General features: G+C 38.0%; 46 protein-coding genes and 2 pseudogenes (2 of these 48 cut by a window edge). 19 read left to right on the top strand and 29 right to left on the bottom strand.

Annotation, left to right across the window (positions count from 1 at the left end; all coding sequences use genetic code 11):
- The 3 genes from BUC12_RS08455 to BUC12_RS08465 form a co-directional block, all read left to right on the top strand.
- Window positions 1–439, top strand: the 3' portion of a protein-coding gene (locus BUC12_RS08455; protein ID WP_062182571.1) for a YARHG domain-containing protein. The gene continues 686 nt to the left of window position 1, outside the view; 439 of the gene's 1,125 nt are visible here — the last part of the coding sequence; the start codon falls outside the window, past its left edge; the stop codon is at window positions 437–439.
- Between the two features lie 97 nt (window positions 440–536).
- Window positions 537–2,582: a TonB-dependent receptor plug domain-containing protein gene (locus BUC12_RS08460; protein WP_062182567.1), complete on the top strand. Its 2,046-nt coding sequence runs from the start codon at window positions 537–539 to the stop codon at window positions 2,580–2,582.
- A 138-nt stretch (window positions 2,583–2,720) separates the two neighbouring features.
- On the top strand, window positions 2,721–3,122 hold the full coding sequence (locus BUC12_RS08465; protein WP_062182564.1) for an acyl-CoA thioesterase: 402 nt from the start codon (window positions 2,721–2,723) through the stop codon (window positions 3,120–3,122).
- Window positions 3,123–3,197: 75 nt separating this feature from the next.
- Here the strand turns inward: BUC12_RS08465 and BUC12_RS08470 are convergent, their stop codons facing one another.
- The 4 genes from BUC12_RS08470 to BUC12_RS08485 form a co-directional block, all read right to left on the bottom strand.
- Window positions 3,198–4,025: an energy transducer TonB gene (locus BUC12_RS08470; RefSeq protein WP_062182561.1), complete on the bottom strand. Its 828-nt coding sequence runs from the start codon at window positions 4,023–4,025 to the stop codon at window positions 3,198–3,200.
- 458 nt (window positions 4,026–4,483) lie between these two features.
- Window positions 4,484–4,999, bottom strand: coding sequence for a ribosome maturation factor RimM (rimM, locus tag BUC12_RS08475; protein WP_062182558.1), 516 nt, complete (start codon window positions 4,997–4,999; stop codon window positions 4,484–4,486).
- Window positions 5,000–5,013: 14 nt separating this feature from the next.
- The gene (locus BUC12_RS08480; protein WP_062182555.1) at window positions 5,014–5,604 is read right to left on the bottom strand and encodes a DUF4290 domain-containing protein; all 591 of its coding nucleotides are present in this window, start codon (window positions 5,602–5,604) and stop codon (window positions 5,014–5,016) included.
- A gap of 243 nt (window positions 5,605–5,847) precedes the next feature.
- On the bottom strand, window positions 5,848–7,617 hold the full coding sequence (locus BUC12_RS08485; RefSeq protein WP_062182552.1) for a S41 family peptidase: 1,770 nt from the start codon (window positions 7,615–7,617) through the stop codon (window positions 5,848–5,850).
- A gap of 264 nt (window positions 7,618–7,881) precedes the next feature.
- Between BUC12_RS08485 and BUC12_RS08490 the strand changes: the two genes are divergently transcribed.
- From BUC12_RS08490 to BUC12_RS08500, 3 genes are all read left to right on the top strand, one after another.
- Complete coding sequence (locus BUC12_RS08490; protein ID WP_062182549.1) at window positions 7,882–9,729, top strand: 2-oxoacid:acceptor oxidoreductase subunit alpha; 1,848 nt, start codon at window positions 7,882–7,884, stop codon at window positions 9,727–9,729.
- 3 nt (window positions 9,730–9,732) lie between these two features.
- Entirely contained in the window at window positions 9,733–10,761 is a 1,029-nt protein-coding gene (locus BUC12_RS08495) for a 2-oxoacid:ferredoxin oxidoreductase subunit beta (protein WP_062182546.1), read from the top strand.
- 98 nt (window positions 10,762–10,859) lie between these two features.
- The gene (locus BUC12_RS08500; protein WP_062182543.1) at window positions 10,860–12,212 is read left to right on the top strand and encodes a DUF4026 domain-containing protein; all 1,353 of its coding nucleotides are present in this window, start codon (window positions 10,860–10,862) and stop codon (window positions 12,210–12,212) included.
- 75 nt (window positions 12,213–12,287) lie between these two features.
- Here the strand turns inward: BUC12_RS08500 and purL are convergent, their stop codons facing one another.
- The gene (gene purL / locus BUC12_RS08505) at window positions 12,288–15,971 is read right to left on the bottom strand and encodes a phosphoribosylformylglycinamidine synthase (RefSeq protein WP_062182540.1); all 3,684 of its coding nucleotides are present in this window, start codon (window positions 15,969–15,971) and stop codon (window positions 12,288–12,290) included.
- A 154-nt stretch (window positions 15,972–16,125) separates the two neighbouring features.
- Entirely contained in the window at window positions 16,126–16,446 is a 321-nt protein-coding gene (locus tag BUC12_RS08510; protein WP_062182537.1) for a hypothetical protein, read from the bottom strand.
- 147 nt (window positions 16,447–16,593) lie between these two features.
- On the opposite strand from BUC12_RS08510, the gene BUC12_RS08515 reads away from it, so the two are divergent.
- A complete protein-coding gene (locus BUC12_RS08515; protein ID WP_062182534.1) occupies window positions 16,594–16,950 on the top strand; it encodes a cupin domain-containing protein in 357 nt (118 codons plus the stop codon).
- Window positions 16,951–16,953: 3 nt separating this feature from the next.
- On the opposite strand, the gene BUC12_RS08520 is transcribed toward BUC12_RS08515, so the two are convergent.
- From BUC12_RS08520 to gldB, 10 genes are all read right to left on the bottom strand, one after another.
- A complete protein-coding gene (locus BUC12_RS08520; RefSeq protein ID WP_062182532.1) occupies window positions 16,954–18,243 on the bottom strand; it encodes a solute carrier family 23 protein in 1,290 nt (429 codons plus the stop codon).
- A 102-nt stretch (window positions 18,244–18,345) separates the two neighbouring features.
- Window positions 18,346–19,467 (bottom strand): aspartate aminotransferase family protein, encoded by a 1,122-nt coding sequence (locus tag BUC12_RS08525; protein WP_062182529.1) that lies wholly within the window; start codon window positions 19,465–19,467, stop codon window positions 18,346–18,348.
- A 156-nt stretch (window positions 19,468–19,623) separates the two neighbouring features.
- Window positions 19,624–20,979 carry a MutS-related protein gene (locus BUC12_RS08530; protein ID WP_062182526.1) on the bottom strand — a complete coding sequence of 452 codons (1,356 nt, stop codon included), beginning with the start codon at window positions 20,977–20,979 and terminating at the stop codon, window positions 19,624–19,626.
- A gap of 35 nt (window positions 20,980–21,014) precedes the next feature.
- Window positions 21,015–21,980 carry an N-acetyl-gamma-glutamyl-phosphate reductase gene (gene argC / locus BUC12_RS08535; protein ID WP_062182523.1) on the bottom strand — a complete coding sequence of 322 codons (966 nt, stop codon included), beginning with the start codon at window positions 21,978–21,980 and terminating at the stop codon, window positions 21,015–21,017.
- A gap of 52 nt (window positions 21,981–22,032) precedes the next feature.
- Complete coding sequence (locus BUC12_RS08540) at window positions 22,033–22,407, bottom strand: GxxExxY protein (RefSeq protein WP_087880268.1); 375 nt, start codon at window positions 22,405–22,407, stop codon at window positions 22,033–22,035.
- 57 nt (window positions 22,408–22,464) lie between these two features.
- Complete coding sequence (locus BUC12_RS08545) at window positions 22,465–23,673, bottom strand: argininosuccinate synthase (RefSeq protein WP_062182521.1); 1,209 nt, start codon at window positions 23,671–23,673, stop codon at window positions 22,465–22,467.
- Window positions 23,670–24,305 (bottom strand): GNAT family N-acetyltransferase, encoded by a 636-nt coding sequence (locus BUC12_RS08550; protein ID WP_062182518.1) that lies wholly within the window; start codon window positions 24,303–24,305, stop codon window positions 23,670–23,672. Before BUC12_RS08550 ends, BUC12_RS08545 begins: the two co-directional genes overlap by 4 nt.
- A 27-nt stretch (window positions 24,306–24,332) precedes the next feature.
- Entirely contained in the window at window positions 24,333–24,800 is a 468-nt protein-coding gene (locus BUC12_RS08555) for an arginine repressor (RefSeq protein ID WP_062182515.1), read from the bottom strand.
- Window positions 24,801–24,929: 129 nt separating this feature from the next.
- Window positions 24,930–26,453 carry a replicative DNA helicase gene (gene dnaB, locus BUC12_RS08560; RefSeq protein ID WP_062182511.1) on the bottom strand — a complete coding sequence of 508 codons (1,524 nt, stop codon included), beginning with the start codon at window positions 26,451–26,453 and terminating at the stop codon, window positions 24,930–24,932.
- 82 nt (window positions 26,454–26,535) lie between these two features.
- Window positions 26,536–27,558: a gliding motility lipoprotein GldB gene (gene gldB / locus BUC12_RS08565; protein ID WP_139262037.1), complete on the bottom strand. Its 1,023-nt coding sequence runs from the start codon at window positions 27,556–27,558 to the stop codon at window positions 26,536–26,538.
- 239 nt (window positions 27,559–27,797) lie between these two features.
- Here gldB and tsaD point away from each other — a divergent pair, with 239 nt between their 5' ends.
- From tsaD to BUC12_RS08590, 5 genes are all read left to right on the top strand, one after another.
- Entirely contained in the window at window positions 27,798–28,814 is a 1,017-nt protein-coding gene (gene tsaD / locus BUC12_RS08570; RefSeq protein ID WP_062182505.1) for a tRNA (adenosine(37)-N6)-threonylcarbamoyltransferase complex transferase subunit TsaD, read from the top strand.
- A 79-nt stretch (window positions 28,815–28,893) separates the two neighbouring features.
- Window positions 28,894–29,571 (top strand): hypothetical protein, encoded by a 678-nt coding sequence (locus BUC12_RS08575; protein ID WP_062182502.1) that lies wholly within the window; start codon window positions 28,894–28,896, stop codon window positions 29,569–29,571.
- Window positions 29,568–30,797 carry a M48 family metallopeptidase gene (locus tag BUC12_RS08580; RefSeq protein ID WP_062182498.1) on the top strand — a complete coding sequence of 410 codons (1,230 nt, stop codon included), beginning with the start codon at window positions 29,568–29,570 and terminating at the stop codon, window positions 30,795–30,797. The genes BUC12_RS08575 and BUC12_RS08580 overlap by 4 nt, the downstream gene beginning before the upstream one ends.
- A 115-nt stretch (window positions 30,798–30,912) precedes the next feature.
- Window positions 30,913–31,632, top strand: a complete 720-nt coding sequence (locus tag BUC12_RS08585; RefSeq protein ID WP_062182495.1) for a hypothetical protein — start codon at window positions 30,913–30,915, stop codon at window positions 31,630–31,632.
- A gap of 99 nt (window positions 31,633–31,731) precedes the next feature.
- Entirely contained in the window at window positions 31,732–32,442 is a 711-nt protein-coding gene (locus BUC12_RS08590) for a hypothetical protein (protein WP_062182493.1), read from the top strand.
- A gap of 55 nt (window positions 32,443–32,497) precedes the next feature.
- Here BUC12_RS08590 and BUC12_RS08595 read toward each other — a convergent pair whose 3' ends face one another.
- The 6 genes from BUC12_RS08595 to asnB all read right to left on the bottom strand — a co-directional run bounded on the left by BUC12_RS08595 (window position 32,498) and on the right by asnB (window position 41,169).
- Complete coding sequence (locus BUC12_RS08595; protein WP_062182490.1) at window positions 32,498–33,334, bottom strand: DUF1444 family protein; 837 nt, start codon at window positions 33,332–33,334, stop codon at window positions 32,498–32,500.
- 103 nt (window positions 33,335–33,437) lie between these two features.
- On the bottom strand, window positions 33,438–35,621 hold the full coding sequence (locus BUC12_RS08600; protein ID WP_062182487.1) for a glutamine synthetase III family protein: 2,184 nt from the start codon (window positions 35,619–35,621) through the stop codon (window positions 33,438–33,440).
- 25 nt (window positions 35,622–35,646) lie between these two features.
- Window positions 35,647–36,879, bottom strand: coding sequence for an LL-diaminopimelate aminotransferase (locus tag BUC12_RS08605; protein WP_062182485.1), 1,233 nt, complete (start codon window positions 36,877–36,879; stop codon window positions 35,647–35,649).
- Window positions 36,880–36,932: 53 nt separating this feature from the next.
- Window positions 36,933–37,775 (bottom strand): diaminopimelate epimerase, encoded by an 843-nt coding sequence (dapF, locus tag BUC12_RS08610; RefSeq protein WP_062182482.1) that lies wholly within the window; start codon window positions 37,773–37,775, stop codon window positions 36,933–36,935.
- Between the two features lie 393 nt (window positions 37,776–38,168).
- Window positions 38,169–39,359: a DUF418 domain-containing protein gene (locus BUC12_RS08615; RefSeq protein ID WP_062182479.1), complete on the bottom strand. Its 1,191-nt coding sequence runs from the start codon at window positions 39,357–39,359 to the stop codon at window positions 38,169–38,171.
- 142 nt (window positions 39,360–39,501) lie between these two features.
- Window positions 39,502–41,169 (bottom strand): asparagine synthase B, encoded by a 1,668-nt coding sequence (gene asnB / locus BUC12_RS08620; protein ID WP_062182476.1) that lies wholly within the window; start codon window positions 41,167–41,169, stop codon window positions 39,502–39,504.
- Window positions 41,170–41,451: 282 nt separating this feature from the next.
- Between asnB and gltB the strand changes: the two genes are divergently transcribed.
- The 7 genes and pseudogenes from gltB to BUC12_RS08655 all read left to right on the top strand — a co-directional run bounded on the left by gltB (window position 41,452) and on the right by BUC12_RS08655 (window position 50,684).
- A complete protein-coding gene (gltB, locus tag BUC12_RS08630) occupies window positions 41,452–45,957 on the top strand; it encodes a glutamate synthase large subunit (RefSeq protein ID WP_062182459.1) in 4,506 nt (1,501 codons plus the stop codon).
- Between the two features lie 66 nt (window positions 45,958–46,023).
- Window positions 46,024–47,448 carry a glutamate synthase subunit beta gene (locus BUC12_RS08635; RefSeq protein WP_062182456.1) on the top strand — a complete coding sequence of 475 codons (1,425 nt, stop codon included), beginning with the start codon at window positions 46,024–46,026 and terminating at the stop codon, window positions 47,446–47,448.
- Between the two features lie 273 nt (window positions 47,449–47,721).
- A pseudogene (locus BUC12_RS08640) lies at window positions 47,722–48,379 on the top strand (tyrosine-type recombinase/integrase).
- A gap of 94 nt (window positions 48,380–48,473) precedes the next feature.
- A pseudogene (locus tag BUC12_RS20335) lies at window positions 48,474–48,808 on the top strand (GNAT family N-acetyltransferase); the annotation flags it as partial.
- Window positions 48,797–48,949 (top strand): GNAT family N-acetyltransferase, encoded by a 153-nt coding sequence (locus BUC12_RS20445; protein ID WP_369402090.1) that lies wholly within the window; start codon window positions 48,797–48,799, stop codon window positions 48,947–48,949. The pseudogene BUC12_RS20335 and the gene BUC12_RS20445, both read left to right, overlap by 12 nt.
- On the top strand, window positions 48,946–49,875 hold the full coding sequence (locus BUC12_RS08650) for a hypothetical protein (protein ID WP_062182447.1): 930 nt from the start codon (window positions 48,946–48,948) through the stop codon (window positions 49,873–49,875). Before BUC12_RS20445 ends, BUC12_RS08650 begins: the two co-directional genes overlap by 4 nt.
- Window positions 49,876–49,886: 11 nt before the next feature.
- Window positions 49,887–50,684: an AraC family transcriptional regulator gene (locus tag BUC12_RS08655; protein WP_062182444.1), complete on the top strand. Its 798-nt coding sequence runs from the start codon at window positions 49,887–49,889 to the stop codon at window positions 50,682–50,684.
- Between the two features lie 86 nt (window positions 50,685–50,770).
- On the opposite strand, the gene BUC12_RS08660 is transcribed toward BUC12_RS08655, so the two are convergent.
- From BUC12_RS08660 to purH, 7 genes are all read right to left on the bottom strand, one after another.
- A complete protein-coding gene (locus BUC12_RS08660; protein WP_062182441.1) occupies window positions 50,771–51,553 on the bottom strand; it encodes a hypothetical protein in 783 nt (260 codons plus the stop codon).
- 144 nt (window positions 51,554–51,697) lie between these two features.
- The gene (rodA, locus tag BUC12_RS08665; RefSeq protein ID WP_062182437.1) at window positions 51,698–53,149 is read right to left on the bottom strand and encodes a rod shape-determining protein RodA; all 1,452 of its coding nucleotides are present in this window, start codon (window positions 53,147–53,149) and stop codon (window positions 51,698–51,700) included.
- Between the two features lie 29 nt (window positions 53,150–53,178).
- Entirely contained in the window at window positions 53,179–55,101 is a 1,923-nt protein-coding gene (gene mrdA, locus BUC12_RS08670) for a penicillin-binding protein 2 (protein WP_062182434.1), read from the bottom strand.
- Window positions 55,094–55,606 (bottom strand): rod shape-determining protein MreD, encoded by a 513-nt coding sequence (mreD, locus tag BUC12_RS08675; protein WP_062182431.1) that lies wholly within the window; start codon window positions 55,604–55,606, stop codon window positions 55,094–55,096. The genes mrdA and mreD overlap by 8 nt, the downstream gene beginning before the upstream one ends.
- Entirely contained in the window at window positions 55,596–56,453 is an 858-nt protein-coding gene (gene mreC / locus BUC12_RS08680; RefSeq protein ID WP_062182427.1) for a rod shape-determining protein MreC, read from the bottom strand. Before mreC ends, mreD begins: the two co-directional genes overlap by 11 nt.
- A gap of 109 nt (window positions 56,454–56,562) precedes the next feature.
- Window positions 56,563–57,588, bottom strand: a complete 1,026-nt coding sequence (locus tag BUC12_RS08685; RefSeq protein WP_062182424.1) for a rod shape-determining protein — start codon at window positions 57,586–57,588, stop codon at window positions 56,563–56,565.
- Between the two features lie 31 nt (window positions 57,589–57,619).
- Window positions 57,620–57,671: the final stretch of a bifunctional phosphoribosylaminoimidazolecarboxamide formyltransferase/IMP cyclohydrolase gene (purH, locus tag BUC12_RS08690; protein WP_062182422.1), read on the bottom strand. The gene runs 1,472 nt beyond the window's last position; the window shows 52 of its 1,524 coding nt (coding positions 1,473–1,524); the start codon falls outside the window, past its right edge; it ends in the stop codon at window positions 57,620–57,622.

Below are 57,671 nucleotides of genomic sequence, written 5' to 3' on the forward strand. Positions count from 1 at the left end.
GGAATGGATTATTTTAGGAATAGGCAAATCGCATATAACTAGACATACATTGAGCCTTGAGCCTACAGCCCAGTTTTTTATACAAAAAGGATACTTAACTTTTCAAGCTAAAAACTTTAAGCCTAAGGGTGAGTTGAACTTCTATTCTCCCAGAGACTTCTTTGATAGTAATTCTTTTGATTATAAAAAGAATAAATACCTCCCTTATAACATAAACCTGTATTTGTCTGAAGATGGCAGTATGACTGCAGCAGATGATATGTCTAAGAAAATATTAAGAAATCTACCGTTTGCATGGCGTGGATACGTTTTCTATACACCCGAACTGAGGGATTATTATGAAAAACAAATATGGTATTATCCGGATGCATCTTATCGATCTGAAATCGACTCATTATCAGATAGTGAAAAGGAATGGGTACAATATTGGAGCCAGTAAAGATTATCCTCTGTTAATAAATAAAAGATTATTCAGACTTATGAACTGAGTCAATATTACTACTTTTGGGGCGTATTAATTTTATTAAACATTTATTATGAACAAAAGAAAGACAAATGAGTCTTTGAAAGCTTATCGTTTCAAGCGGTTTGCTAAAAGGGCTTACAGTGCATTTAACAGTATGCACAAAGTAGTAAACATTGGAGTAATATCAGGGTGTATGCTGACGTTTGCACATTCGACGCAAACTTCGGCTCAAACAACTAGTGACTCTGGTGATCAAATGAAAATTGCGGAAAAAGAACTGGAAGAAGTTACGGTGACAGCTTCACGGGTTGAGCTGTCTCTGAATCAGGTTCCAAAACAGGTGACAGTTATTTCCAGAGCAGAGATTGAGCGGGCTCCCGTCCAAAGTATTCAGGATCTATTAAACTATGCAGCAGGCATAGACGTTCAACAGCGTGGCGGCCACGGAGTACAAGCCGACATCTCGATCCGCGGAGGATCATTTGATCAAACAGCAATTCTACTCAACGGAGTCAACCTCTCCAATCCACAAACAGGTCATTACAGTTTCGATATTCCTATCAACCTCTCTGATATCGAGCGAATAGAAATCATTCACGGTCCTTCATCCATTATTTATGGCGCCAGTGCTTTTTCGGGAGGTATTAATATTATAACAAAGAAAGATGCTGATCATAAGGCTTATGCAAAAGTAGAAGCCGGAGGGCACAATTTGCTAGGAATAGAAGCAAACGGAGCTTATCAAAACCAAGTAGTATCAACACGGTTATCGGCAGGCTATAAGACATCTGACGGATATATCAATAACAGTGATTATGATATATTCAACCTTCTCTGGCAGACCCGGTTCGATGTAGAGAAATCTAAGATTGATATACAATTGGGTTATAATGATAAGCAATTCGGGGCAAACACATTCTATACACCTGAATACCCTAATCAGTATGATAAGACGCAATCTTATTTTGCCTCAATTAAAGGAGAGACCGGCACTAAGCTGAAGTTTATTCCCATAGTCTATTGGAACAGGCATAACGATTGCTTCCAACTTTACAGAGATGGAACTCCCGATATACCGTCATGGTATACCGGACATAATTACCATCAAACGGATGTTTACGGATCAAACTTAAATCTGCAATACAGGTCAAAATTAGGAATAACCAGTTTTGGCGCTGAGTTTCGTAACGAAGGTATCCTGAGTAATGTGTTAGGGCTTGAGATGCAAAACCCGAGTGGTAAATATACAAAATCGGATAACCGGACTAATATCAGTTATGCACTGGAGCATAATCTATTAATAGACCGATTCTCTTTGACTGCAGGTATTTTAACGAATTACAATACTGCAATAAGGGGGAAATACAAGTTCTATCCTTCGGTTAATATTAGTTATCAATTGACAAACAGCCTGAAAGTATACAGTTCGTGGAATAAGGCAACTCGTATGCCTACTTTTACCGATTTGTATTATACAACTGCAACACATACAGGTAATACTAATATCAAGCCTGAAGATTCGGAGGCATTCGAGCTTGGGTTCAAATACAATACCTCTTTTGTCAGAGCCTATATAACAGGATATATAATGGAAGGCAAGAACCTTATTGATTGGATAAAGGATAATCCGGATGATAAATGGGAGTCCAGAAACATTACTAAAATAGACAAACAAGGAATAGAAGTCGGTGCTAAATTTTCGTTGCATGAAATATTTCCTGGTTTAGATCCTTCAACAATACTGCAGTTAGGATATACAAGGCTGCATCAGAAGAAAGATGCAGGAGAAGTGATATCCAATTACACTTTAAATTACTTAAGAGATAAATTTACAGCCGGGTTGAATCACCCTATATATAAGGGAATAAGTGCAAACTGGAATTTCAGGTGGCAAAAACGTATGGGGTCATATCTGAAATACGAGATACTGAAACCTACGCAACAAACACCCTACCCTGCATTTGCGACCTTAGATGTGCAGATAAATTGGAAGCTGAAAGATTTTACTCTCAATATGTCGGCAAATAATATATTCGATAAGAAGTACTTCGATTTAGGTAATATTCCTCAAGCAGGATTTTGGTTAATTGGGGGGATTAGCTATACTCTCAAATAAAATTTGTAGGATAAAGATATTACTGATATTTTTGTAAATAAGTAACAACAAGTGTTTTTCGGAGTATAACTGATTATTGTTGTTTTACTTACAAAATCAATAAAAAGGTATGAGACCTTAATTCTCTAAAATCGGAATATGGAACCAATTTTTACATATAAGATGAAAGTTCGTGATTACGAACTGGATGCACAAGGTATTGTGAATAATGCCAACTATCAGCATTATTACGAAGTTACACGTCATGAGTTTCTCGAGACATGTGGAGTAAGTTTTACAGAAATGCATAATAGAGGTATTGATGCAATAGTATCGAGTATAACAATTAAATACAAAAGATCGTTAGTCGGGTCAGATGAATTTCTCTGTACAGTAAACCTGCATAAGAAAGGAATCAGGTACTATTTTAATCAGCAGATTATCAGAGTATCGGATAATGCACTATGCTCGGAAGCTGAAGTTGAAGTTGTTTGTCTGATTAATGGTAAACCATCACGTCCCGATGAGTTTGATGTTGTATTAAGCAAATATATATCTTAAAAGAATATCTTACTTCAATAATAAAAGGGAGTTTCTTTCTTATGAGACTCCCTTTTTTGTTTACAGAATTTGCCTTTATTTCTGTAATTTGAATAATACAGGTAATGTATAATATACAGGAACATTACGTCCATTCTGCATTCCGGCTATCCATTTGGGCATCGATTTTATAACTCGTACAGCTTCTCTATCGCATGAAGGATCAAGAGGTCTTAATACTGTAATATCTGACACTGAGCCGTCTTTGCCGACTACGAAGCGAATCACTACACGACCTTGGATATCGTTTTCAGCTGCAACAGCCGGATACTTAAGATTATTAGCTAAAAACTTCATTAATTCAGTATCCCCTCCCGGAAATCTGGGCATTTGTTCTACACTGACAAATGGAGTTTGCGGTCCTTCATCGACAACAGCTCTATGCTCTCTTAGTTCTTCAGGAGCAACTGCATCTCTACTTGTCGATCCATCAAGATTATCAACGATAGATATTTGAAGATTAGGATTTGAATTCAACTCTTCCTGAGTGCGCATCTCTCTGCTCTCATCAACAGTTTCAACTATTACCGGAGGTGTAAACTGGATAGCTGCTCTGGTTTCAACCGGCGGTGGAGCTAATTCTTGCCGAATAACGTCGGGTTCTTCCACTTTCTTTTCTATTTCAAGTTCAGAAAGCGTAACAGGGGTATCTATACCACCCAAATCTTGATTAGCTGCCTTTACCATATTTAAGAAGGAAGGCAATACAGCTACGGACCCGACAAAGAGTACAATAATAACAAATGCACTAATATGTCTTTTGGTTGAAGACTGCCGAAGAGCATATGCTCCATATGATTTGTTTTTCCCTTCGAATACAAGATCACACCAGTCAGATGAGTTTAGTTTTATTTCTCGTGCCATGATTGTAAATGTTAATGGTTTATTTATTCTTTACTTAATAGATAGATATTGAATAAGAATTCCATAAATATTTCCGGGAAAATAAATTTATTTTATAAATATCTGAAATATTGATATTTACCGATTATATATTAGATAATATAAATTAGCTCAATTTGAGTATTGAAAAAAGCAATTAAAAAAACATGTTATAAAGCATAAAATATTTGGTAGGGAAAGAAATATGTACTACTTTTGTATCAGAGAAAGATTAAAGGTTAGTGTAACTATTAGGTAAAAAGGTTGCAAATTGGTTATTAGTTTTAGGTTATTAGTAATATTCAAAATCTCTTGGAACATTCTATTGAGATAGAAAAAAGAGAGATTTTTGTTTTGATTAGTTTTGTGGTATTCAATAAAAGAAAAGAGAATATAGTTTTTAATACTATCATTCTCTTTTTTATTTTTATGTATCGTTATTATAATAACCCTTCAGGAAGATCTACGAATAATATTTTCTTCACAGGATCAATATTGGTTATAAAATCGTCAGATGCCGGAATAATAACCTCTACCCCATTTTCGTCATTTAATAAAAACAATGTGTTAATAGTTGAATCATCAATATCTACAATTTCACCTATTGCACCCTTGGCTTCATCTATTACATTAAAACCGATAAAATAATCTAGAGTGTATTCTGCTTCGACTGATTCGTCAAAATATTTCCGGGGCAAATATACATCTAAACCATTGAAACGTTTTGCTTCTATATCTGTAGTTATGTCTTCAAACGTAATAAGAGCTGTATCAGACCCTTTAAACCGGTATTCCTTAACAAAAAAAGGAACAAATATCCCATCAATCAAACATATCAGATAAGGACAATCTACTTTATCAAATATATCATTATCAAAAGCAAATGAGATTTCGCCTTTAATACCATGAGGTTTTACAAATTTTCCAATTTTGAATACTTCGTCTTCACGAATCATACACCAGTCGGAATTTACTTTTTCTTATTATTACGCTGTTGTTGTGGTTTACGTTGATTCAGATCTTTCATATCTGCTAGTTTCATATCCGAATCACGCTTGTCTATTTTCCGATTTGATAGTTCATACAGGTCAACAAATAATTTAGCATCATCAACATCTTTGTTCCACTGTATATATGTCTTTTTCATATGATTCAGAACAAGCCAGATCAACTGATCTCTTTCCTTACCTTCGGGATAATCAGACGCAATACCTATCAGTTTTTCAAGAGTCTTTCCATAATGCTTAAAATGCATGGTCGGACGGCTATATGGAACTTTACCCGGTTTTGAGTACAGATTCTCTTTTTTGATAATATCATACGGATAGTCTATATCCAACTTGAAATCGGCCATTATAGCCAAATGATCCCATAGTATATGTTTGAAGTCATTTACATCACGTAAGTGTGGAAACAGATTACCCATTATATTAATGATACTGTTTGCACATCTTTTACGTTCATCTTTGCCAGGTATGGTTAAGCAAAAATCGACCATATTTTGTATATTTCTTCCATATTCCGGAAGAGCTAACTTCTTTAATTGCGTATTATAATTCATGCAAAATTTATATAATAAAAAGAAAAGTCTAAAATGAAAGCTTAATTATTCTTTCGACAAATACCAGATGCTTCATAAGAGTTCGCATCATTATCATTTTTCAGTAAACTATGACATTGATAAGTGTTTATGGGCCGGAGATACCTTATATTAGTAGTTCTTTAGCGAGACAAAGATAATAAAAAAAGTATCTCATACAGTGATGAGATACTTTTTTCTATCTGATTTCTTGAAAATTGACCTTTATTCAATACCAAATTCTTCTTCTGAACCGGTTTTTGATGCTAAATCAACTATTTTTCGGCCGGGAGTAAATATCTCCTTATACTTTGGTTGATCATTTAAAAGAGTAATTACCTCTTTCAGGTCTTTATCATATTTCAACTGTTCTATATGTTCTCCTTTCTGGAAATAATAGCGTTTGGCTATCTCCATATTGATCAGTTTCTCTATTGTTTCTTTGAAGTTATTCAAATCCCGATCTAGGTCAGGAACTAATTTAGCCTCCAGCGCTTTGTATTCATCGTCAGCAGTTTGTGAATATCCTTCAAAATCCATTACCTCTTTCAGGGCTTTTAAGCGCTTTTCACTCAAACCATCATATTTGAAATCTTTTTTCGATTTTACAAATTCTTTGAAACTGTTATAGTCTTCATCTGTTATTCCAAAAGATTCGATTGGAGCTATTTTATTATTTTTCAAAGCCCACTCGGTTACCCAATCGTTGATAATGTATTGGTTTAAGAGATAATAAGTGATACTTGGTGTTTTTTCTACTTCAAGTTTTATATCAGGAGTAACACCTCCACCATCTCTGACTTCGCGACCTATTGCTGTCTTAAATACTGTAGTCAAACTATCAGGAATACGCCCTACACTACCATCTTCGTTACGATGGGTATAATCGATGGCCTGAATACAGCGCCCACTGGGAATATAATATTTTGAAGTTGTTACTTTCAGGCTTCCACCATAAGGTAATTCGCGCGGAGCTTGCACCAAACCTTTTCCAAAAGTACGTTGTCCGATAATAACGGCACGATCCAAATCCTGCAATGCTCCTGATACGATTTCAGCAGCCGAAGCCGAGCCTCTGTCTACCATAACAGCTAATGGCATAGTTGTATCTATAGGGTCTAGTGTTGTACGATAGGTACGGTCCCATTGTTTCATCTTCCCTTTAGTACTTAATACCATCTCACCTTTTGGAACGAATAGATTAACTATCTGTATCGCTTCTTCCATAATACCGCCTCCATTACCACGTAAATCGAGAATCATGGATGTTGCACCTTTTCCCTTCAACTCAAGGAATGCTTTTTTTACATCCTGAGCGCATTTATCGGTAAATCCGGTGAGAATAATATATCCCACATTATTCTCCAGCATTCCGTAGTAAGGTACGGATGATATTTGTATGTTTTCACGGATAAGTTTCACGTCAAAAGGTTTCTTAACTCCGGGTCTTTCTATTTTCACTGTGATTTCGGTACCTGCCTGCCCTTTCAGATGGCTGGTGACTTTATTGGATAGTGTTTTACCATATAACTCTCCGGCAACCTTATCTGCACTGGTCATATCTACACCATCTACAGCTAAGATAATATCTCCCACCTTTAGTCCGCTTTTAGCAGCAGGCATACCTTCATATGGTTCTACAATAACAACCATATCCCTACCATCAATGTTCCGGTATGAGATGATCGCTCCTACTCCTGCATACTCACCTGTAGTAAGTACATTGAAGTCCGAAACTTGTTCTTCGGTCATATAGTCGGTATAAGGGTCCAGTCCGGCCAACATATTTACGATTCCCGATTGTACAGTTTTTTGTACATCCAAAGTATCTACATAAAACATATCGAGCTGTTTAACCACCGAATTGAAAATCTCAATGTTTTTATTTATCTCGAAGTAGCGTTTGTTTTCATCTTCTTTTTCTTTGTCCTGAGCTTGCACCGCCCCTGCGAATAAGAAACTTGCACAAACAAGAATACTAAGTCCTTTTTTCATTTAATTTATATGTTAATCTGTTATTCTTCTTCTATCTATTATTATTGAGTGTTAGTGATATCCTGTAAATTTAACAAAGACGGGGCAAAGTAACAATTTTTTTTACAATTGAAAGACGCTTTTTAGTTATTATGTATTTAAAAACAAAGACTGTTATCTAAAAGTTTTTAATTAGTAATAATTGTATAATGTTGCGAAAATACTTGTCCATTTAAACGGTGTTTGTTTTCTTTGTATACAATTACTTTCTTAAATAAAAAACTCATGTCAGATCAGGTACAAATCAAAGATGTACAGGATATTGTAATACGTTTCTCAGGCGACTCGGGCGATGGTATGCAACTTTCCGGTACATTATTCTCCAGTCTATCTGCTATACTCGGAAACCAGATAGCAACATTCCCGGACTTTCCAGCCGAAATCAGGGCACCTCAAGGAACATTAAGCGGTGTTTCGGGCTATCAAATGCAGGTCGGAAAGAGTGTTTATAATTCAGGAGGTAAATCCGATGTTCTAATAGCCATGAATCCGGCTGCATTGAAAGTAAATGCCAAACATTTGAAACCTAACTCTGTAATTATAATTGACACAGACTCTTTTGCTAAAAGGGATCTGGAGAAAGCTGATTTTAAAACAGAGGCTCCTTTTGTTGAGTTATCACTCACTACACAACAAATAGTTGCCGTACCTATTTCTACCTTAACGAAAGAGAGCTTATCTGATTTTGACCTGGATATGAAAAGCAAAATCAGATGTAAAAATATGTTTGCATTAGGGTTGGTTTGCTGGCTTTTCAACAGGCCTATCGATGTGGTAAATGAGATGCTTTCGAATAAGTTTTCAAAGAAACCAATATTGGCTCAAGCAAACCTGACTGTATTAGCTAATGGATATAATTATGGGCAAAACCGAGATATGACAGTAACATCATATCGTATAGAATCTCTGAATATGGAGAAAGGATTCTATATGGATGTGAACGGTAATACTGCTACAGCATATGGATTGATTGCAGCAGCCGAAAAATCGGGACTCCAATTATTCTTAGGATCTTACCCTATAACACCTGCCACAGATATTCTGCATGAATTGGTAAAACGTAAAGATCTGGGAGTTAAAGTAATTCAGGCCGAAGACGAAATTGCCGGAGTTTGTACTGCTATCGGTGCCAGTTTTGCCGGAGATTTAGCTGTTACAACCACATCCGGTCCGGGATTAGCATTAAAGGGAGAAGCTATAGGATTGGCTGTCATGGCCGAACTACCATTAGTTGTTGTGGATGTACAACGGGGAGGACCTTCTACCGGACTGCCAACAAAAACAGAACAAACCGATCTAAGACAAGCATTATATGGACGTAATGGAGAAAGCCCTATCGTTGTAATAGCAGCATCAAGCCCAACCAATTGTTTTGATTCGGCTTATTGGGCATCTAAGTTAGCCCTGGAGCATATTACTCCTGTAATATTATTAACTGATAGTTATATAGCGAACGGGGCTTCGGCTTGGAAAATTCCAAATTTGAAAAACTATCCACAGATAATACCTCATACAATAGATCAATATAGCGGTTCTGATTGGAACGTTGCAACCCGTGATGAAAGTACATTTGCCCGCTATTGGGCTGCTGCCGGAACCGAAGGATACACTCACCGGATTGGGGGACTGGAACGTGATTACAAAACCGGAGCTATTTCTACGGATCCGGATAATCACCAGAAAATGGTCGATACCCGCAAAGAAAAAATAGCGCGTATTGCTAACTTTATTCCTGAACAAACAGTTTTGGGTGAAGAATCGGCTGATACATTAATTATTGGCTGGGGAGGTACATACGGGCACTTACGTGAAGCAGTGGAATTAATGAACAGAGGATCGAAGAAAGTGGCATTTACTCATTTTACATTTATAAGCCCGCTTCCTAAAAATACCGGGGATATTTTAAGAAAATATAAGAAGATTATTGTGGCTGAACAAAATAACGGACAATTCGCAGGATATTTGTCAGAGCAATTTTCTAATTTGCCGATAGTTAAATACAATGTCGTAAATGGACAGCCATTTACAGTGAGTGAACTCACAGATTTTTTCACTAAAGAAATTGAGGGCTAAAAAATGGAAACAGTATTGAAAAAAGTTTCTCACGAAATAAAAGACTATAAAAGCGATCAGTATGTGCGTTGGTGCCCGGGATGTGGCGACCATGCAGTATTAAGCTGTTTACATAAAGCGATGGTAGCATTGCAACTCGAACCACATCAGGTAGCAGTAATATCCGGGATAGGTTGTTCGTCACGTTTACCCTATTATATGAATACCTATGGATTTCATACAATACATGGTCGTGGAGCAGCTGTTGCGACAGGTGTAAAAGTGGCAAAACCCGAATTGTCTGTCTGGTTGGCAACAGGCGATGGAGATAGTTTAGCTATTGGAGGAAATCACTTTATTCATGCGGTACGGCGTAATGTAGATATAAATATTCTACTACTGAACAATAAGATATATGGATTGACAAAAGGGCAGTACTCTCCTACCTGCGACCGGGGATTCGTTTCTAAATCTTCGCCTTATGGTACAGTTGAAGACCCTTTTCGCCCTATTGAATTAGCTTTAGGTGCACGGGGAACTTTCTTTGCACGTTGTATTGATGTCGATATTAAAAATACATCAGTAATATTCGCAGATGCTGAAAAGCATAAAGGAACTTCTGTTGTAGAAATTTTACAGAATTGTGTCATATTCAACGACGATATTCATAAAGAGATTGTAGATAAAGCATATCGCGATGATCGCACTATCCTATTGAAACAAGGCGAAAAAATGGTTTTCGGAACCAATATGGATAAGGGAATCGTTCGGGATGGATTTAGTCTCAAGATGGTTACAATCGGGCAAGATGGTTATACTTTAGAAGACGTATTAGTACATGACGCTACTACTGTTGACAATACATTACACCTGAAACTTGGATTAATGGATCCCAAAGACGGTTTTCCTTTGGCTATCGGCGTCATACGTAATGTTGATAGCTTATGCTATGATCAGGAAGTTGAACAACAGATAGAAGATGTGCAATCTAAAACTCCGATCCGGTCACTGAATGACCTGTTGATGCAAGGAGAGATATGGGAAGTTAAGTAATAGTTCAGATTTTACATAAAAAAGGTATTTACACAGGAATATATTTGTCATATTCCTGTGTTTTTTATCTTTGTATCTAGAATAACAACTCTATTTTTATGACAAACAAAGAAAAATACGAATCTCTGACTGAAGAAAAGCAGGCATTACCTTCAGGAATGGCTATCATTCCTTCTGAGAAAGGTTTTACATTTGATGCTGAACTCATAGAAAAGGCATTATCCAATTGTAAAGATTTTAAATTACTGGAATTCTCTCCATTGGAAAATTTTCTGGGAGAGGCTGCTTTTAATGCCCGGATAGAATATGGTGATGAAACCTTTGATGTAGCTCTTTACTGGGACTTGATCTCTAATTTACATCTTGAAGAATACCGCTTCGGAAATAATATAGATGATAAGTCTATGGAAACAGCGACTCAGCAAACATATTTCCTAGGAACATCTATGTATTTCGGGGATAATGCTTTGGAGTCATTCCATCTGCAACTGAAAGTGATGAATGCTGTGGTACCTGATGCCTGTTTATGTATAGACTTTATGTCATTCAAGTTATTGTCGGCACAATGGCTGTCTATGACTGCAAAATCAGATATTCCGCCTTCGCCCGATTATCTGTATACTATCCATGCTGTATATAACGATGATGCCAGTAATATCCGCCATTACTGGCTGCACACACACGGTTTGCATCGTTGTGGAACAGTAGAATTGGAAATAGTTGACATAACGCAGAGTGCAGAAGAGATGAACACTATGTTGAACATGGTTGCCAAGAGATTCTTAACATCCCCGATAAAAGAAAAAGAACGTTTTATGATCGGATACGATGGTATGGGTATCGATCTTTGTTGGTTGCGTTGGGAAGAAGCTCTGAATGATTTTGCACCTGATGCCTTAGGTGGCTTTAATGACCGGAAAGATGAAGGTGATATTCATGCAGAACCGGTAGGCGTATTATATGCCGTACAAGAGGGAAATATGATGTCGCCCGAAATATATGGTCCAACCCTCGCCGAAAATCCTATTTACTACATTTCGAATGAGGAAACATTCAGAATGAGCTGTTTAGCTAAAGAAAGATTTAGTTTCTTTGCCGAATTATTCAGCAAACATGCACCTAAAGAAGAGAAAAAATCATTCTTCAGCAAGTTATTTGGTTCTAAGAAAACAGACGAAAATAATTCACCGTGGCGTTTTCTTGTAAAACTGGGTTTAGATGTGGATAATGAAGATGCCTCTGCCAGCGAAAAAGAACATCTTTGGTATGATGTGCTATCTATTGATGGTAATAAGATTACAGGAAGATTACTCAATCAGCCTTACTGGATTTCAAACCTGAATGAAGGTGATGTGAAAACTTACTCAACTGATCTGCTTACTGATTGGATTATTTACGGACCCGAAAACACCTATACTACAGATACTATTTACGAGTTAGGTTTTAAATAATATTGACATCAATCGATAAGATAAAAAAGACACTGAAAATCAGTGTCTTTTTTATTTCTATTTAGTTTAATTCGTTTAAGCATTTTGCTCAATCCACTTATGGGCATTTATAAATGCTTCCATCCAAGGGGTTACGTCATCTCTGCGATTTTCAAATGGATAATGTGCACACTGCCATGGGAATATAGCTCTCTCGGGATGTGGCATTATTGCCAAATGGCGCCCATCTTCGGAACAAACAGCTGCAGTATTATAATCAGAGCCATTAGGATTTCCCGGATAAGTGTCATATATGTATTTTCCGACAATATTGTAAGCCGATTCTTCTTCCGGCAATACAAAGCGTCCTTCACCATGGGCAACCCAAACTCCTAGTTTACTACCTGATAGTGAACTGAACATAACCGAATTGTTCTGAGGTATTTCAACACTAAGGAATGTTGATTCAAATTTATGCGATATATTATGGTGCATATTAGGTTTCTGTATACGATTAGGAAATACGAGTCCTAATTCCATCATAAGCTGGCATCCGTTACATACACCTAAACTTAGCGTATCAGTACGGTCATAAAAGTTTTTCAAGGCTGTTTTTGCTTTTTCATTGAACATAAAGCTACCAGCCCAACCTTTTGCAGAGCCTAATACATCCGAATTGGAGAAACCTCCACAAAAGACAATCAGGTTGATGTCTTCCAAAGTCTCTCTCCCAGATGCCAGGTCTGTCATATGCACATCTTTCACATCAAATCCGGCGAGATACAATGTATAAGCCATTTCACGTTCACCATTCGTACCTTTCTCTCTGATAATGGCCGCTCTGACTCCCGATCGTCCTTCCCGGTTAGGTGTTATCCCCAAATTAGAGAAACGTCCATTGAATGACGGATTGATATGAAATTGCAAAGGCTGATTCTTATAATTTTCGAAACGTGCTCTGGCACATTCTTCTCCGCTTTGTTTTCTATCCAACAGATAGGACGATTCGTACCAGACATCACGTAATTCGTCGATATCGAATTCTTCATAGAAATCTCCTTTCTGAATAGTTATCTTACGGGTCTCTGTAGGACGTGCTATTATTGCATACCCGATACCATAATCATCGAGGATTTTTTCTACCAGGTGATGATGTTTTACCTGAATCAGTACCCCCGGATTTTCAGAGAACAACACTTTTACAACATCTGCATTGTGAAGTTTGTCTAAACGAGCTTCTAAACCTCCCTGAGGATTGGCAAAGCACATCTCGAGCATAGTTGTAACCATACCTCCGGCAGAAATATCGTGTCCGGCAAGAACAAGTCCTCTATCTATAAGTTCCTGAACACAAGCAAATGCATTCTTAAAATATTCGGGATCCCTTACCGTCGGAACTTCTTCTCCTAACTTGCTCATGGTTTGTGCCAAAGCAGAGCCTCCCAGTTTGAATGTATCAAAAGAAAAGTCTATGTAGTACAGGTAAGTACCTTTTATGTAAGCTAGTACAGGAGATACAATTTTGCGGATATTCTTTACTTCTGCGGCAGCCGATATAATAACGGTACCCGGAGCATATACCTTCTCATCCCCATATTTTTGAGTCATCGACAAAGAGTCTTTACCCGTAGGAATATTGATTCCTAAATCACAGGCAAACGCTGAACAGGCTTCAACAGCACTATATAAGCGGGCATCTTCTCCCGGATTTCTACAAGGCCACATCCAGTTTGCACTTAGCGAAACACTTTTAAGCCCTTCGGCAAGAGGTGCGAAAACGAGATTAGTTAAAGATTCGGCTATTGCCATTACCGATCCGGCTTCCGGATCTATCATTGCTACCTGAGGTGCATGCCCAATTGACGTAGCGATACCTGCTCTTCCTCTGTAATCTAAAGCTACTGCCCCTAAATCACTCAATGGTAACTGTATTTCACCCTGACATTGCTGACGGGCTACTTTACCTGTTACAGAACGGTCTACCTTGTTTGTTAACCAATCTTTGCAGGCAACAGACTCCAGTTGGAGAACATTGGTTATATGTTTCTTTACACTGATCAGTTTATAGTCCGGATTCGAATAATACTCTTCAACAGTGTTATCTGTCATTATAGTTTTCGGAGCCTTCCCAAAGAAATCCTCCAAACTAAGATCAATAGGGCGTTTTCCATCAGCTTGTTCAAAAACAAACTTCATATCATTGGTAGTTTCGCCTACAACATACATAGGAGAACGTTCACGCTCGGCAATATTCTTTATTTTCTCAATCGTTTCAGATGGAACGAGCATTCCCATACGTTCCTGACTTTCGTTTCCTACGATCTCTTTGGATGAAAGTGTCGGATCGCCTACGGGTAATTGAGAAACGTCAATTTTACCTCCTGTATATTCAACCAGCTCTGAAAGACAGTTTAAGTGCCCGCCGGCACCATGATCGTGAATTGAAACAATAGGGTTACTATCGCCTTCTGATAAAGTACGGATAACATTCGAAACACGTTTCTGCATTTCAGGATTGGCTCGCTGTACTGCATTCAACTCAATACCGCTTGAATATTGTCCGGTATCGACAGATGATACAGCACCGCCACCCATTCCTATGCGATAATTGTCACCACCTAATAGTACGACTTTTTCTCCGGGTTCGGGTTCATTCTTTATAGCATCTCTCTTGTTGGCAAATCCTACGCCTCCGGCTAGCATTATCACTTTATCATAAGCGAATTTTTTACCATTTTCAAAATGCTCTAAAGTAAGTACTGATCCACATATCAGAGGTTGCCCGAATTTGTTACCAAAATCAGAAGCACCATTAGAAGCCTTGATCAGAATCTCTTCCGGAGTTTGATATAACCAATCCCTTTCGGGCATAGTTTCTTCCCACTCGCGCCCGGCTTTGGTTCTCGGATAAGAAGTCATATAAACAGCTGTTCCGGCAATGGGGAGAGAACCCTTTCCCCCACCCAACCGGTCACGGATTTCGCCACCTGTTCCGGTAGCAGCACCATTAAACGGTTCAACTGTAGTTGGGAAATTATGAGTTTCGGCTTTTAATGAAATAACCGACTTTATTTGTTTGGTTCGGAAATAGTCTGGTTTATCGCCACTTGCCGGAGCAAATTGTTCTATTTCGGGACCATCGTTAAAGGCAACATTATCTTTGTAAGCCGATACCAGTTTATTCAGATTGGTATTAGCTGTTTTCTTAATCAACTGAAAAAGTGTACTTTCTTTCTCTTCCCCATCAATAATGAATGTTCCATTGAATATTTTATGACGGCAGTGCTCCGAATTGACCTGTGAAAAGCCGAAAACCTCACTGTCGGTTAATTTCCTGTTGAGTTTTAGGCTCAGATTATTCAGATAATCAATTTCTTCATTACTTAGGGCAAGACCTTCCTGTACATTATATGCAGCTATATCATCTATTTCGAGAATAGGGTCAGGTGTCTTGTTTATAGTAAATAAATCCTGCTCCAAGCCATCATACCTTTGCTGTAGCATGGGGTCGAAAGACGAATCTTTATCTGCGGCAAAGAACTCTTCTATACGAATAATGCCGGTGATACCCATATTTTGAGTGATTTCAACGGCATTTGTACTCCAGGGAGTAATCATTTCTTTACGAGGCCCGACAAAGTGCCCTTCTTTTCTCGAGGACTCAACCGGGTCGGCTTCTCCAAACAACCACCTTAATTTAGATATATCGGCAGGATCAATCGCCGACAAAGTCTGAACTGCTATTATGTTTTTTGCTGAATTAAGAAAGAAAGAGACCATACGTTAGATTAAGATATTTATCATGTTATGTAAATCTGTGATCAAAGTTAGTGAAAAGAATATTACGAATAAAACCTAAATCCGATATTTTGGTATTAAAAAGAAAAAGGTCCGTAACATTCCATTACCGACCTTTCATTTTTGTTATATTTCACTATTCTTTTTTCTTTTTATCATCATCCAGAATCTCACTTGCTTTCTGTGATAAATCGCGGGCTGTACGCTTTGCTTGAATAGTCAGGTCTTCAACTTTATCTTCAATAATATCTGAATATTCGCGAGCCTTATGCGATAAGGTATCGAAAAGAGATTTAGCTTGTCCTTTCAGGTCAGTATATTTTCCTTTGAAGAATTTCTCCCAGTCTATTTCAATACCTTCCTTGTCCATAAAATCTTTTACAACTTTCAAAGACTTTACTGCTTGTTCTTCCGATAATCCAGCTTCTTCTTGTAGTTTCTTAAGTAAGTTTTCCATAACGTTCTTTCCTTTATATAAGTTCTGTTTTAAATAACGCAGATTATATCTATATAGTTTAACTATTTACAAATATTTAGATTTTTACCGAAGATAATATCTAAAAAAGAACGACCTTTGTTTTTATAATCAAACTTTCTAATCATTATGAATAAGATACTAAGTAGACCTTTCTTTATTAGTAGCTGCGAACCTGTATATGTTGTTGATAAAGGTGTTACCCGCCAATTTATCGGCTATACTAATGATATAATGACAGTAAAAGTCTTTTTCGAAAAAGGAGCTATCGGTTATACACATTCTCATCCTCATGTGCAAACAGCTTATATTGACTCCGGCAAATTTGAGGTTACAATCGGTAACGAAACCCAAATACTTGAGGCCGGAGACGGATTTGTTGCCGAACCCAATATCGAGCATGGAGTAGTTTGTCTTGAAGCAGGAATTATCATCGACACGTTTAATCCTATAAGAGAAGACTTTTATGCGACAATAAATAAATGAGTTTTACTTCTCGGCAAACATATCCTTAAAGTCCACAACTTCTTTACCTGGTAATATTTGATTCAAGACAATACCGATAATAGAAGCCAGAGCCATACCTTCGAGCGAAAAATGGCTTCCTATATGTATAGCAGCACCACCGATTCCAATAACCAGAATCACGGATGCTATAATCAGGTTGCGTTTAAGCGCAAAATCGATCTTATTTTCGACAAGCATACGCAATCCACTGGATGCTATAATACCAAATAGAAGTATCGAAACTCCTCCCATTACCGGAGTTGGTATGGATGATAACAAGGCTGCTATTTTTCCGCAAAAACCAAACAGGATAGCAAAGATAGCTGCTCCTATAAATAAATATATACTAAATGCTTTGGTAATAGCCAGTACACCTATATTTTCACCATAAGTAGTATTAGGTGGCCCTCCGATGCAAGCTGCAATAACGGAAGCTACACCATCGCCAAACATCGAACTATGTAATCCGGGATCGGCAAGCAGGTCTTTTTCTACTACTTTACTCAATACCAACTGATGCCCGATATGCTCGGCAATAGGAACTATGGCTACCGGAACCATCAGCAGAAAGACTTTCCATGTGAAATGCGGGGCAAAGTCGACAAATGGTATCTGGAATGGCGGAACCTGAAACCATGGAGCATCTATAACCGCTTGAAGATCTACAATACCCATGATCACAGCAAATATATATCCTCCGATTATACCCATAAGTACAGGAACAACACTTAAAAATCCCCGTGTAAATATTGCAAATATTATAGTTATCAGTAATGTGACCAGACCAACCAACACATAAGTAATGTCGTATCCCCCATCGTGATTTGTAACCATCCCAACAGCTACAGCCGATAAACCTAATCCTATTACCATAATTACAGGTCCTACAACAATCGGAGGGAGCAACTTCATCAGCCAGCGTGTTCCCGTTTTAGAAATTACAAGAGCAACAATGGCATACACCAAACCAACCATAAAGCTACCCATCATGATACCAGCAAAACCATCGAATGCTTTTGTGGCTATAATCGGGTTTATAAAGGCAAATGACGAACCTAAGTAAGATGGAACTTTGCCCCGTGTAACCAGAATGAATGCCAATGTACCCAATCCACTGGATACAAGAGCCACGGCCGGACTCATACCTGTTAATGCAGGAACCAGTACTGTAGAACCGAACATTGCAAAGAGATGTTGTATACTAAGCAACAGCCATTGAAGAGGTTTTGGTTTTTCATTTATGCCCAATACTATTTTGTTTGGTGAACTCATGAAGATGTTTTTAAATGGTTATTATTAGGAGGTTATTTTTTCGGTGACAAAAGTAACATATTTACACATAAAAAAAGCACCCCGACGAGGCGCTTTTTCACATTATAATATCTGTTTAAATTTAATAAGGAATTCATCAGCCTGCTCTTTTGTCAGGCATAATGGAGGCAACAAACGGAAAACATTTGTACCGGTAGCTCCTGTGAATATTTTATCTTCAAACAAAAGCTTAGATCTTTTTTCTTTGATCGGTTCATCAAATTCGATACCGATAATAAGCCCACGCCCTCTAACCTCTTTTACTTTAGGAAGCTTCTTCAGCTCTGTTATCAAATAATCACCTATTGTTTTTGCATTCTCTATCAGATTCTCTTTTTTGAAGATATCGAGAACCGCAATAGCAGCAGCACAACCTAAATGGTTACCACCAAAAGTAGTTCCCAGCTGTCCGTAAACAGCCTTAAACATAGGATTAATCAAAACGCCGGCCATTGGAAAACCATTGGCAATACCTTTTGCCACAGTTATCAAATCGGCTTGAATACCTGCGTATTGGTGTGCAAAGAATTTACCTGTACGCCCATATCCTGATTGTATTTCGTCAAGGATCAATATAGTACCTGTCTCTGTACAAATATCACGAAGTTGTTTCAAAAAGTTATCATCTGGAACATGTATTCCTGCAACACCCTGGATACCTTCGATTATTACAGAAGAATATTCTTTAGTTTCAAGTTCTTTTTTTACTGCTTCAATATCATTGAATGGAACAAAGGTCGTATAGTCTGTCCGGTTTACAGGAGCGCTATATGCAGGTATATCAGTAACAGCAACGGTTACAGATGTACGACCGTGAAAGGCTTTTTTGAATGCGAGAACTTTGCGGCGCCCGTTATGGAAAGATGCCAGTTTGATCGCATTTTCATTGGCTTCGGCTCCCGAGTTGATAAGAAACAGATGATAATCGGGATATCCGCATTGCTCTCCCAATTTACCGGCCAGTTCTACTTGCAGTTTATTGATAACCGAATTGGAATAAAATCCGAGCTTATTCAACTGATCAGTCACTTTTTCTACATAATACGGATGGGTATGTCCTACCGAGATAACTGCATGACCGCCGTATAAATCCAAATACTTGTTGCCTTTATCGTCATATACATAGCAACCTTCGCCTTTTACTATATTCAAATCGAATAGCGGAAATACATCAAAAAGTTTCATGTCTGTTTATTTTTTGTATACTTTCTGTCACTTTTTTGTCACCTTATAAATATCTGCTATTAAATATTTTATCTTCTTAAAAGTGACAAAGGTGACAAAAGTAACACGTTTTTATATTATTTTTTTTCTTGTTTTAAGCTTTCTGTATAGATAAAATTATTCTGTATTATTATTCAATAACACTTCATTAATCATCTCTACAACACCCTCTTTTCGAATGATATACATACCTAATCTATCCGTAGATATACCATCTTTCAATTTGTATGTATATACCGGGTGACCGTTTTCTTCACGAATATCAAAACATCTGAAGTTGATGTTACTGTTTACTTTCAACTCTTCGGCTGCTTCTACAATATGGGTTGATATGACAAAGAAAGAACTCTTGATACGGGCAAAAGCCGATACAATAGCCAGTGTTCCGTCATAAGCATCCTTTACATTAGTACCCCTGAACAGTTCGTCGAAAATAACCATCATATTGCTGTTTACTTTCAGCCGTTCTGCAACATGTTTTACTCTGAGTACTTCTGCATAGAAATGGCTGTAACCCGATTGAAGATTATCCGAAATATTTATAGTAGTACATAGACCCGAAACAAGGCTCATACTAAAGTTTTTTGCAGGTACCGGAAATCCCGCATGTGCCAGATATACCGATACTCCCAGAGCTTTCAGAAAAGTAGATTTACCTGCCATATTAGGCCCTGTAACAAACAGCAGATTAGAGTTTGTATCAAATTGAATATCATTATTGATAGCATTCTCTACAAAAGGATGGAAAATTCCTTCCGCTTTCAGCCTATTTTCTGTTTTGGGTAATACTTCGGGATAGCAGAATCCGTATTCGGATGCAGCTTTTGCCACCGACAAATAAGCGTCGTATTCGTAAATCAAATCGAACATATATTGCAGGTTCCGTTGTTGCGCATACCGGAATATATAGTTATACTCGGCTACATCAAAGGGTCTTATATCGATCATATCCAGTAATACTTTCATCTCCTGAATTTCCAGAATCTCAAGAATCCTCTTATTACGCTTTTGAAAGAGCGAGGGAAGTGTTCCCGAAGACTTCTCATCTAATAAATGACAAAATTTATACAAACGTTGTAATATCTTGATGATAGACTTAACGCCCTTTTCTACAACAAAATAATTTTCGCTCGACCGTAATTTGTTTAATAACTGATTATTAAGAGGACGCCACAGTTTTGTCGGACGCCTGAGCGAATACTCCCTGTGTTTCTGGTAATATTCGGCAAAGCTAAGCGTATCCATATCTATATCAAGGTCGGTAAACCCATGCTGTTGAAAGAATGCGATAGCTTCGCTACGTCCCCGTATAGCATCGAGGTCGGTCAAAGGTTCCGACAAGAAGTGATACAACTTATTCTCTCCCCCTTTACAAGTTGTAAAGTTGAACAACCCGAATATAGACTTGCTATCTTGATTAACAGCAAATATATCCAAGTCCCTTTTAGTCTGATTATCTACCTCGAATGCCATAAGCGTTTAATTTTATAGATGCAGAACTAATGTTGTCAGAAAGCAGAAGCTTTCAGCCCCAATCCTTCTTTCTCATTCAGCCCGAACATCAGGTTCATATTGTGTATAGCCTGTCCCGATGCACCTTTTACCAGATTATCGATACAGGATAGTATAAGTAGCTTATTGCCATGCTTTTCGACATGGAGCACACACTTATTTGTATTAACAACTTGTTTCAAATCGGGATTCTTATCAGTGACGATCACAAACGGACTGTCTTTGTAAAATTCCTGATAGAGTTTTTCGGCGTCTTCTACCGAGCCATCGTATTTCAGATAGATCGAAGCAAATATGCCTCTGGTAAAATTCCCCCGAACAGGTATAAAGTTAATATCTTCTGTAAAATTATTTTGTAAATGTGTCAAAGATTGTCTGATTTCAGCCAAATGCTGATGCTCAAAAGCCTTGTATACCGAAATGTTATTCTCTCTCCAACTGAAATGAGAGGTCGCCCCGGGTTTTACTCCCGCTCCGGTCGAACCTGTTATGGCATTTACATGCACTTCGGTTAACACCTGATCCTTTGCTAACGGTAACAATGCCAATTGTATAGCTGTGGCAAAGCATCCGGGATTAGCTATATGTTTCGCTCTTTTTATTTGCTCTTTATTCAGTTCAGGTAGTCCGTATACAAAATCATGTTCGGATGATTCTTTCCTGTAATCAGTGGATAAATCGATTATTTTTAAATCCGAAGGAACGGTATTTGCTTCCAGAAACTTTTTTGTATCACCATGTGCTGTACAGAAAAAGAGTACATCTATTGTATTGTATGGCAATTGGTCGGTAAACGACATATCTGTTTCACCCAGTAAACCGCCATGTACATCGGTTAGTTTATTTCCGGCATTACTGGTACTGTTTACAAACACAAGCTCTACCTGCGGATGATTGATAAGTATTCGTATCAACTCTCCGGCAGTGTATCCGGCTCCTCCTATTATTCCTGCTTTTATCATTATAACTTATTGTTTTTAAACACAGAGTTTCACGGAGTTATTTTCACAGAGTCTACAAAACGTAACGTTTTATGCCTTCTTTGAGTGAAACAACATTAAAATTTATTAAGTATCCGATTTTACAGTGCGATAGTTTCAGATATGTCAGCAACTGCGCTGTATGAACATTGGTTAAACTCTCCACCGATTTCAGTTCAAGAATAATTTTATTCTCCACTAATAAATCCATTTTATATCCAACATCTATTAGGATGTCTTTATATAATAGAGACTGATCTTTCTGTTTTTCCACAAATAAACCGACCTTTTTGAGTTCATAAAACAAACATTCTTCGTAAGTTTTCTCCAATAACCCGGGACCCAACTCTGAATGAACAGTATATGCACATCTCAATACCTTATTACTCAACTCCCTCTCTAAAATCATATCCTACTCTGTGAAAATAACTCCGTGAAACTCCGTGTTTAATTATTTCTATCGATTTTATTCTGTCTCTTTACCATTCTTTTTCTGAACAGCATGATATATTTTATTCGGAATAGAATAGATTTTCGTAAATCCTTTCGCATCATCCGAAGACCAAGCTTTGTTTACTTCACCATACTCGCCGAAATCAGCTTTCATCAGGTCGAAATCACTTTCTACGCCAACCAATGTATAATGATAAGGCTTTAACTCAACAATTACACGCCCTGTAACATTGCGTTGCGAGCTTTCGAGCATAGCTTCTATATCGCGCATCACAGGCTCAAGATACTGGGCTTCGTGTAAAAACATTCCATACCAATTCCCAACCTGGTCTTTCCAGTATTGTTGCCATTTAGATAAAGTATGCTTTTCGAGCATCTTATGTGCATTGATGATCACAAGAGGGGCAGCAGCTTCAAAACCGACACGTCCTTTGATACCTATAATAGTATCACCGATGTGCATATCGCGACCGATGGCATAAGCCGAAGCTAATTCTTCCACCTTATTTATAGCATCTACTTTACTGGCGTATTTAATGCCGTTAATGCCGTCAATTTCTCCGTTAACGAAGTCAATAACCAGAGTTTCCGAACCTTTTTTCTCCAATTGCGAAGGATATGCCTCTTCAGGTAAAGTCTGATTCGATTTTAATGTTTCCTTACCACCTATACTCGTTCCCCAAAGACCTTTGTTGATAGAATATTCCATCTTGGTAAAGTCGGCTTCATATCCGTGTTTTTTCAAATAATCAATTTCGTATTCACGAGTCAGAATCATGTCACGGGTTGGAGTAATGATTTCTATTTCGGGAGCTAATACCCCGAATGTCAAGTCGAAACGCACCTGATCGTTTCCAGCTCCGGTACTTCCATGTGCAACAGCATCAGCACCTATCTCCTTTGCATAATTAATAATAGCTAAAGCTTGAAATATACGCTCCGAGCTTACCGAAATAGGATATGTTCCGTTACGCATCACATTACCGAAAATCATATACTTGATACTCTTATCGTAATATTCCTGAGTAACATCTAGTGTTGCATGTTTAACAGCACCCAGCTTGTAGGCTTTTTCTTCTATCGTTTTCAATTCGGCAGGCGAAAAACCTCCGGTGTTGGCTATTGCGGTATAAACATCATACCCTTTTTCTTCCGATAAATACTTGGCACAAAATGATGTATCCAAACCTCCGCTAAATGCTAAAACAACTTTCTTTTTCATTTTTGCTTATTATTTATTTTTTCTTCTTTTCTGATTTGTTTTACAAGGTCTTTAATCACAGGCTTGTCTTTGTGTGTAGCCGGATCGTAAAGCATAGCTGTACAGATACAGTATTTACGGTCGGTACGTTCAAGTACATCATGATTCTTACATCCCTGACAACCACGCCAGAAGGCTTCATCGTCTGTTAATTGGGCAAATGTAACAGGTACATATCCCAATTCGGTATTAATCTTCATTACAGCAGCCCCTGATGTCAACCCAAAAACCTTAGCCTCAGGATAACGGGCACGACACAAAGCAAAAGCCATTTGCTTTATTTTTTTAGCTAATCCGTGACCTCTGAATTTATCAACAACAATTAACCCCGAGTTAGCAACAAATTGCTTATTCCCCCAGGTCTCGATATAACAGAAACCGGCAAACTCCTTTCCGGCAAGAGCTATTATAGCTTTACCTTCCTTAATTTTAAGTTCCACATATTCGGGAGATCTTTTGGCAATACCTGTGCCACGCACTTTGGCCGCGGCTTCGATGGTATCTAATATAGTCTGAACATACCCTACATGTTCGTCATTGGCAATGTTGATAGTAATATCTACGTCAACCCCTATTTTTTGTTCTGTTTCCATTTTTATCGATTGATAAAATATTGTTGATCATTGAATGTTTGGTATAATTACAGATAACGATGCCACCACATCTTCTCTGTTTACATTTTCTCTTGGAATTAATAAAATAGTATCATCTCCTGCAACCGTTCCTAATATAGTACGGGCGGCTTTATTATCTATCTCTCCGGCGATTGCCATTGCATAGCCGGGACGGGTCTTAATAACAGCTAATTGTCCTGAAAATTCAATATTAACAAAGCCATATGCCGACAAAGATGTGTTTTCTTCAATTACAGGCAAGCCGGTATTGAATGTTTCTGATAGCTGATAAGCATATCCACCTTTAGAAGTGGGTGCTTTTACAACCTTCATCTCTTTAATGTCACGTGAAAGGGTTGCCTGGGTTACATCAAAACCTTTATCTGTTAGTATATTAAGTAACATATCCTGACTCGTTATATCTGTAGAAAGAATAATGTCTTTAATTATTTTATGTCTGCTTTTTTTGCTCATTAATTGAATATTTATACAAATATACTGCAAATTTATACATAAAAATACATGTAAACGATTTTTTTGAATAAAAAAACGGACACATAAATAATATGTATCCGTGATATCTTGTATAAATAAGATTTATCGTCAGAAAGGCACTATATCATTACCTCCGATAGGTGGAAAATTATTAGCAGTTTCAACCGGTGATGGAGATGAATTCATCCGTGACCCGAACTGAGCACTTGCATTATTATATTCATCCTCAATATTCTGGAAACGGGCAAACTCACTTTTGAAACGTAAAAGCACATCAGCTGTAGCACCGTTACGGTGTTTAGCGATGATAATCTCGGCAAGACCAACGAGTGAATTTCCTTTCTCATCTTCCAGTATCTTATAATATTCAGGACGGTGAATAAAACATACCATATCGGCATCCTGTTCAATCGCACCCGATTCACGAAGGTCTGATAACTGCGGACGCTTACCTTCCGCTCCTGTACGGCCTTCGACACCACGATTCAACTGCGATAAAGCTATAATCGGGATATTCAACTCTTTGGCTAATCCTTTCAACGAACGCGAGATCATACTTACCTCTTGCTCACGGCTACCATAATTCATACCACTGGCATTCATCAGCTGAAGGTAGTCGATAATAATCATCTTGATGCCATGCTCACGAGCCAGACGGCGGGCCTTTGTTCTCAATTCGAATACCGACAAACTGGGTGTATCGTCTATAAACAAAGGTGCATCATAGAGTTCTTTTATCTTAAAGTCGAGCTGTTCCCACTCATAAGGTGCCAATTGTCCATTCTTGATTTTTTCACCTGGTATTTCACAGGTATTCACAATCAGACGATTTACCAACTGTACGTTGGACATCTCCAAAGAGAATAATGCTACCGGATAATTATATGTTACAGCCATATTTTTGGCCATAGAAAGTACAAATGCTGTTTTTCCCATCGCAGGACGGGCAGCAATAATCACAAGATCGGAGTTTTGCCATCCCGAAGTAATTTTATCAAGATTAGCAAAACCTGTTTGTAAACCACTTAACCCCTCAGGACGGTTTGCTGCAATCTCTAGCAGATTCAATGCTTCTTTAATAACCGGATTGATTTGGGTTACGTCTTTCTTTACGTTCCCTTGAGATATTTCAAAAAGTTTACTTTCGGCTTCTTGCATCAGATCGTCAACATCCGATGTTTCATCAAAAGCTTTATTGGTGATATCGGAAGAGAATCCTATCAGTTCCCTTGCTAAATATTTTTGAGCAATGATACGGGCATGGAATTCGATATGGGCAGCTGAAGCCACTTTTTCGGTTAACTGGGCAATATATACAGGGCCTCCGACTGCCTCCAGTTCTCCTGTCTTACGAAGTTCTTCCACAACTGTAAGCATATCCACAGGTGCTTGCTTGGATGCGAGGCTAACAATAGCCCGATACACTATTTGATGAATGTCATCATAAAAACTATCAGCCTTTAGTATATCGCTGACCTGCGAATAAGCATCTTTTTCAAGCATCAGAGCTCCTAAAACAGCTTCTTCTAACTCTCTTGCTTGTGGCTGAATACGCCCTATTTCTGATAACGCCTGATTGTTTTCCTTGCCCCGCCCCTTAGTATTATAGCGTTGCGTCTTTTTGTTTTCCATCTTTCTTGGATTTTGCATCTCAAAGATACTTCAAATAAACAAGTATTAAAAGTAAAGTTATTGACAAGTAATGAACACCTACTTATGGATTATATTTTGCTTTATTCAGGATATTCTGGTTATTATCCAAAGCTAATATTGAGCTTAAATCATCTCCAGTATTTTTTGCATAATTCTTAATTATCTGCAAACCAAGCCAAGCACCTATCCTACCCGGTGAGTCAGCCGAAATAGAAGCTGTATAAGGAGCTTCATCCATATACTTTTGAATAGTAAGGAAATCGGTGCTGAACAGATTATTCTGATCTACAGTCTTTTTCCATATATTTTTAGAGTTATCATCGCACCACTTTATTTGGTCAGCAGTATATCCTAAGATATCAGCTTCGCTCCAATCTGGTAATAATTGTTGCAGAGCATATAATATTTTCCCTTCATACAACATCTCAGATACAAGGTCTTTTCGTTTATTAGACTTGGGCTGCTCTGTCAATAACCATGCTTTCAAATAATCCCGGACAATGTATTCAGGTTGCATCTGTATGCGTTGGTATTCTTCGAAAAATTCCTGATACGCAGGATAATCTTTCCCTAAATACTTATCAGTTGATATAGATATATAGTTGTCCAGTACTATTGTATTTGCTTTAAAACCTGAGACATGTACACCGAATGTAGGCAATTGTTTTCCTTTTAACAAGGTATTTGCCCGACTGGCAGCTTCGGTCAGCTGTTGTTGGTAAATTGTCATGTCCGCAAATTGCGATAAGGCATCAGTATATATCTTGGATAAGATCTTATTCGAAAAATACTCCCGTAATCGTGCAAAACATTCAGGACTATCTACATCAACATCTTTATTATCAACGGTGACAGTACCAAAGGCTTTTAAAAACTGGGGGTATTTCTCTTTCAGAGATATCTCTTTTTCCGTGGTAGGATCGATCAGATAAGAGTGAAAATCGATATCAAATCGTTCAACAGTAATCAATGAGCCCTGATCTTGTACATATGCACTATTATTGGTCTTTTCAGTGTGACCGGTGCAACTACAAAATGATGATACTGAGACGAAAAAGAAGATAAAACTTGCGACATATTTCATATTTTTTTTAGTATAAAAGTACATAAGAATAACCTGAGATAAAAATACTTAATTTTTTCTGATGGATAACCCTTTCGGTATTGATTATTTCTCATCTGCACATTTTTCATTACTGTTAACCTGAAAAGACAGCTTTGACGGAGAAAAAAAATAAATTATATTTGTATAGTTTTTAAGACATTACAGGTTGTTTTAGCTTTACCTTCAAAAGGCTATATTCAAGTTTTACTTAACATTATATGATAACTATACTGGGAATAGAGTCTTCATGCGACGATACAGCTGCTGCTGTTATCAGGGATGAAGTACTTCTTTCTAATATTATTTCGAGCCAGAAAGTCCATGAAAGTTACGGGGGCGTTGTTCCCGAACTGGCTTCACGGGCACATCAACAAAACATTATACCGGTAGTAGATGAAGCTCTGAAAAAAGCCGGAGTAACGAAAGACGAAATTACAGCCATCGCATTCACCAGAGGTCCCGGCCTGATGGGGTCTCTTCTTGTAGGAACATCTTTTGCTAAAGGACTTGCTGCTGCTTTAGATATACCCATGATGGATATAAACCATTTACAGGCGCATGTATTAGCTCATTTTATAAAAGAAGATAAGGAAGATACTAATCAACCATCATTTCCTTTTTTATGTTTACTCGTATCGGGTGGCAATTCGCAGATCATAGTTGTAAAGTCTCATAAAGAAATGGAGATTATCGGACAAACTATAGACGATGCTGCCGGTGAAGCTTTCGATAAATGTGCAAAAGTGATGGGATTGGGGTATCCCGGCGGACCAATTGTCAACAAGCTGGCAAATCAGGGAAATCCTGACCGTTTTAAGTTTAACAAACCTCATATTGCAGGATATGATTATAGCTTTAGCGGATTGAAAACGTCTTTTCTCTATTTTCTAAGGGACGAATTAAAAAATGATCCAGGCTTCATAGAAAAAAATAAAGAAGACTTATGTGCGTCATTACAAAAGACAATCATAGATATTCTTATGGATAAATTAAGGAAAGCGGCAAAAGATTTAAATATCAAGGAAGTCGCCGTAGCCGGAGGTGTTTCAGCGAATTCGGGATTAAGGGATGCTTTTGAAGACCATTCGAAAAAGTATGGATGGAAAATACATATACCCAAATTTGGTTACACAACGGATAATGCAGCAATGGTAGCTATTAGCGGATACTACAAGTATCAGGATAACGAATTCTGTGAAATGGATGCCGCACCTTTTGCCCGGGTAACCGTTTAAGGACAAAAAGATCAACTAAAAAACCTTCGTTTGAAAAACAAACAAAGGATAAACTACAATAAAACAACACTTTTTGAATATGAGACACGAAGATAACTCTTCGCATATTGAAGATTTCGATTATGAGAAAGACTTCAATAATGCGTATAACAATTCGGAGACAGAGTCCCTGAGTCCGGAAAACCCCACTGAGATACCCTCCTTAGATCCTGTAATCGAGCGACGGTCATTAGTCCCGGTTACCGAACCGGCTACTATCGCAACGACTGAAAATACGATAGTAGATAACGCAACTGCTATGCAGATGATAACGGGTAACGGAAGTTCATTTAATACTGAACTTGGTAAGTCTAATTTTCCATTAGCATTACTTGGAGGATTCATAGCATCCATTGTCTGTGTCTTTATATGGGCTGCAATTACGGTTTCTCTAAAATATCAGATAACATATATGGCTATCGGTGTTGGATTCGCTGTAGGCTATGCCATCCAAAAAATCGGAAAAGGCAGTTCTCCCATATACGGAATTCTGGGAGCAATATTTGCTGTATTAACTTGCTTCTGGGGTAATGTTATTAGTTATACCTGCTTCATTGCCAACGAATACGAAAATTATTCGTACTTTGACGCAATAACTGGATTAGATTTCGATACAGCCATGTATATTGCAATAGAATCTTTTGATTTTATAGACGTATTCTTTTATATACTTGCTATTTATACCGGATATATGTTCTCCATAAAACGAAACGGATGATATATTATTTATTAATATTTATAGCTATTCTTGATTTTTGCTGGACTCAATATCTGGCGTACCGGAATCGTAAAAAAATGAGTCCGGATATTCCTTCCGAGTTACAAGGAATATATGATCAGGAGAAGTATCTAAAACAACAATCTTATCAAAAAGAAAACAGCCGTCTGGGATTAATATCCGGAACAACTCTTTTTGCACTATTACTTTTAACCCTTGTTACGTATGGCTTTGGCTGGATTGACTCTACAATACGGTCATACATAAGCAATCCGTTAATGATAACCCTGACTTTTTTCGGCTTTATTCTTGCTGCAAGCCAGATATTATCCCTACCCTTTTCCTATTATGACACTTTTGTTATAGAAGCAAAATATGGTTTTAATAAATCAACGCGGAGAATGTTTTGGGCTGATTGGATAAAAGGACTGATTCTTAGCATTGTTTTAGGCGGAATTATTGTATCCCTATTAGTCTGGGTATATGATAATCTCGGTAATTCGGCATGGTTATTAGCATGGGGAATAATGACTGTCTTTTCGTTATTTATAACACTATCCTATTCAAACCTCATAGTACCGATCTTTAATAAGCAAACACCCTTGGAAGAAGGAGAACTACGTTCAGCTATCAAAGCATTTTCAGAGAAAGCGGGATTCGAACTAAGCGATATTTATGTAATGGATGCATCGAAAAGGACAACAAAAGCCAATGCTTATTTTACAGGATTAGGTAATAAGAAGCGGATAGTTCTTTATGATACTTTGATAAATGATTTATCGGCTGACGAAATAGTAGCCGTTCTGGCTCACGAAATAGGACATTATAAGAAGAAACATACTGTTCAACAACTTATTATCTCGATATTTCAGACGGGATTACTCTTATTCCTGTTATCTTTCTTTCTGGATAGTCCTGCTGTAGCAACAGCGATGGGTAGCGAGATTCCATCATTCCATATTGGAATCATGGCTTTTGTGTTGCTATTAGCGCCATTCTCATTAGTCACGGGAACTTTGATGAATTTGCTTAGCCGCAAGAATGAGTATGAAGCAGATGCTTTTGCCACCAGTTTCGGTCTGGGAAATTCGTTGATCGAGGGCTTAAAAAAACTATCGGTTAAATCCCTGAGTAATCTCAATCCGGACCCTCTTAATGTCTTTTTTTATTACTCACATCCTACACTGCTGCAAAGAATTCTCAGAATAAAAAATCTGAATAAATAATATTCAGATTATAAGTGATTTCTGTTAGTGGCGGACTTTTTATATTTCTTATGACATAAATAAATTATATATTTGTATAGAACAATATTATTAACAAATAAACACACTTAACCTTATGAAGAAATTTATTACCAGTTTTATACTCCTTCTATTTTGTATTACTGCAATCGCTCAGAGTTATACTGAAACAATATACCTAAAGAATGGTGGCGTAATAAAGGGTGTAATAATAGAACAAATACCTGACGAAAGTGTAAAGATCATGACTAAAGACCAAAACGTATTTGTCTTTAGATTTGAGGAGATCTCGAAAATTACGAAAGAAGTTCCATCCAGACATAACTGGAATAGTAAATCGACCACTATAAGTAGCGGATACAAAGGATTTGTAGATCTGGGCTATACAATAGGTATAGGTGATGGCAGATATGCCGGACGCATTGATTTTACAACATCTCATGGATACCAGATCAATCCTTATATTTATCTGGGTATCGGTTCCGGGGTAAATTATTTTTGTGAAGAAGGTGCTGATGAATGGTCTTTTCCTCTATTTGCAAATCCAAGGGCTAATTTGTTAGATGGTCCAATCACTCCTTTTGTTGATGTCAAGATCGGATATACTTTCGGAGATTTAGTAAAAGGATTTTATCTATCACCATCATTAGGGGTTCGTTTTGCTTTATCAGACCGAAATGCCATTAATTTCAGTGCCGGATATACTTTACAGAATGTGAATTATGATTACGATTTTTATTATGGCGGATCTTATTACAATTATTCGGATAAAATAAACCTTGGAGGTATTACTCTAAAACTCGGATTCGAATTTTAAAATAAACAAAAAAGAGCTGCAATATTTGCAGCTCTTTTTTATAAAATACAAAAATTGGCTCAAAACAAATATTTCTGAATTCAAGTAACAATTCTAATAATGAAAAAAGCAATCTTTTCTATATTACTCCTGTTTTTCAGTTTAACACTTACAGCTCAATATTATACAGAAACGATTTATCTTAAAAATGGAGGAGTAATTAAAGGTACAATTATCGAACAGATACCTGATGAGAGTGTGAAAATAGTAACATTCAGTGATGATATAATGATATTTAGATTTGATGAAATTTCTAAAATAACAAGACAAAAAGTAAAGTCATACATTAACAGAAATAGTAGAACAAATGGTTATAGAGGTCTTATTGATATAGGATACAGCTTTGGCATAAGTGATATAAAAAAAACAGACAGGGTGGAGATAAGTATTAGCCAAGGCTATGCTTTCAATTCAAACTTTTATATAGGAGCTGGAGTAGCCGTAAATTACTATACACAAGGTGATGGGATGAATTCGGCTTGGGCGTATCCTATTTTCATAAATCCTAGAGTATATTTAACGGATGGAATGCAAATTGTATCACCATTCCTTGATTTAAAAATTGGTTATACTACAGGAAGTAGCGTGAAAGGTTTTTATCTGAATCCTTCCATTGGGACTAACTTCTCTTTAAATAATGGTAATATTGTAAATATTAGCGTTGGATATACATGGCAAAGTACAGATGTTATGTATTGGGGAAGCTGGAGTTCCTCAATAGAAAAAAAGAATCTGGGAGCATTATCTTTAAAAGTCGGAGTTGAATTCTAATTATATATGCTATTTGGGATAAAGAAAAAGAGCTGCTAAAAAAGCAGCTCTTTTTTTATTTAAACTTTTCTCCATCCCATGTAAATAAGTCCGGACAAATCGGATAATTACCCTCCGCATTATACTGTTTGGCTAATTGCCTGATTTTTTCCACACCTTCCGTATCATTACTACCTGCTATCAATAATAAATCCCTGTTAGGAATAGCGATAACAAATTTACCATCAACCGGAAAAAACTCTTTTGTCCATATATTGTCAAACAAGATCAAAGAAGCTTCATAATCACCACCTGCAGCAATTCCATACAAACCGTCGTCTCCCACTTTATTTACCAGACCTTCGAGTTTTCGTTTCAGATTATCAATGGCTGTTTCAAGAAGTTTAGGTTTTTCTATATTTAGCTTTTGAAAATCATCCGGATTAAGGTATGCAATAGAATGATTGTTATCTTGTGCAAAAACAATGATAAGCTTATCATTATAAGGTTCGAAAACGATTGGCAGATCTTTTCCTTTTACTAATCTTTTTAATTCATCAATATAAGCGATAGGCTTAATAACAGGAACAATATTAGAAATTTTAATAGTCTCCTTATCATATTTATGTATCTCCGAGGCTGCAGATGTATAACGGGATAAAATGTTACCTATATCACCTGGATTTCCCAGATATTCGGTATAAGCATTATCCAAAAAATGCTGAATACTATCTTCCTTGGAGGTAATAAGCAAATCTTCGGAAATTGTAAAGTCCTGATCCGGAACCTTAAGCTCTAAAGAATCCATATAAATAGCAGTAAACTCATACGGAGTTAACTTCGACTTGTCTGAACAGTTCACTAATAATAAGCTTACACTTATTAGATAAAGTGATAAGTAAAAAAGTTTCATTTGTGATTTTAGTGTTGTTTATGAAGCAAATATAATAAAAAAATCTCCTGTAAAGTGATTAAATCTTTACAGGAGACCTATTTATAAAATGTTTTATACAATCTTATCTGATAAACAACAATTCTCTGTATTTAGGTAGAGGCCACATGTTATTATCAACTATCAATTCCAGCTTGTCGATATGATAACGGATCTCATCCAGATAAGGAGCAACTACATCATGATATTCGATCGCTTTTTCACGTTCGTTTTCTATGTTGTTAGCTTTCTTACGGGCATCGACCATTTCATGCACTTTTGCATTAATAGCATTTACGTGAGATGAAATCTTATCTATCAACCGAATCTGTTCTGCTCCTTTTATCTTATAGTCTTCGAAAACATCTTTCAGTTTCGCAACATTTACAAGAAGAATAGACTGATAAGTGATAGAAACCGGAATTATATGATTTAATGCCAAGTCTCCTAATACACGCGATTCTATCTGGATCTTCTTTGTATAAGTTTCCCATTTCACTTCGTTACGGGCGTGTAACTCTACTTCTGACAGGATGCCAGCGAAAGTTTTGATACTTTGTTTAGATGTATAGCTGTCATATATTACAGGTACACTGGTTTCGCAGTCCAAACCTCGTTTGGCAGCTTCCGCCTTCCACTCATCACTATATCCATTACCGTTGAACCGGATTGGGCGGGATTCTTTGATATATTTTTTCAATATTTCGTAAAGAGCTTCTTCTTTCGCTTTACCTTTTTTAATCAATGCATCTACTTCAGCTTTGAATAGTCTTAGTTGCTCAGCAACAGAAGCATTCAATGCAGTCATGGCAGAAGCACAGTTAGCAGAAGATCCTACAGCGCGGAACTCGAAACGGTTACCTGTAAAAGCAAAAGGAGATGTACGGTTACGGTCAGTATTATCTAATAAGATCTCAGGAATTTGACCTACGCCCAGACTTAAACCTTTTTTATCGTCTACAACGATGGCATCTTTTACTGTACTGCTTTCGAATTTATCTAAGATATCGCTAACCTGGCTACCCAAGAATACCGAAATAATAGCAGGAGGAGCCTCATTTGCACCTAAACGGTGAGCATTGGTCGCAGATGAAATAGATGCTTTTAATAATCCGTTATTCTTATGTACTGCAGCCAGAATATTCACAATAAATGTGATAAAACGAAGGTTCTCTTCTGTGTCTTTACCCGGAGACAATAGATTGATTCCTGTGTCGGTTGTTAAAGACCAATTATTGTGTTTTCCTGATCCGTTAATTCCTTTAAATGGTTTTTCATGAAGAAGAATACGGAACGAATGACGGCGCGCAATCTTTTCCATCAGGGACATGATCAGTAAATTATGATCTACAGCCAGATTACATTCTTCATATATAGGAGCTAACTCAAACTGATTAGGAGCAACTTCATTGTGGCGGGTTTTTACCGGAATACCTAAAGCATATGATTCATACTCCAGTTCTTCCATAAACTTGATCACACGTTGCGGAATAGAACCGAAATAATGGTCTTCTAATTGTTGATTTTTAGCACTTTCGTGACTCATTAGAGTACGTCCGGTCAACATTAAGTCGGGACGGGCCGCGAATAAATCTTCATCAACCAGAAAATATTCTTGTTCCCAGCCTAAGTTAGAATTGACCTTAGTTACATCTTCACTTCCGGGAAAGTAATGGCAAACATCGATACTTGCTTTGCCAACCGATGATATTGATTTCAACAACGGAGTTTTGTAGTCAAGAGATTCACCTGTATATGAGATAAATATTGTAGGGATACAAAGCGTATCTTCTACTATAAATGCAGGCGAAGTCGGATCCCAAGCCGAATAACCGCGGGCTTCGAATGTATTACGCAAACCTCCTGAAGGAAAGCTGGATGCATCAGGCTCTTGTTGTGCAAGAATCTTTCCGCTGAATTCTTCGATCAAACCACCCTGACCATCATGTTCGACGAAAGCATCATGTTTTTCGGCAGTACCATCAGTCAATGGATGAAACCAGTGTGTATAATGGGTCGCCCCATTTTCTAAAGCCCACATACGCATACCGGCAGCGACATGTTCGGCAATACCTCTGTTGATTGGTTCGCCTTTGTCGATAACCTTGCTCATGATTTTAAATGTCTCTTTAGACAAATATTTAGACATGGCTCTACGGTTGAAAACATTCACTCCGTAATATTCCGACGTCTTACCTTTCGGTTTTTCTACCTCTACAGGTTTTCTGTTTGCTGCGGCAGCAACAGCTTTGAAACGTAACTTAGACATAAAAGCTGATTTTTGATGTGTGATATTATAATTTTATATTTTTTAATCTGCTGATTGCTTCTTTTGTGTTTTCGAGAGACCCGAATGCCGTTAACCTCAAATATCCTTCGCCACTCGGTCCGAAACCAAGACCGGGTGTACCTACAATATTCAGTTCATTAAGCAAATAGTCGAAAAACTCCCACGATGTCATGCCATTGGGTGTCTTCACCCAGATATAAGGAGAGTTAACACCTCCGTATACTTTTAATCCCTGAGCCGATAGTCCTTCACGAATAATTTTGGCATTATTCAGGTAGTATTCAATTGTCTCCCTCACCTGTTTTTTCCCTTCCGGCGAATAACAAGCTTCCGCAGCCCGCTGAATAATATAAGGTACTCCGTTGAATTTAGTTGTGTGACGGCGATTCCATAATTTATTCAATTGAATTTCTTCACCCTTACTTGTATAAGCAATCAATTCTTTCGGAATAACTGTATAGGCACATCGGGTTCCTGTAAATCCGGCAGTCTTAGAGAAACTACGGAATTCGACCGCTACTTTCTTAGCACCTTCTATTTCATAAATACTGTGAGGTACATTGTCTTCGGTAATAAATGCTTCGTAAGCCGAATCGAAAAGTATCAACACTTTATTAGCCAGAGCATAATCAACCCAAACTTTCAACTGATCTTTTGTTAAAGTAGTGCCTGTTGGATTATTAGGGTAACACAAGTACACAATATCTACTTTAGAGGTTGGTAATGATGGTACAAAATTGTTTTCTTCAGTACATGGAAGATATACTATCTTACTCCATTTTCCGTCAGTTCCCAAGTCACCCGAACGACCAGCCATAACATTGGTGTCTACATATACAGGATATACGGGATCGGTTATCGCTACCACATTATCGGTTCCTAATATGTCGCCAATATTACCGGTATCACTTTTGGATCCGTCACTGACAAATACTTCATCGGTCTGAATATCCAGCCCTAAAGCCTTGTAGTCATTTTCGACTATTGCATTTACCAGAAAATCGTACCCCTGTTCAGGGCCATATCCTCTGAAAGTTGTACTGTCAGCCATTTCATCTACAGCCTTATGCATAGCTTCTATGCAAGCTTTTGGTAGTGGTTTGGTAACATCTCCGATACCTAAACGTATAATATTAGCAGCCGGATTGGCAGCTTTAAATTCATTTACTTTGCGTGCAATATCCGAGAATAAGTAACTCCCGGGAAGTTTTAAATAATTGTCGTTTACTAAAGCCATTTTATGTTAATCTGCTATTTTTATCTATTTATACGTAAACACAACGCATAATTTTATCTTATCAATTCACCTTCAAACACTGTCACAGCCTCTCCGGTCATATAAACATGGTTATTACTCTCGCACCACTCAATTTCCAAATCTCCACCTAAAAGATGGATAACAACCTTACGATCTGTATAATTATTTAGGATAGAAGCTACTGCTGCTGCACAGGCTCCGGTTCCGCAAGCTAAGGTCTCTCCTGCCCCACGTTCCCAAACACGCATATTTAAAGTGTTACGATCTACCACTTCTATAAATTCGGTATTGGTTCTACGGGGAAAAATAGGATTATTTTCGAACTTAGGTCCTAAAACAGGCAAATCGAAATCTTTGATTCCTTCTGTAAAAATTACAGCATGAGGATTGCCCATCGAAACACACGATATTTTCCATGTTTTGCCATCTATTTCCAAAGGATAATTCAATACAGGCTGACCTGATACATTTACAGGGATAAGAACCGGGTCAAGTATCGGCTCACCCATATCTACCGTTATTCTTCGCGCCTTGGCATCTCCGTCCAGTAGAGTAATATATTTAACCCCGGCTTTGGTTTCGAGGGTAATTTCTTTTTTATCGGTTAATCCATTATCATAAACATATTTACCTATACAACGGCTGGCATTTCCACACATTTCGGCTTCCGATCCGTCAGAGTTGAACATCTGCATTCTGAAGTCGCAAGTATCAGACGGCAGTATCAGCACCAATCCATCCGATCCTATTCCAAAATTACGGTTGCTTAATTCAATAGCCAATTGTGTAGGATTTTCTATAGTAGTTGTAAAACCATTGACATATATATAATCGTTACCTGCTCCTTGCATCTTGGTAAACTTCAAATTTCTCATTTTCTACGGACGTTTTTGGCTTTTGTTTATTTTACAATACAAAAATGATACAAATTATTTAAACTTGCAAGATTTATTGTCTAAATTTTAGTTTTAAATATTAAAATAAATCATTTTGAAACATTAAAAATAAAATTGATAACAAATAGATATTTCGACGAGTCATCTGTTTTACTATTCAAAATAGATTGACATAAATATCTTTATCTACTGACAATATTCTACTGCATTTTAATAATTTCGCAACACAAAGATAACTGATAGTATTTATACAAGAAAAATAACATAATGCTAATTCAGCATTTCGTGTTTTTTTATTTGTAATAAAACCAAAAGGAGCAACTTTCGGCAGAAGCTACTCCTTTTATTATATTACTAAATATGCTGTACACGTTACTGCCTACCGGAGTTGATCCAGGTAAGTTTATGCCAAACTGATTCGAGGGGCCCTTGTTTATGTCTCGACAGCCACCATTTACAAAACAGTATCTGGATATATATCAACACAAGGCCTATAAGAAAACTTAGTGTTGCGCCACTGTATTTAGACAGGTTGAAACCTATAGGTTGGAATAAGAATGTACCGATAGCAGACTGAACCAGATAATTAGTCAGTGTCATTCGCCCGAAATAGCGAAGATTATTGGTCAACCGTACAAAAAAGTTCTTTTGATAAAGCAATACAAATGAGGCGACAATTACAAAGGTAAATGCAAGCTTCTGCCACATATCAAATACCACACCTAGTGTACCTCCAATAATCGGTGTTTGTTCTACCCGGGAATACATGATAGCTTTTAATTCCATTAGAGGGTTGTAAAGGAGAGCCGATACTACAAGGATATACACCCAGAAACGAATATTCTTTTCTGTCGCAACAAACAACTGTTTTCGACCTATCAGATAACCAATCATAAATAATCCGGCTATTTGCAGCAGACGGCCAACACTTAGTGTCCATGCAATATTTGCCATAATTCCGGTAGTCATACTCGCGTAGAAATATTCTTTCAGATCGCCGGTCGTTGCAACTCTATGCAATTCTCCATAAAGCTCCCCGACCCGATAGTCCGGCAAAGTGTATTCCGGATTAAACAAGCTGATTGCATAATGAATCCATTCCATTGGCTGAGCAAGCAGAATTATAGCTGTAATAAGAATCGCTTTGTTACTCCATTTCCTGACTACGAAAAGAAAAACACCAACTATTGCATATACAAACAAAATATCGCCTCCGGGATAAAGCAGGCAGTTTATCATTCCAAAGCCAAACAAAATAAGCATACGCCACAGAAAACGGTATCCGAAATCGTTACCTTTTACTTCCTGATTATGAAACTGAACATAAAACGTAAAACCAAATAAGAGGGCAAAAATAGAATAAGACTTACCTGCAAAAATGGAAAATACGAGGCGTGATACTATATCATCCAAACTATTGAGCCATTCTGGCTGACTCTCGGGTGGCGGAAAACTAAAAAAGCCGAACTCCTGAATGTGAACCAAAAAGATAGCTAAAATGGCAAAACCTCGTAGAGCATCTATCATCTCTATCCTTTGTGATGGGGGTGCTTGTGTATTCATGGTATTTATAGGGTTGTTGTTTTACAAAAATACTCTTTCAGTAATAGAATCAAACTAAAACAGAAAAAAATAATGTAAAATATACACTTCTTAATTCAATAAAAAAGAAAGACCACCTTTACTTGGTGATCTTTACCTTTATTTATTCATAAGCTTCGGCATGAACAGCTTTTACTGCCCGCCCCGAAGGATCTATTCTGTTCCTGAACGACTCATCCCATTCCAGAGCCACAGCACTACTACATGCCACTGACGGAACCGATGGTACTGTACTTGCAGCAGAGGCTGAAGGGAAATGCTCTTCAAACATAGTCCTATACCAGTATTCCTCTTTTGACATAGGCGGATTAATAGGGAAACGCTCGGCTGCACGTTCCATCTGTTTATCCGAGACTTTCTTTTCGGCCATTTCGCGCAGAGAGTCTATCCAATTATAGCCTACCCCATCCGAAAACTGTTCTTTTTGGCGCCAAGCCACACTTGCGGGCAGATAATCTTCGAAAGCCTGACGAAGTATATGCTTTTCTATCTTACCATTTCCGCACAACTTATCTAATGGATTCAACCGCATGGCAATATCCATAAATTCTTTATCCAAAAAAGGTACACGTCCTTCGACACCCCACGCCGAAAGCGTTTTATTGGCCCTGAGACAATCATATAAATGAAGTTTATCAAGCTTCCTTACAGTTTCATCATGCAAGGCTTTGGCGTTTGGTGCTTTATGGAAATACAGATATCCGCCGAAGATTTCGTCCGAACCTTCTCCCGATAATACCATCTTTACCCCCATCGATTTAATAAACCTAGCTAAAAGATACATGGGGGTGGATGCCCTAACTGTTGTTACATCATATGTCTCGATATGGTAGATCACATCACTCAGGGCATCTATAGCTTCTTCCACTGTAAAATTAAGCTCGTGATGAACTGTCCCGATATGTTCGGCTACCTTACGGGATGCAATCAAATCAGGAGAGTCTTTCAATCCGATAGCAAACGAGTGCAACTGAGGCCACCAAGCTTCGGTTTCATTATCATTTTCGATACGCCGGGCTGCAAATGTTTTGGCTACAGCCGATATTATAGACGAATCTAATCCTCCTGACAGCAAAACCCCATAAGGCACATCAGACATCAACTGGCGATGAACCGCATCTTCGAGCCCTTTTCTCAAGGCTGCAACATCAGTTACATTATCTTTAACAGAATCATAGTCCATCCAGTCTCTTTTGTACCAACATTTTATCTCGCCTTCGGTACTATCCAGATAATGTCCTGCCGGAAACTCTTTTATATTAGGGCATACACCTTCAAGGGCTTTCAGTTCACTGGCTACATACATTTGTCCGGCCTTGTCATACCCTATGTAAAGAGGAATAATCCCCATATGATCACGTCCAATTATATACCTGTTGTTTTCGGTATCAAACAATGCAAAAGCAAATATACCATTCAGCTCTTCGAACATATCAATACCCTTATCCTTATACAAGGGTAAAAGGACTTCGCAATCCGAATGTGACTGAAATTCGTATTTATCAGTGTATTTAGCTCTTATACTCCTGTGGTTATATATTTCGCCGTTGACGGCCAGTATTAACTTTTTGTCTTTACTGTACAAAGGCTGCCCTCCTGATGCAATATCAACTATAGACAAACGCTCGTGTGCCAATACAGCTTTATCTCCACAATATATCCCTGACCAATCAGGTCCGCGATGGCGAATTTTCTTTGCCATTTTTAAAACCTGTGAACGCAAGATTTCTAAATCTTGTGTTAATTCAAACACGCCGACAAATCCACACATATATAGGTGTATTTATATTTTTTTGATCTTAATTATGGCAAATATATATCTTTTTATTTCAAATTAGAACAGTTAACAGTCAATAAAGTTAAAAATAGGTCTATATTTAACACCAAACAACATAATAAAGAGTTATTTGAAAGCAAAATCAAAACAAAATATGAGTTTTTGACAGAAAAACTCAATTTAAAAAGTAAATATTTATATCTTTGCAAAAATGACTTACATTTTGATTAATTTTTATTCTGATTCGCTTATATTTATTTATCAACTAAAAGTAATATGCAAGACTTATCATTAGCACAGCAGCATGGATTATATGATTCGAGTTACGAACATGACGCTTGTGGTGTCGGTTTGGTGCTTCATCTGAAAGGAGCGAAGTCGCATGCCATTGTAGAAAATGGATTGCAGGTACTTGAAAATATGACCCACCGGGGAGCCGAAAGCGCGGACAACAAAACCGGAGACGGAGCAGGTATTATGTTACAAATACCTCACGAATTTATTCTCCTTCAGGGTATTCCTGTCCCCGAAAAAGGCAGATATGGAACCGGACTTATCTTTCTTCCAAAAGACGAGATCGAAGCTGAAATCTGTATGGTTGCGGTTTCTGACCTGATAGAGAAAGACGGTCTACACTTATTAGCGGTTAGGGAGGTTCCTGTCAATAGTGATATTCTTGGCGAAATTTCTAAATCTAACGAACCCTCTATCAAACAGATTTTTATTACCGGCGAAGGATTTTCGCAAGATCAGCTGGAGTTGAAGCTTTTTCTGCTTCGTAAGAAGATAGAGAAAATGATTCTCAATTCGACGCTCAAAGACAAACGCAACTCGTATGTCGTAAGTCTATCTACAAAACGGATTATTTACAAAGGGATGTTAACATCTTTACAGTTAAGACATTATTTTCCTGATTTGTTAAATCCACACTTTACAAGTGGCATTGCCTTGGTACACTCTCGTTTCAGTACCAATACTTTCCCTACGTGGGATCTGGCTCAGCCTTTCCGCCTTGTTGGGCATAATGGAGAGATCAATACGATCAGAGGTAACCGCCTATGGATGGAAGCCCGCGAAAGTGTTCTCAAGTCTGAAGCTTTGGGTAATGTAAAAGACATATGGCCTATAGTACAGACAGCAATGAGTGACAGTGCTTCATTTGATAATGTTCTCGAATTCCTTGTTATGTCGGGTAAATCATTACCACATGCTTTGGCTATGATGATTCCCGAATCGTGGAATTTCAAAAATCCGATATCATCCGACCTGAAAGCATTCTATGAATACCATAGTATATTTATGGAACCATGGGATGGTCCTGCAACTATATTATTTTCCGATGGACGTTATGCCGGAGGACTTTTAGATAGAAACGGACTACGTCCTGCCCGTTATCTCATTACTCACAATGATGTAATGGTAGTGGCATCCGAAACAGGTGTACTTCCGTTCGAACCTTCGGAAATCAAAGAACGTGGTCGTCTGAAACCCGGAAAAATGCTAATGATAGATACCGAAACCGGTTCTATACAATATGATACCGAACTGAAAGAAAACCTTGCAAAAGCATTTCCTTATCGCGAATGGTTGAACAAGAACCGTATATTATTAGACGATATCTCTTCGGGTAGAAGTATTAAATATACAGTCGATAATTATACCCAGTTATTACAATCGTTCGGTTATTACAAAGAAGATATAGAAAAACTGATCACCCCAATGGCGAAGGATGGAAAAGAACCTGTCGGCTCGATGGGTAACGATGCTCCTTTGGTTGCTTTATCCAATAAAAGGTATCGCTTGTTCAGTTATTTCCGTCAGTTGTTTGCACAGGTAACCAATCCGCCTATCGACCCGATACGCGAAGAACTGGTAATGTCATTGTCCGGTTATATAGGTTCATTACATAAAAATATACTAGAACCCCTACCCGAGCATTGTAAAATGGTGCGTCTGACACATCCAATAATAACAAACAGAGAGTTAGACCTTCTTTTGCATCTTGAATATAAAGGATTCAAAGCTACAAGTCTACCTATGTTGTTCGATCCTAAAAAAGGATCACAAGGACTCGAAAAAGCAATCGATGACCTTTGCCTGCAAGCAGAAAAAGCAGTAGACAGCGGTAGTAACTATATTATAATATCGGACAGAGGCGTAGACGAAAATCATGTTGCAATACCATCTCTGCTGGCAGTATCTGCTGTTCATCATTATTTGATAGACAGACGCAAACGCATGCAGATAGATATAGTCGTAGAATCGGCCGAGCCCCGTGAGGTTATGCATTTCGCTCTTCTGTTTGGATATGGAGCTAATGCAGTCAACCCTTATCTGGCTTTTGCGGTGTTAGATGATCTGGTGAAAACCGGAACTATCCAGCTCGACTTCCATACTGCCGAAAAGAATTATATCAAATCGATTGACAAAGGTTTGTTAAAGACCCTTTCTAAAATGGGAATCTCAACACTGAAGAGTTATCTGGGAGCCCAGCTATTTGAAGCAGTAGGTATTAACACATCAGTTATCAACAAGTACTTTAGAGGAACGACTTCTAAAATCGAAGGAGCAGACCTGTCAGATATTGCTGCCGATACTATAGCAGCACATACAGATACATATACTGAGGATGAAATTGATACATCGCTTATCAATCTGGGAGTATATTCTTGGAGACGTACAGGAGAAGACCATGCGTGGAATCCCGAAACTATCATGAAATTGCAGATGGCTACCCGTTTGGGCAGTTATAAGAAATTCAGGGAATATACAGAAAGCATAGACAAAAAATCAGATAAAATATTTTTACGTGATTTTCTCGATTTCGATCCGGCCAAAAAGCCTGTTGATATTTCCGAAGTCGAACCGGCATCAGCCATAACCAAACGGTTTGTTACCGGAGCGATGTCTTTCGGATCTATCAGCCGTGAAGCTCACGAAGCAATGGCTGTAGCAATGAATGCTATCGGCGGTAAAAGCAATACCGGCGAAGGCGGCGAGTTGGCCGAACGTTTTGCAACCAATGCCCGTTCAGCGATTAAACAGGTAGCATCGGGTCGTTTCGGTGTGACAACCGAATATCTGGTAAATGCTGACGAAATTCAAATCAAAATAGCGCAAGGTGCAAAACCGGGCGAAGGAGGACAACTTCCCGGATTCAAAGTTGATAAAGTTATTGCTCAAACCCGGCATTCTATCCCTGGCATTTCATTAATATCCCCACCTCCGCACCACGATATTTATTCAATCGAAGACTTGGCTCAACTGATATTCGACTTGAAGAATGTCAATCCCAGAGCCATTGTCAGTGTGAAGCTTGTATCGGAAAGCGGAGTCGGAACCATTGCCGCCGGAGTTGCCAAAGCCAAAGCCGACCTGATACTTATCAGTGGATGCGAAGGTGGTACAGGAGCCAGCCCATTGAGTTCTATTAAGTACGGAGGTTTACCTCTCGAAATAGGATTGTCAGAAGTACAACAAACCCTCGTGTTAAATAACCTGAGAGGACAAATACGCCTACAAACCGATGGACAATTGAAAACAGGACACGATATAATCGTGGCAGCTATGCTTGGGGCCGAAGAGTTTGGTTTCGCAACTAGTGCACTGATTGTTCTGGGTTGTATAATGATGCGCAAATGCCATTTAAATACTTGTCCTGTAGGAGTTGCCACACAAAGTGAAGAACTGAGAAAGAAATTCTTGGGGCGGAGTGAATATCTGATTAATTACTTTAATTTTTTGGCAGAAGAAGTTCGCGAGCACCTCGCTGCCTTAGGCTTTACTTCGCTGGATCAGGTAGTAGGACGTTCCGATTTGCTGAAATTTGTGAAAGACAAATCAACAAGTAAACTAAGTAAAATAGACTTGTCTCGTATTATCTATCATCCTTCCGAAGCAAAAGTAAATGCGGTTAAACATATTAAAGAACAAGACCATAAACTGGATGAAGTAATAGATATGGAACTGATCAAAACTTCGCGTCCGGCTATCGAAAAATGTATGCCTGTAGAGTTATCACGACCTATCAAAAATACAGATCGAGCCGTAGGAGCTATGCTTTCGGGCGAAATTGCCCTAAAATATGGCAACGCAGGCTTACCATCCGATACAATACGGTGTGCTTTTAAAGGTTCGGCAGGACAAAGTTTCGGTGCATTCCTTTCACATGGTGTAACATTCAGGCTCGAAGGTGATGCTAATGACTATGTAGGAAAAGGGCTTTCGGGCGGAAAATTGATTATAGTTCCCCCCACTACAAGTACTTATAAGCCAGAGGAGAATATCATAGCCGGAAATACCCTTCTATATGGAGCAACAGGCGGTGAAGTGTATATAAGCGGACAGGTAGGCGAACGTTTCTGCGTGCGGAACAGCGGAGCAATAGCCGTTGTTGAAGGTGCAGGCGATCACTGTTGCGAATATATGACAGGCGGACGTACTGTAGTGCTGGGTCGTACAGGCCGCAATTTTGCGGCGGGAATGAGTGGTGGCGTAGCTTATGTATATAATGTAGACGGAGACTTTGATTTCTTCTGTAATATGGAAATGGTAGAGCTTTCTTTGATTGAAGACAGTGCCGACAACAAAGAACTTCGCCAACTGATTACTAATCACTACGAATATACCAAAAGCCCACAGGCTAAACGTATTCTCGACAATTGGGGTGAAGAAGTGAATAAATTCATCAAGGTAATGCCTATCGAATACAAAAAAGTATTGCAGGAAGAAAAGATGGAAGCATTGAAAAAGAAAATCGCCAATGTCGAATTCGACTATTAAAAGGTCACAGACCTTATTTGTATATCAATTTAGAAAATAGAATAGAAAATATATACTGTAAATCAAATGGGAAATCCAAAAGCATTTTTAACAGTAAAAAGAAAGGAAGCCGGATATCGTCCGGTACAGGAGCGGATCTTAGATTTTGGAGAAGTTGAACAAACGCTGAATTCCGAAGACCGCCAGTTACAGGCTTCCAGATGTATGGATTGTGGTATCCCTTTCTGTCAATGGGGATGTCCCTTAGGAAACAAGATGCCCGAATGGCAAGATTATATCTATAAAGGGAACTGGCGGTTAGCAGCTGAAGTTTTACTTCAAACGAATGATTTTCCTGAATTTACAGGACGTATATGTCCTGCACCTTGCGAAAAAACATGCGTATTGTCATTGCATAAATCTCCGGTGACTATTCGTGAGAATGAAGCTTCGGCTCTCGAGCATGCATTTCAGGAGGGATATATCAAGCCTCGCATACCTAAAGTACGTACAGGAAAGAAGGTGGCTGTTATCGGCTCAGGTCCTTCGGGACTGGCTGTTGCCAATCAGTTGAATCAAAAAGGGCATACCGTAACTGTCTATGAAAAAAGCAGCCGCCCCGGAGGATTGCTTCGGTTTGGTATTCCTGATTTCAAACTGAATAAAAATATAGTTGACCGTCGCATTGACCTCATGGAAGCCGAAGGTGTCAAATTCGTAAACAATACCGAAGTAGGAATAGATGTAAGGGGCAAAGACCTGATGAAAGAATATGATGCTATCTGCCTTGCTATCGGCTCGCAAGTACCACGCGATATACCAGTTCCGGGACGTGAACTGAAAGGTGTATACTTTGCTATGGAATATCTTACAATGAAAAACAAACTGGTTGCAAGAGATAAAGTTCCGGCAGAGCAAATCATAGATACTAAAGGCAAAAATGTTTTGGTTATAGGTGGTGGCGACACAGGCTCGGACTGTATCGGTACTGCAAACCGTCAGCAGGCAGCTAACATTCTTCAAATAGAAATCATGCCCAAACCTCCGAAACTGGACGATTTGGAAAACGTATGGCCTACCCCATTCCCCGGAGTATTGAAAACAAGCTCGTCGCATCTCGAAGGTTGTGAACGCCGCTGGTCACTGAATACCAAACGCTTTATCGGCGAAAACGGTGTTTTAACCGGAGTCGAGCTGGTTGAAATAGCTTGGGAAAAAGACGAAAACGGACGTATGGTTATGAAAGAAGTAGGAAAACCCGAAATTCTGAAAATCGATTATGCCTTCTTAGCCCTAGGGTTTGTTCATCCTATACAAGACGGTTTACTGGAAGAATTAGGAATCAAGGTGGATGATGTTCGCAAAAATGTAGCTACCGATACCAACAGAGCGACTAATGTAGCAAAAGTATTCGGTGCAGGCGATTGTGTTAGCGGACAATCATTAGTAGTAACCAGCATAGCCTCGGGACGGAAGACCGCTAAGCATATTGATGATTTTTTGAGAAAATAATTGCTGTTGATTTATAAAATAAAAGTCTGAACAAAAAGCCGAAATCAGCCAAACGAGGACAACCGACTGATAATGTGCAGGAAATGCTCTTTGTTTGGCTTTTCTTCTGGACGGCAAAAGCCACCGATAGACAAAGTTGGGTTACCACATCATTACCAACGGTAAAAATGCAAATCAGCTATAAGTCGCTAATTGTCTGCTTCTTGCGTTAAGTCGCGTAACCTCTTGTAACTCAAAGTAAACTAATTTTGTAATCTGTAAACTTTGAGTAAGATAAGAAGTACCTTTAAAATTTTGTTCTATCTCAAAAAGAACAACCTCAAACCCAACGGAACAGTTCCCGTAATGGGAAGAATCACGATTGACGGAACAATCAGCCAGTTCAGTTGTAAGATGTATGTACCGCCCAACCTTTGGGATACCAAAGCCGGAAGGCTGACAAGTAAAAGTACATTAGCGGTAAAAACTGACCTCGCTTTGGATAAAATCCGTGTCAATATAAACCGCCACTATCAGGAATTTTCCCGCAAAGTAGGGTACAACAGGGCACAGGCTACTTATAATAAATACAACCTTTTGTATAAGCATATGGAAAGCTATATTAAGCAGGAATACAAACGGGATGATATTTTCCTGAAAGAGTTTTCCCTGTACCGAGTAATAGCAGTTGTAATAATATCCTGAAAAAGATAGCCAAGCAGTGCGGGATTAAAACACGGCTCTCGTACCATGTCGCAAGACATACTTTGCCACCTTATTAACTATCTCACAGGGAATTCCGATAGAAACTGTTAGTCGTATATTAGGACATACCAACACCCGAACAACACAGATTTATGCCAAGATAACAAAAGAAAAAATCTCGCAGGACATGGAAATCCTTTCTCATAAATTGGAAGGATTAGAAAAACAAATAATCGAAAAAGTATGAAACTAATAGGTTTTCTATTTATTAAATTGATTCATTTTTACACTATTTGATTTGATATATGGAGTTATCTTTGCAAAACAATAAGTATATTAAAATGATACGATTACAAAATATAAACCTAACTTCTCCTGAAGCAATACAGAGATTAGCTAATAATCACGCAATCGCTGTAAACCTACGGGATGCGTTTCCATATCCTTATACGATTGAGGATGCTATTACATTTCTCGGTTTAGCCGAAAATGGTGTATTAGGGCATGTTTTCGGAATATATGAGGACAATACATTTGTCGGTTGTGGTAGTTTAATACCACAACATGACGTATATCGTATTAATGCAGAGATAGGATATTGGATTGGAGAACCCTATTGGGGGAAAGGCTATTATTAAATTTTGCTTTTGAAGCACTTAACTTATTGAGGGTTTATGCAAATATTTACGAGTATAATATAGGTTCAATGAAAGTGTTAGAAAAAGTGGGTTTTGAAAAAGAGGCTGTTATTAAATCCTCAGTAATAAAAGAGGGGAAAATAATTGATGAACATTTATACAGTATTAGAAAGACATGAAAAAAGATATAGGTGAACATATTATCAGCAAATTGGATTTACCGGATATAGTTAAGATACTATCCGATGAATTAAGTGGGTCGGAACTGAACACTATTTTATTGGAGGTTTTTAACAGGCGTGTTAGGCAAGAAACTCCATCCTCCTTGCTCAACAAATATGAGGAGAACAAACTTGTTAAGCCCGCTCCGATAGATGTTTTAGAGAGCAAAGAAGACGAATTGCGTGCCTATAAATTAATAGCAGACAAAGGATTTGAGCCCATAGAGCTTTCCCCAGTTGCACAGTTGGGGACAAGTAGTGTTATGGCTACCGTTGACCAAAAGAAAGTCCTCACCGCCTTGAGAAATACAGAGGTACAAGCTGATCCAACCAATGCGATAGCACTGCATTATGCCTCTTTAAAGAAAAAAGGGGAATTGGATAACAAAATCCACAATTACAGCAATATTTCACGGGTAATAAGAACACAGGTGTTTGATAATCCTAATTTCACTCCTCATTTCATTATTCTTGCCTTAATTTCATGCGGTAGAGATACCGGCAGTTTCAACTTTGAAAAGGAGGAACTATTAAAACATTTGACTACATCGTATGAAATATGTAAGAGTTATGGTGTGGAACAAATATGGTATGAGATTATTCCGTGCAAGGGGTATGACAAACAAAGCACGCTTATAACTGAATCGGTATCATACGTTCAGCAAAAGAGTAGCAGCCTAAAGATTGTAATTGTCGAACCGCAACACGACAATAACTATTATTACGGCTTTAGAATAAAGCAACAAATAATGATAGGCAGCAATACTATTGAAATTGCTGACGGTGGATTGCTTGATTGGACACAACAGCTTTTAAACAATAAAAAAGAGAGAATGATGACTTTCGGGCTTGGTATTCAGATATTATATCAATTAACTAAATAAATAAACGAGGAATGGTAAAGGGTAAAGTCATATTTGAAGACGAAGGAAAAGTAGAGATTAAATATCCTTGTTTTGAATTGAAAGATATTGTTGAGTATTATTTTGAGATATATACACCGGATAACTCTATAAACCCATTCTCACTTATAGCTCTACCTAATGCCAATATTTCGATTTCAATTTATCTATCAGACAAAAGTCAGACATTTAAAGTTCACCAGAAATATGGTATATCTGATACATCGGGAGATAAAATATCCGGTAGTTTAACAGAAGCAATTACTGTAGTACATGCTCCCGGAACTCATGAGTTTTCTATCAAATTCAAACCGGGAGTATTATATTCTTCGTTATCTGAAGACATCCTGTCATTAGTGAACAACCACATGTCTCTACAAAAATTTCTCAAACAGGAGGTAATAAATGAACTAAAATCAAAAAAAACATTCAATGACCGGGTTCAGTTTGTAGAGTATTTGCTTTTAGATAATCTGGAAGCCTTTAGCTCTGACTTTAAGCTTAATATTGTGACAAAAGCAATTTATTATATCAATAATAATTGTGATTACAAATTAAACGCCGTAAGTAAGGAAGTTGGCGTATCAAATTCTACGCTCAATAGATATTTCAAAGAAGTATTAGGCATGTCGCCCAAACAATGTTTTAAAGCTTTACGCTTTAAAACTGCATTGAAGAACTATCGTACTAAAGGTAGTTATGATTTATACGACGAATTAGGATATACAGACTTTTCCCATTTTGTAAAAGAATCTAAGAATTTGGTAAACAAAACTCCATCAGAACTATAACAAATAGAAAAAGAAAGATAATAAAATCAATATTATAAAAGCCCACAGAATGATTGTATTCTGTGGGCTTTTATAATTCTTTATATTTATAGCCAGCTATAATATATATTAGTAACAATTCGTACCGAAGTTATCACGGCAGCTATATTGGGATACTGCTCTTTATACTTTTCGGTAAAGTCTTCTACTAAGTAGGCAGATACTGGTCCCGTACTTCTCAATTCGGGATACTTTCCATTAGCACTAAGAAGATAGTTGTGAGTCTGATTGTTAAAACTCATGACAAGCAGAGGATATTGTTGTATTGCTTTTTGTTCGAAAGTTCCATCATATAGTTTACTATCCTTCGAATCTTTTATTTCCAGTTTACCGGCATCTGTTGTCTGATAAAACAATTGTATAACTTTAATTTCTTGAGGTAATAACATCGCGTTCAATTCAGTGGTGATTTCTTCTTTTACATCATCACTAAAAGCACCTTCAATTACAATATTCTGTTCGGAGATGTGAAGTGTCCGGATGTATTCGGTAGCCTCTATTGGTATGTTTATAGACTGTCCACTTTCGTCAGTAATGATCAGCTTTGTGTTTCCTGTCTTATAAAGCGATATTATATATGTACCGCTATTGTCTGCATTAACACCGATAATACCAATATCTTCATTCTCTACTTTAGCAGTACATTTTCCGTCAGCTCCTTTGATACGGATATAATGTATACCTTTTATATCTAACGATAAGGATTGTTTACTCTCCCATTTATCATTGACTTTCTGCTCGATACTCAAACCTTTGTCATCATCACTACAAGATACAATAGAGAACAAGGAAAATAATAATACGCAAAAGGTTAGTGTTTGTTTTTTCATAAGGTCAAAATTTAGTTAAGTGTTTGTTTATATCGCTTAAAGATATTTATTTTTACTATCGTAAATACCTGTAAAAATCAAAAACTATGTGATTCTTTACAATTTTATGTTAATATTTTGTCTCTATTAACCCGTAACTATTTCTCACCTTCTCTTACGAGCCATATCTAACCGCAGGAAAATAAACAACAGAATAGTAAATCCCAATATAGAAGAGCCTCCATAACTAAAAAAAGGCAAAGGAATGCCAATAACCGGCAACAGGCCTATCACCATACCGATATTAATTGTAACATGAAATAAGAAAACGGAGGCAACCCCATATCCATATACTCTGGCGAAAGTGCTTTTCTGTCTTTCCGCTAAGTAAAAAAGCCTTAGTATCAGTATCGAAAATCCGATCAGAACGAGTACCGATCCCACAAAACCCTGCTCTTCGCCGACTGTACAGAAGATAAAATCGGTATCCTGCTCAGGTACATATTTTAGTTTGGTCTGGGTACCATTCAGAAATCCTTTTCCTAAGAAACCACCGGAGCCAATCGCTATTTTAGATTGGTTTACATTATATCCGGCTCCCATCAAATCGTCTTCCATTCCCAGAGATACTTTGATACGTATTTGCTGGTGAGGCTGCAACACATCGGAGAATACATAATTTATGGAACTAACATAGACAATACATCCTACAGCAAAAGCTGCAAATAATAAATATGTTTTATTCCATTCCCTTACTGCTAAAACTATGAGATATATGATAAGTATGGAAACTGCTATCACAGACATTAGTCCCCAGTTAACATCGACATCCAGAAAATCGAATAGATAACAGATACCACCAAAAACAGCCGCACCTCCAAGTATCAGCATAGCCGATTTGTAATCTTTCCTGAAATTAATTGCCAGAATCGCCGTAACTATAATCACAAACAAAACAGAAATACACTCACCTAAGGTAAGCATCCCCATATCAATTTCGGAATATTTCAGCCCGAATACAAATAGTACAACCGCACATAATCCTGTAAATAATACAATTCCGGGTAAGCCCTCGCGGTAAAGCACCAATATAAAAGCGGTATAAACCAACGCCGAACCTGTCTCTTGTTGCAACATAATCAATATCATGGGCAATATTATCATGGCACTAATGATCGTCAGGTTCTTAAATGTGAGCAATTTAAAATTGTAGCTATTTATAAATCGTGCCAATGCCAATGCAACGGCAAATTTAGCGAACTCGGCAGGTTGTAAACGTATTGAATCGGTAATAACGAGCCATGACCGGGATCCCTTTATATCAGGCGCAACAACAATAGTTACAGCAAGCAGAAGTATAAAGAAAGCATAAATCATGTATGCAAAAATATCATACAAACTGCTCTCCAGTTTTAGAAGGACAAAACCTGCAGAGAGACATATCCCCATCCAAACAAGCTGCATACCTGCGCGTCCATCGAAAAGGCTCGATTCACGTTCATAGTCAAAACTGGCTCCATATATACTAAGCCAGCCTCCTACAATTAGTAGCAGATATATGATCAGAATAATCCAATCTACACTCCCTGTTATATGGTCGTCTTCTTTTTTTAACATTACGTTATTTCCTTATTATCCTGTGGATTTTATTCTGTAATTTCCTGAGAGTTATCTTCCGAAGCAGTAGTTCCTTTCCGAGAAGACCAAACTGTCATCACATTAGGTAAAACAACAGCATTAGCCATATTTTCTTCGAGATATTTATCGGATGCCGGAATTTCACCTTTCAGGTACTTCGTCATCATTAGTTTAGCGATAGGCACAGCAAAACGTGCACCGAATCCGGCATTTTCAACCAATACGGCAATCGCTACTTTAGGGTTATCAACTGGCGCAAAGCCCATAAACCACGAGTGATCGCGTCCATGAGGGTTCTCTGCTGTTCCGGTTTTTCCGGCAACGGCTATATCAGGTATCGCTGCTCCATGACAAGTACCACCTGTTACAGCTCTAGCCATACCTTCGACAATAGGCAAATAGTTTTCTGTCGAAACCTTTGTAAATCTTTTCTCTGTAAACTCCTTATTCAAAGTCTGGTCCTGTATCTGACGAACAACATGTGGTGTTAAGAAATAGCCTCTGTTGGCAATAGTAGCACCCAGATTAGCTATTTGCAAAGGAGTAGATAATACTTCGCCCTGCCCGATTGCAATGGAAATTACATTCTGAGCATACCATTTATCTGTTCTGAATGCCTTTGAATAGAATTGGCTGTTAGGTATAAAGCCTCTTTTTTCTGAAGGTAAATCTACGCCCAATTTATATCCGAATCCCATTGATACCTGATAGTCTTTCCATATATCAAAAGCCTGGCTTATGTTAGCATACTTTTTACGGTTGCTAAGCATAGCATTCAGTCCGTAACAAAAATAAGAGTTACACGATGTTGCAATAGCCGGAGATAGTGGTAAGGGAGAAGCATGTCCGTGGCATTTAGGACGCCCTCCACCCGGAGGATAACCTCGTGCACATGAATACATGGTTTCGGGAGTAATAATACCTTCCTGCAAAAAGGTCATACCCTGTGTGGTCTTAAATGTAGACCCCGGAGGATACGTTCCCTGAATAGCCCTGTTGAAAAGAGGTTTAGATGGATTCTGTTCCAGCACTTTATAGTTGGAGCTGAAATCGCGTCCCAATAAAACCGACGGGTCGTATGTTGGAGCTGTTACCAAGCACAATACTTCACCGGTAGATGGCTCTATCATCGCAATAGCACCTATCTTATTCTGCATCAGGTATTCACCATATGCCTGTAAATCTATATCAAGTGATAGTTGAAGGTTTTTTCCCGAAACAGGAGCCTTATCATGCTTTCCTTCTTCATATTTCCCTTTGATACGGCCATGTGCGTCACGTAATAATATTTCTACGCCTTTTTCGCCGCGTAATATATTCTCATATGAGTTTTCGATTCCCGATTTTCCAGCATAGTCACCACGTGCATAGTACGGGTCTTCTTCTATAGTAGATTTCCCTACTTCGGCAACATAGCCCAGAACATGTGCAGCATTCACATAATTATACTGTCGCAAAGCCCTGTTCTGGATATAAAATCCGGGGAATTTGTATAATTTTTCCTGAAATAATCCATATTCACGCACATTCAACTGTGTCATGAATGTTTGTATCGTATAAGATGAATATCCGGGATTCAACCGACGGTCTTTTACATCAGCAAATCTTTTTAACAATTGCTCTTTGGTTAATCCCAGTATATTACAAAAATCAGTAGTATCGAACGGAGCTACTTCACGCGGAATATAGACTATATCGTACATTGGCTGATTATATACCAAAAGCTTATCATTGCGGTCTGAAATCGTGCCACGTGCAGGATATAATGTTTTTTTGAAGAATGCATTACTATCTGCCGAATCTTTATATTCGTGCTTTACTATCTGTAAATTAAATAGCTGACACACCAATGCTACCACAATAATCAATACTATGGCACAAATCGTATAAAATCTTTTTTCAGAACTCAGCTGATTTTGTTGTTTACTCATGCTTCTTCCTTTTTACAGAAAAACCCTCTATTGCATAAATCAGGATAGCTGTAAATAAAGTACTGGATAAGATACGTAATAATATAACTACCGGATTGAGATACGAAAAACAACTTAATGATATTAATGCTGCATGATGGATAAACACGCATACTATCGCATATTTTATAAATGATGCTCCTAAACTATTGAGGCTAGGAACAAAATTTTCGAAATCTTCTCTATCAAAAAACAACCTTTGTATCGGATAGCAAATAAAAGCAGTTAATGTTGTTGCCGCAGCATTTACCCCCAATGTATTGCAAAAAATATCGATAACCAATCCTAAAATAAAACCAAGGAATACGAGCAAATTGCGGTTGGTACCCAATGGCATTTTCAGGATAAAATAGATATACAGAAACGGGGTTGCAAATTTCAAAAACAATATATGATTGAGAACCAATACCTGTAAAAGTACCAGTACTACAAATAAAATAAGTTGCTTAAGCCAATTACTTGTCATTTTCAGAAATCTCTTTTTCTAGTTTTAACAACTCATCTCTATTCTCATTGTTGATTATCAAAATATCTTTCAGCGAACTGAAATCTGTCGACAACCGTATCTTTAGTGTAAGGAAATTATCGTCACTTTGTCCTTTCGAATCTTCAACAATACCCACCATAATACCTTCGGGGAAAATGCCCGAATATCCACTGGTAATAATTGTATCACCCTTTTCAAACCTTTCGAAACGGGGAAAACCTACCAGATTTGCATACCGGTAATCCTGTCCGTCCCAAGTCAAAGTACCGGGTGTATTCGAGCCTTTTACCTTACAACTCAATGCCGTTTTGGGATTTATAATTGGTTGAACAACCGAATAATTTTCAGATACAGCTCTTATAATACCAACAATACCCTGTTGCGAAATAATACCCATATCGGTACGCAGTCCATTGTTACTACCTTTATTAATGGTTATATAGTTTTCTATTTGTGCTATGCTGTTATTAATTACCCGTCCGACAATAAAATCATAATGTTTTGTTGATAGTGAGTCTTGCAGAACGGCTTCTGTTTTCAAACTATCCGTACTTAACTTGTGTATATAGTCTTCAAGATAAAGCACCCTGTTCTGTAATTCGGCATTCTTAACCAATAAGTCCTGGTTAGCTTCTTTCAATCCGAAATAAGACAGCACTTCTCCAGATACAGCATAAACTCTTCCAACAATTTCGTTCGAAGAGTTCAGGTATATGCTTCTTTGAAAAGAATTATAATTGAATATGAAATAAAAACAGACTATCTCGAGGAATACAAAAACAAACCACGCACTGTTTTTTATTAAAAAAGCAACTAAGTTACGCATGTATAAAAATCAGACCATTGCATTATGAAAAATGCCCTTCTTAAATATCTATATATCGACAACCGGATTGACTTACTGTCATCCGGCTGTCTCAACAGTATACAACCCCTTATCTCATCAAGAAGTTAAACTTCTCAATATTATTCAACGCAATACCGGTTCCTTTAGCAACAGCATGCAAAGGATCTTCGGCTACATAAAATGGAATACCGATCTTATCAGTAAAACGTTTGCTCAAGCCTCTTAACAAGGCACCTCCACCTGTCAGGTAGATTCCGTTCTTTACTATATCAGCATATAGCTCGGGAGGAGTTTGCTCCAAAGCGCTCAGGATAGCCGAATCCATTTTCGAAATAGACTTATCCAAACAGTGAGCCATTTCCTGATACGAAATAGGAATATCCATCGGTAAAGAAGTCATCCTGTTTGGTCCATGAACAATAAAATCTTCGGGTTCTTCGTTTTCCGCTAATTCAGTTAAAGCAGAACCTACTGCTATTTTGATTTGTTCGGCTGTACGTTCACCCACTTTGATATTGTGCTGGCGGCTCATGTATTCCTGTATATCTTCGGTAAGGTCGTCTCCTGCAATCTTAATCGACTTGTTAGATACGATACCTCCTAACGAAATCACAGCGATTTCGGTTGTACCACCACCTATATCAACGATCATGTTACCTTCGGGAGCTTCCACATCCAAGCCAATACCCAAAGCCGCAGCCATAGGCTCGTATATCATATATACATCACGTCCTCCTGCATGTTCGGCAGAGTCACGGATCGCACGGATCTCAACCTCTGTACTTCCGGAAGGAATACAGACTACGATTCTCAACGATGGCGAAAATAAACGATTTTTATTATTGATCATCTTTATCATACCCCGAATCATATGCTCGGCAGCAGTAAAGTCGGCAATAACGCCATCTCTTAGGGGGCGTATCGTACGTATATTTTCGTGAGTCTTACCGTGCATCTGGCGAGCCTTGTCACCAACGGCAATTACTTTGTCTGTTTTTCTTTCAAGAGCAACAACCGACGGCTCGTCTACAACGATCTTACCGTCTTTGATAATGATGGTGTTGGCAGTACCAAGGTCCATCGCTATTTCCTGAGTAAAGGAGAATAATCCCATATTCAATATTTTCTTTTAAAGGATTAAAAAATCAATGTTTGAAGTGACGAACACCTGTCATTACCATAGAGATATTGTGCTCG

The sequence above is a fragment of the Indolivaga macrotermitis genome, from assembly GCF_900128985.1.
GTDB classification, from domain to species: domain Bacteria; phylum Bacteroidota; class Bacteroidia; order Bacteroidales; family Dysgonomonadaceae; genus Dysgonomonas_A; species Dysgonomonas_A macrotermitis.

Bases quoted from the DNA above. Each gene is read 5' to 3' on its own strand.
- BUC12_RS08685 (WP_062182424.1), bottom strand. From the start codon at position 57,588: ATGGGATTATTCTCCTTTACTCAGGAAATAGCGATGGACCTTGGTACT.
- BUC12_RS08555 (WP_062182515.1), bottom strand. From the start codon at position 24,800: ATGAGCAAAAAAAGCAGACATAAAATAATTAAAGACATTATTCTTTCT.
- gltB (WP_062182459.1), top strand. From the start codon at position 41,452: ATGCAAGACTTATCATTAGCACAGCAGCATGGATTATATGATTCGAGT.
- BUC12_RS08465 (WP_062182564.1), top strand. From the start codon at position 2,721: ATGGAACCAATTTTTACATATAAGATGAAAGTTCGTGATTACGAACTG.
- dapF (WP_062182482.1), bottom strand. From the start codon at position 37,775: ATGAGAAATTTGAAGTTTACCAAGATGCAAGGAGCAGGTAACGATTAT.
- argC (WP_062182523.1), bottom strand. From the start codon at position 21,980: ATGATAAAAGCAGGAATAATAGGAGGAGCCGGATACACTGCCGGAGAG.
- BUC12_RS08550 (WP_062182518.1), bottom strand. From the start codon at position 24,305: ATGGAAACAGAACAAAAAATAGGGGTTGACGTAGATATTACTATCAAC.
- mreD (WP_062182431.1), bottom strand. From the start codon at position 55,606: ATGACAAGTAATTGGCTTAAGCAACTTATTTTATTTGTAGTACTGGTA.
- rodA (WP_062182437.1), bottom strand. From the start codon at position 53,149: ATGTTAAAAAAAGAAGACGACCATATAACAGGGAGTGTAGATTGGATT.
- BUC12_RS08595 (WP_062182490.1), bottom strand. From the start codon at position 33,334: ATGAAACTTTTTTACTTATCACTTTATCTAATAAGTGTAAGCTTATTA.
- dnaB (WP_062182511.1), bottom strand. From the start codon at position 26,453: ATGGAAAACAAAAAGACGCAACGCTATAATACTAAGGGGCGGGGCAAG.
- BUC12_RS08525 (WP_062182529.1), bottom strand. From the start codon at position 19,467: ATGAAACTTTTTGATGTATTTCCGCTATTCGATTTGAATATAGTAAAA.
- BUC12_RS08480 (WP_062182555.1), bottom strand. From the start codon at position 5,604: ATGAATTATAATACGCAATTAAAGAAGTTAGCTCTTCCGGAATATGGA.
- BUC12_RS08485 (WP_062182552.1), bottom strand. From the start codon at position 7,617: ATGAAAAAAGGACTTAGTATTCTTGTTTGTGCAAGTTTCTTATTCGCA.
- BUC12_RS08460 (WP_062182567.1), top strand. From the start codon at position 537: ATGAACAAAAGAAAGACAAATGAGTCTTTGAAAGCTTATCGTTTCAAG.
- BUC12_RS08615 (WP_062182479.1), bottom strand. From the start codon at position 39,359: ATGAATACACAAGCACCCCCATCACAAAGGATAGAGATGATAGATGCT.
- mreC (WP_062182427.1), bottom strand. From the start codon at position 56,453: ATGCGTAACTTAGTTGCTTTTTTAATAAAAAACAGTGCGTGGTTTGTT.
- purL (WP_062182540.1), bottom strand. From the start codon at position 15,971: ATGGTCTCTTTCTTTCTTAATTCAGCAAAAAACATAATAGCAGTTCAG.
- gldB (WP_139262037.1), bottom strand. From the start codon at position 27,558: ATGAAATATGTCGCAAGTTTTATCTTCTTTTTCGTCTCAGTATCATCA.
- BUC12_RS08575 (WP_062182502.1), top strand. From the start codon at position 28,894: ATGAGACACGAAGATAACTCTTCGCATATTGAAGATTTCGATTATGAG.
- tsaD (WP_062182505.1), top strand. From the start codon at position 27,798: ATGATAACTATACTGGGAATAGAGTCTTCATGCGACGATACAGCTGCT.
- BUC12_RS08510 (WP_062182537.1), bottom strand. From the start codon at position 16,446: ATGGAAAACTTACTTAAGAAACTACAAGAAGAAGCTGGATTATCGGAA.
- BUC12_RS08650 (WP_062182447.1), top strand. From the start codon at position 48,946: ATGAAAAAAGATATAGGTGAACATATTATCAGCAAATTGGATTTACCG.
- BUC12_RS08500 (WP_062182543.1), top strand. From the start codon at position 10,860: ATGACAAACAAAGAAAAATACGAATCTCTGACTGAAGAAAAGCAGGCA.
- BUC12_RS08655 (WP_062182444.1), top strand. From the start codon at position 49,887: ATGGTAAAGGGTAAAGTCATATTTGAAGACGAAGGAAAAGTAGAGATT.
- asnB (WP_062182476.1), bottom strand. From the start codon at position 41,169: ATGTGTGGATTTGTCGGCGTGTTTGAATTAACACAAGATTTAGAAATC.
- BUC12_RS08540 (WP_087880268.1), bottom strand. From the start codon at position 22,407: ATGATTTTAGAGAGGGAGTTGAGTAATAAGGTATTGAGATGTGCATAT.
- BUC12_RS08600 (WP_062182487.1), bottom strand. From the start codon at position 35,621: ATGTCTAAGTTACGTTTCAAAGCTGTTGCTGCCGCAGCAAACAGAAAA.
- BUC12_RS08590 (WP_062182493.1), top strand. From the start codon at position 31,732: ATGAAAAAAGCAATCTTTTCTATATTACTCCTGTTTTTCAGTTTAACA.
- mrdA (WP_062182434.1), bottom strand. From the start codon at position 55,101: ATGAGTAAACAACAAAATCAGCTGAGTTCTGAAAAAAGATTTTATACG.
- BUC12_RS08530 (WP_062182526.1), bottom strand. From the start codon at position 20,979: ATGGCATTCGAGGTAGATAATCAGACTAAAAGGGACTTGGATATATTT.
- BUC12_RS08520 (WP_062182532.1), bottom strand. From the start codon at position 18,243: ATGAGTTCACCAAACAAAATAGTATTGGGCATAAATGAAAAACCAAAA.
- BUC12_RS08585 (WP_062182495.1), top strand. From the start codon at position 30,913: ATGAAGAAATTTATTACCAGTTTTATACTCCTTCTATTTTGTATTACT.
- BUC12_RS08490 (WP_062182549.1), top strand. From the start codon at position 7,882: ATGTCAGATCAGGTACAAATCAAAGATGTACAGGATATTGTAATACGT.
- BUC12_RS08495 (WP_062182546.1), top strand. From the start codon at position 9,733: ATGGAAACAGTATTGAAAAAAGTTTCTCACGAAATAAAAGACTATAAA.
- BUC12_RS08635 (WP_062182456.1), top strand. From the start codon at position 46,024: ATGGGAAATCCAAAAGCATTTTTAACAGTAAAAAGAAAGGAAGCCGGA.
- BUC12_RS08545 (WP_062182521.1), bottom strand. From the start codon at position 23,673: ATGAAAAAGAAAGTTGTTTTAGCATTTAGCGGAGGTTTGGATACATCA.
- BUC12_RS08470 (WP_062182561.1), bottom strand. From the start codon at position 4,025: ATGGCACGAGAAATAAAACTAAACTCATCTGACTGGTGTGATCTTGTA.
- rimM (WP_062182558.1), bottom strand. From the start codon at position 4,999: ATGATTCGTGAAGACGAAGTATTCAAAATTGGAAAATTTGTAAAACCT.
- BUC12_RS08605 (WP_062182485.1), bottom strand. From the start codon at position 36,879: ATGGCTTTAGTAAACGACAATTATTTAAAACTTCCCGGGAGTTACTTA.
- BUC12_RS08515 (WP_062182534.1), top strand. From the start codon at position 16,594: ATGAATAAGATACTAAGTAGACCTTTCTTTATTAGTAGCTGCGAACCT.
- BUC12_RS08660 (WP_062182441.1), bottom strand. From the start codon at position 51,553: ATGAAAAAACAAACACTAACCTTTTGCGTATTATTATTTTCCTTGTTC.
- BUC12_RS08580 (WP_062182498.1), top strand. From the start codon at position 29,568: ATGATATATTATTTATTAATATTTATAGCTATTCTTGATTTTTGCTGG.